Origin of the sequence: Fibrobacter sp. UWB1, assembly GCF_002210325.1 — a bacterium.
Classification (GTDB): Bacteria; Fibrobacterota; Fibrobacteria; order Fibrobacterales; family Fibrobacteraceae; genus Fibrobacter.
Genome location: NZ_MWQL01000003.1, coordinates 115344 through 173014, shown reverse-complemented (window position 1 = coordinate 173014; position 57671 = coordinate 115344). Strand labels below are relative to the sequence as shown.

The window sequence follows — 57671 nt, the reverse complement described above, 5'->3', positions numbered from 1 at the left end:
AGCCGAAGAACCTGCCGTAGCTTCTCAGGCATCGACTGCAGAAACCGAATTGAAACAGGAACTTGCAGTGCGCGACAGCGTGATGCAGGTGCAGGGAGATGCCTGTACGCTTGAAAAAGATTCCTTGCGTTCTGTCATCGAATCGGAAAAAGCCAAAAGCGAAAATTGGGAAAAGAGCTACAATACCGTCAAGAAAGATAATGAAACTTGTGCCCAAATGCTTGTCACCTCGATTGGCATGAATGAAAAGAAGCAAGAAAAGGAGCAGGAGGATCGTAGGTCCGCTGCCATGGCGGCTTCGTCTTCGTTCTTGGGCGGTGTCGGTATCGGCCTGCTGATCATGTGGCTGATCATGAAATAATTGGATTTGTGTTGAGGAGTGAATGAATAAGATTCTTTTGAGTGCAAGCCTGCTTTTGTGCGCAGGCTTTTGTTTTGCTAAAAATGCAGTGCCCGCCGGACCGTTCCAGTGGGGGCATACGCTTAAACCGCTTTCGACGACTAAAATGTCTACGGCAGAAATTTCGGCTTATATGCCTGCCAAGAAAAAACTGTTTGTCGTAGGTGATGCTAATGTCGTCGAAGTGGTGGACTTGAGCAATCCGAGCGAAGCCAAAAAGATTTCTGAAGTACAGATTCCGGGTAATGCCTCTAGCGTGACGGTTCATGGAGACTTGGTCGCGGTCAGTATGCTTGAAGTCGAAGAATGGCGCAATGGCCAGGTACAGGTGATGCGTTACACGGACAATCTCGAAGTGCTTGGATTGTATACGGTCTGCAGCCAGCCGGACATGATCAAGTTTACGCCCGATGGCAAGAACTTGCTGGTGGCCTGCGAAGGCTCGCCGAGTACGGATTTTGCGGTAGACCCTGATGGCGGTATTGGATTCTTGACAGTTGCTAAGGCGGACGCCGAATCGTGGAAAACTGCGGAATTTGCTGTGGCCGGATTTGATCATCTCGACACGAATAGACTTAAGAATGCTGGCGTACGTGCTCCCGGAAATCAGGGCTTTTTGAAATCACTGGAACCGGAATACATTACGGTTTCTGACGATTCCAAACTGGCGTGGGTGAGCCTGCAAGAAAATAACGCCATGGCGATCATCGATGTGCCGGCCAAGAAAATCAAGAAGGTTTTCCCGTTGGGTTTTGTAGACCATTCCAGAAATGGTTTTGCAATTGATGCCGTGAGCGACGGAAAGATTGATATCAAGAATTATTACCCGCTGCGTGGACTTCGCCAGCCTGATGGCATTGCCGCTTTTACGGCAGGCGACAGACACTTTGTGCTGACGGCAAACGAAGGTGCTCCTGTAAATGATTACAAGGCATGGACCGATGTAACGAGCGTGCAGGAACTTGTGGCACAGGGCCGTTTGGATGAAACCGTGTTTACAGAAAAGATAACGACAGACTTGAAGGATCTTTCTGTCAGCGCGCTGGAGCGTTGCGATGAGGGTAAGTACCGCACCCATAACGGCAAGTGTCCTTACGCCTATACGTTCGGTTCTCGCTCCGTGAGCATTTTTGACGGCGAAACGGGAAAACTGCTCTGGGATTCCGGAGAAATGTTTGAACGTGTTTTGGCAAAAATTGCGCCGGAATACTTTAACTGGAATTCCAAGAAAGGCAAGGCGAAGATGGACAAGCGCAGCTCGGATAAGGGTTGCGAACCCGAGAATGTGACTGTGGGTGAGGTCGATAGACGTCGCTACGCTTTTGTAGGCTTGGAACGTACGAGCGGTGTAGCGGTGTTCGATATTACGGACCCGGAAGCACCTAAGCTGGTGGATTACTATTTGGATCCGCTAGACCGCGGCCCCGAAGGCATTCTCTTCATTCCTGCTGAAAATAGCCCGATGAAAGGCCAAGCATTACTTGTCGTCGGCTATGAATACAGCAAGACCCTGACGATTTATACGGTGAAATAATTCGGAATTCAGAGTTCAGAATTCAGAGTTGAAAATAATTCCGAAATCCGAATTCCTAATTCTGAATTACCTGCTCGGGCCAGGGATGCTTGGGGTAGCGACCGCGCAGCTCCTTGCGGACTTCGGCATAAGTGTTTTGCCAGAATCCTGTCAAGTCCCATGTCTTTTGAATCGTGCGGAAGTTCGGTGCTAGAATGTCGTACCGGACTTTTAATTTGCCGTCGGCGATTCTGTGCTCGCCGCGGAGCTGCATCAAGTCTTCGATGCGGGCCGAAATTTCGACGAGGACGCCTTCGATGCTTTGCACGGATTTTCCGTCGTCACTGACAGCGACTTCTTGATAGCTGTAGCGGGCGCGTTTGCCGTTGGGGAGCACGTAGTGGTCGGGGAATGTCTTGCCTAGCCATTGCAGCATGGACTTGCCAAAGTAATCTTCGACAATGTTCCTATAACGGTCTTCGTTTATGTCGCGGAGCAGGAACTTGCCGTCTGCGAATTCATCGAAGATGAGTTCCATGTCTTCTTCGTTGAATTCGGGAAGGCCGTATTCCGGATAGAGCTTGGCTGCAAGACGCATTTTGATGAGCTGCGTTTGCACGGCTTCGGTCAGGAACTTGCCGCTCCAGTTTTCTTTCTCGATTTTTTCGCGCCAGGCATCAACGGTAAGCTTCTTGAGTTCTTCAAGAACTTTAGGCGAAGCTTCTTGTGTGAGGATTTCTTTGCGGGAAAGTTCGGTAGTGGAGCCGTCGGCGTTTTCGGATTCGCTGATTTCGACACCGATGAATCTTTCTTGACCGCTGCGCCACAAGAGTTCGTAGCGGGTCTTGGCACTTTCGCCGCCGAGAAGTTCCTTGGCGATAGGTGCGTATAAATTAACTTTAAGTTCCGATTTGCTACCGCCGCCGGTACGGAGCATGCTGAGGGCGAGAATCGCATAAGGCGGTTCTGCAACTTGCAGGCGAATCACGTTCTGGTTGGCGAGCTTATAGGCGTTGCCGCTCGGAGTAGCAAGCCTGTCCGGGAAAGCCTTAAGAAGGCTATGCGCTATGAGGTCTGAGGTCGGTGCTTCGCACCTTTGGGGTGTGGGGCTTGCAATTTTGTCTCGGTAGTCGCGCAATTGTCGGAGCGTAAAGCTGACTTCGCGGGGAATGTCGCGGCTTTTAGATAACGTGTCGCTTGCGAGAGTCAGAATGTCGTAGGCGACTTTGGACTTCTGCAAAAATTCGGTGCCGGAGTGAATCCAGGCGAGCGCGGCGAGGAGCAAGTCGGGAAGGTCTTCTTTGTTTTTTGCCGATGCAAGGAGCAGCGCAAGCGGAATGCTGGAAACGGGCGTGCGGATTGCCTTGAGGCCAAGTTCGGTGATGGCGCTGTCCTGAAGCATCCCGAAATTTTCAAGGAGTGCTGTCGCCGTCTTTTCGCGTGCTTCCGGAATCGCCGTCGGAAGTACTATGCCATCTGTCATCCCGGACTTGATCCGGGATCTCCTCTCCTCGCCGAGATCCTCTAACGCCGCTTTCTGCAGAATCAATTCCGAGGGTTCGATTTGCAAGACTTCGGGCACGATTCCTTGAGGCATGCGCTTTTCGCTTTCTTCGCTCCAGAGGCGAATGGCGCAACCGTTTTGTGTGCGGCCGCTACGGCCGCTGCGCTGGATTGCATTCTGCATCGAAATGGGAAGCGTGCGCAGGACGTTCACCTTTTCGCTGTCGTCGTAGATGCTTACACGTTCGATGCCGCTATCGACAACGCCCGTGACGTTTGGAACGGTGATGGATGTTTCGGCGATGTTTGTCGTGAAAATCACGCGCGGGCGTTCGGTGACTTCGAAGATGCGGTCTTGCGTTTCGCGGTCTTGGCCACCGTAGAGTTCCAGGAATTCGGCGCAGTTGTTGCCGAGTGCTTCGGCGGCGGCGGTGTGGCAGCGGGCGATTTCGGCTTTGCCCGGTAAGAATACCAGCGTGGTCTGCCAGATGTTGTTGCGGTAAAGTGTACGGAGCGCCCGCACCACTTCGGCGTCAAGTCCAACGCCCGAAACAAGCGAACTCCCCGTGGTAGGTGTCTGGTTGATAATTTGCACGGGGTAGAGCGGGTGACCGAGACTCAGACACTTGACGCCGAGAACCGTTTCGAGTTCGGAACGGTTCAACGCCGCCGACATTACCGCAATTCTCGGCCCCTCTCGTCTCTCGTCTGTAGCGAGCTTGCGAGCGTTCTCTCGTCTGAAATACGCGAACAACAAGTCCATGTCAGCTTTGCGTTCGTGGTATTCGTCGAACACGATCCAGTCGGCGTCCAGCTTGCCGTGCAAGAGCTCTTGCAGAAAGTTACCGTAGGTCTGAAAGAGAATGCGCGTGTCTGCGCTTTTGCAGCTGTCTTGCCTGAACTGGTAGCCGACGGTCTTGCCGCAGGGCTCTCCGTGGAGTTTTGCCGAGAACTGCGCGAGTGCGAGCGCCGCAATGCGGCGGGGCTGCAGTACGACGACGCGGCCTTTGCAATGCTTGCTTAAAAAGTAGGGGATGAATAGCGACTTGCCCGAGCCGGTCGGTGCTTCGATCAATAAATTGCGAGAAGCCGCTATCGCGGCTTCCAGTTTGCCTTCTTCTTCGGCGAGCGCTAAGTCTTTGTAATTCATATTGAGGCGTGAGGTCGCTCCCCTAATGGGTCGCGCTTTGCGCCGTGCTCGCTACTACCTTGGGAACTTGAGCTTTTCGCCGGTGGCAACGTCGTTGTAAGGCTTCTTGCCTTCGTGGAACTTCTGGTTAATCACCAAATTGTCGATACGGCGGCGCAGGCCCTGTTCGGTCTTGCAGAAGAAGTAAGCGACCTTGTTGGTGCCGGGCACCAGGAACATGGCGAGCTTGTACTTCTGGGACACGGCGCGGCGGAAGAACTTGAGGTCTTCTTTCTTGGGCACCACGAGGTGAGAACCTTCCTTGACTTCGCAAATCATGTCGGCATCGGCCAGCAAGGCGCGGGACTTCTGCTTGAGGGCGGCAAAGTTGGGCTCGGTGTTCTTCTTGATGGTTTCAAGGCTGAATGCACCACCGCCTTCCTTGAGAGCCTTGCGGACACCGCGGAATGCAAACACGCCGAGCACGATCAGGACAAGGGCAACAATGAATGGCCAATAGTTGGCGAGAAAATCTAACATAAAAACCTCGGGATTCTGTTTTACGCTCGCAAATATAGAAAAGTAGGCAGTAGACAGTAGACAGTAGACAGTGAAAAATAAGTGCTTGTTAAGGGAGATTTCTATATTTTCAAAAAGTGAAAGAATATGTGAAAATAGTTTGCCTTGCTTTTGGAATAGCTGCTGTTGCAGCTTTTGCTGGCGTGGATTCGTCTGTCGGTTGTCCTGAAGGCACGGTCATTTCGTCTATTCAGTACGAAGGACTGGAGCATACCAAGAAACGCGTGGTGGATCGCGAACTGTTGAATAAGGCGGGGGAGACGTTCTCTGCCGAAAAGTTTGAACTTGAAAAGCGCCGCCTGCAAGACCTGGACTTGTTTACGAGTGTCTCGGCTAGGTGTGATGGCGGAACTCTGACATACTCGTTCGTGGAAATCTTCCGCTGGATTCCGGCCCCGGCAGGTAAAACGACTGACCGCGACGGCTTGATGCTTGGCGTTGCGCTTGCGAACCTGAATGTGCTTGGCGAAGATATCCGTGCCGAGGTCCAGTACCGTACGGCCCTGGATCCGCTTTTCGACAAGAATGAATATGCGGTTTATGTCAGTTCGCCTTATTTGTTCGGGCTCCCGCTCGGCTGGAATTTTGAATTCCTCGTGACCGACAGTTACGACGATATTCACGATTTTGAAGAAAAGAGCATCTTGGTGGATCTTGATTTGGACTACAAGATTTTACCGCACCTTTCGCTTTTGTGGACTGCGGCTGGCCGCGACTTGCAAGATGCCGCCTTCTTGCCGGAACTGGGGATGGGATTTGCCTTTGATTACCGCGACTCTAAGTTGGATACCCGCAAGGGAGTTTACTTTGAATACATGCTTACTCACGTAGGCGAAGGCGACGATAGCGATTCCAATTGCCTTGTTGAGGAAGGTTCTAGCTGCAAGGGGATGGGGGGCGAAAACTTCTGGGAGCTCCTGACGGATGCCCGAGCCTATTATACCGTCAGTCGCTTTGTGACGGGAGCGACGGCGCTTGTGCGTTACCGCCCGGGCGATGTCGAATTCTATGATTATTTTTCGCATGGTGGCGTGAATACCTACCGGGGTCGTTATGCCGATGGCGAACGCCTGGGCGTGCATGAGGCTTTGCTCAACTTGGAAGAACGCTTTATCTTGCTAGACCGTCAGCCGGCGAGTATCGCGGGCGTGAATTTCTTCTATGGTCTGCAACTGGTGGCTGGCTTTGATGGAAGCCTGTTGTGGGATTCTGGCCGTCCTGGTTGGGAAAATTACGAAGGAGCCGTTTACGGCGGCGTTCATCTAGTGGTGCCCGCCGTGGACCGCCTGCGCTTTGAAGTGGGATACAGCCCCGACAGGGGGGAACCCAAGTTCTTCTTTGGCATGATTGAAAAGGTTTCGACATCTCGCTGGCGTAGTAGATGACCATTTCCGACGCAAATAAAGTAAACAACCCTTTACAAATTTCTAATAAATACTAAATTAGGACTCATATTTATAATAAAAAGATAATATGGGCTCAAAGTGGGCCTTTTGGAGTATAAATGGCAATTAATTATCTGGATCTCCCGATTGGTCGCAAGTACCCGTTTGAAGTGGACTGCGTCGTGGAAATCGGTAAAGACACCAATCTCAAGTACGAATATGATGAACGCCTGCACGTGTTCCGCCTGGACCGTTGCTTGCTCAGTTCCATGAGCTATCCCTGTACTTATGGCTTTATCCCGAGTACCAAGGCTGACGATGGCGATGCTATCGATATGCTGATTTATAGCCCGGCTTCGATGATGACGGGGACGGTTTGCACCTGCCGCGTGATTGGTGCGCTTGACATGACCGACGGCGGTCGCAAGGACTATAAGGTCTTGGGCGTGCCCGTGTTCAATCCGCGCCCGATCAAGGACATTACCGACGTGGACCAGATGTTCCTGCGCATTACGCGTAACTTCTTCCAGAACTACAAGGAACTGGAAGGCAAGGACGTTCAGATTGGCGAATGGCAGAATGCCGCCTTTGCCCGCGAAAAGGTGATTGCCGCACACAAGGCCTACTTCCAGATGCAGGTTCAGGTGCCTGAAACTTGCTACCAGGAACCGGAAAGTGTCGACCACTTGCCGCCAGACGAACTGATTTAATTTTTATCAATTAAAAGCATCTTACTTTCACCGGCAATGCGTCGGTGATTTTTGTTTTGACGCTTTCCAGGAATTCCTTGGGCAAGGGTTCTATGCCCTTTAGCAAGGTGTCGCGGATAACCGTGTACAGCTGGATTTCAACAAGGTGGTCCGGATTTGCGGAATGAATAGCTGCCAGGTTTTCGATGTAGCGCTTGATTTCCTGGTCACTCGGAATTTCGCCTTGCAAGTCGCAGAGCATGGTCTGGATGCAAATCGGATAAATCTTGATCGTCTTAGTTAGGTTGTCTAAAATCTTGGATAAATGCAGGGGAGAGCGGTTCATTTTCTTGAACCATTCTTCGGTGCCGGCGTCAAGCTTTGCCCAGATTTCGCCTTCACTTGCCAGCAGGTGAGAAAGCCCAAGTTCTACCGCAGGGCTTTCGAGATGGCTAGCGTTTGTTATGAGACGCAACTTAAAAGCACCTAGCTTTGGCGTGTATTCCTCTTGAATTTTGCGCATACGCTGGCAAATTTCCGGGAATTCCTTGACGATTGTGGATTCGCCGTCGCCCGAAAGGCAAATGTCCTTGAGTTGCTTGTTCTGCTCGGGTACGTTTTCGAAAGCCTTGCACTTGAAAAATTCGCCGGATTCGTAGTAGTTGAGAAAATTGCGCAGTTCGCGTTCCACGGCATCGATGTCGACGGGAATGCGTTTGTGGCCCTCTTGCGGACCGCTCTGGCAGTAGGCGCAAGAAAAAGAACAGTGGTGGTCGGGGTTTAAGTTGACGCCCAAAGAAAGACCGCCTGCACGACGGCTAATCACCGGGTACACCCAGGTGTTGTTTTCCCATTCGCGGGGGTGGTTGCTCCACGCTGCAATTAATGCCTTTTCCTGTTCATTCATGCGTCCAAATATAGCAATAAGCGTTATAAACTAGAACTATAACTGGCAATGCTAAATGTGAGATTCTCTCATTCCACATCACACATTACACATCACACATTTTTACTACATTTCACGTATGCAGTTTGTTTTGAAGTCCGCTTTGATTTCGCTTGTGCTTGTCGGGGTTGTTTTGGCCGACGGCATCAAACCTGACGCTTTAGCTAAAGATGGTGCCGTCACGCGTGACCGTCACCTTACCGAAATCCGCGATATTATGCGCGGTGGGCGAGGCGGCTATATCGACTTTGGATTTTATTACACGCCGAGCCGTGAGCAGTTGCCCTTGGAAAGTCTGTATGGCGAACATGACGGCTTTGCTTTCAATCATCATTTTGCGGCCTTTGGTGCAGGCGAAGTGGCTAAAAACCGCCACATGGGCGCGCTCCTCTGGTTTGACCGTTCCGGCTGGGATGGCGAAGACTTCTTCCTTTTCCCGCAGTATAACGATTTCGGCCTGCAACGCTCGGTTGTTACCTGGGGCTTGACCTTTACAGATGCCCGTATGAATTGGACACTTGCAGCCGGTATGCAGCACCAGAATCTGGAACATCGCGGCAAACTTTACCCCGACGAAAGCGACTCCCTGGCTTACAGCTGGGCTCATTTGCGCTTTAGCAAGTTGAGCGCCCAGGCGAATTTCTACCGCACCGATTGGCGTCTGTTCCGTGTTTCGCTTGACTTGGAAAGCCGCGCCATTTACGGCGGCAGAAAATCCGGCCTGCTTACGTACTTGCCGAACGTGTCGCTTTCCATGTACAATACCGACGACGAAAACGATATCGATTCCATGCGCATTAATTGGGAACAGAATCTATACGACCAACGCCTTTATGCCGAAGTCGCGATAGACTTGAACGACACTTGGTTCCATAGTGCCTCCCTCAAGTTTTACCCGGATCCCTCCCGCATGATCGGGTTTGAAGCGACATGCTTGAACCGTGTCAGACATAAACAGCTTTCCGATGATTTCGTTGAAGAAGAAAGCGACTTGTTGTGGGGTGGTGCAATCGACTTGCTGTTTGCCCGCTTTGCCTACAATGCCGCCTACGATTACGAAAACTTCTTTGGCGCCAAGGGCACGTTCCTTGTTGAATTCAAGTTCAACCTCGCCACGATTGACGGCTGGTTGTTCAACCGCGGTGCTGCACGTAGCGCTCCGATGCAAACGGATGTCGTTAAGCAATTCGATAAGAAGGCCGGCTCCAACGAAATCACCCCGATTGGCTCTGCTAAGGGGGCTCCCAAGACTATCGAAGCCAAGGGAATCCGCTACGAAAAGGTCGGCTCTGAAGGAGGCAATTAATGAAGGGTGCTATGAAAAAGATTTCGGTGCTTGCGGTATTGATTGCCTGCTGCATTACGCTTTCGGGCTGCCTTACGCACTGGTTCCTGGATTCGACCACTCGACTCCAGATCGAAAACAAATCGTCTAAGACGGTTGTCGAAGTCGATATTCTTGCCGAAGACGGTTCTTACAGGGCATGGATTCAAGATACTCTCCGCACAGGCGAAAAGAGCCGCGTGTACGAAGAAGACTGGGTCGGAACGTTCACCTTGCGTATCAGGACTTTGGGCGCCGATTTCGACATTCAGAACTTGTCGTTTGACGGCGGAAGTGAATATATGGTTCTTTCGGATGACGAAGACGGTTCTCTACACTACGAATTCAAGTAGATCTTAAGCGACTCTGCTGTCGCAGACTTTTTCGAATTCATTTACAGTCATGGGCTTGGCAAAGAAGTAACCTTGGAAAAGGTTGCAGCCCATTTGGCTCAGCATGTTATACTGGTCTTCGGTTTCTACGCCTTCGGTAAGGGAAGAAAGTCCGAGATCTCCAGAAAGCTTTAACACGTTGCGCAAGATAATTTCTGCCTTTTGACTGTTCTTGGAACTGCTCAGGAACTTCATGTCGATTTTCAGGACGTCAAGCGGCATGTCCTTGAGCTGGTTCAGCGAGGAATAGCCGCTGCCAAAATCATCCATCTCGACGATAAATCCCGATTCGCGGAATCGGTTTAGAATAGCCATGCGGTTCTCGACTTCGGTCATCATCACGGTTTCGGTAATTTCAATGCGCAGGCGGGATGGTTCAATCTTGAATTCTTTAATCAAGGCGTTTATTTCGGCAAAGACATCCATGAACAAGAAGTCCTTCGGCGAAATATTGATGGAAATAAACAGGTTCGATTTTTTTCCGGTCCATGTCGAAAGGATTTCGCAGGCGCTTCGCCAAATGTACTTGTCCAGGTCGGCAATCATGCCGTTTCTTTCGAAGGTGGGAATGAATGTTTCGGGTTGCAGAAAACCTTCCTTGGGGTGATCCCAGCGGATGAGCGCTTCTGCCCCGATAATTTTACCGTCGCAGTCTACGATGGGCTGTAAATAGGGGTGCACTTGTTTTTCTTCGATGGCTTTTTCGATTTGTGCTGAAATCATCTGGTCCCACATCACCTGGTCACGCATTTTGTCGTCGTAAAAGGCGATATGCTTGTTGTATTCGTTCTTGACAGAGGCGAGGGCGAGCTGTGCGCGGTCGAACATGATCGATACGTCAATGTCGCGCTCGGTAATTTTGTAGATACCCATGTGCATTAGAATGCGATGCTCGATGGATCCGTTGGAAATGACGTATCGAGTGAATCGGCGTTCAAGGTGCTGAAGGTTTGCGTCTCCGGCCGGCAGGCAAATGCCGAAGTCGTCGCCGCCGAGGCGCCCGAACACCCATTCTTTGGTGGAATTTTCGCGAAGCCAGGAGGCTACCTTTAGCAAAACGCAGTCGCCCATGTCGCTGCCGAAAATGTCGTTCACAATCTTGAAATCCTTGATGTCGAAGTATGCAATCCAGTAGTTGACATCGGGGTGCTTGGCGATGCTGTCCCTGATTTTTTCGAAAAGGGCTTCCTTGGTGTACAAGCCGGTCAATTTGTCATGGGTGACATTGTAGATTTCACGCTGACGTTTGATAACCTTTTCTTTTGCGATGGAAGCTTCTTTCTGGAGCTTTTCAATGCGTAAAATTGCTATGATGATTAAGGCGGCTGCCGTAAGGTCTAGCATTAAATAGTTTCCAACGAAAAGTTGCAAAACCAGTAGCCCGACAGCCAAAAAAAGAAACGCAAACGATAAAATCTTACTCATAGATGTTTTTTACTTTGTTCTATGAGAAGAATATAGACTAATAAAGTAAATTCGTTTGTTATAATTTTCTGTTCTAAAGATTATTTAATTTGTTTTTAATTCAATTGGAGCGTTTTTTGTCCAATTGCTGGGTGCCTAGAAGTTTTTCATAATCTGTAACAGACATGGGCTTTGCAAAGTAATAACCCTGGAACAGATTACAACCCATTTCGTTCAATTTCTTGTATTGATCTTCGGTCTCTACGCCTTCGGTAAGCGAGAAAAGTCCTAAGTCGTTGGAAAGCCTGAGTATATTGCGCAGAATGGTTTCTGCCTTGTTGTTGTCCTGGGCCTTGCTCAAGAACTTCATGTCGATTTTCAGGACGTCGAGCGGCATGTCCTTGAGCTGGTTCAGCGAAGAGTAACCGCTTCCGAAATCGTCCATTTCTACGATGAATCCGGAATCGCGGAACTTGCTCAAGATGGCCATACGGCTTTCGGCGTCGGCCATCATCACGGTTTCGGTGATTTCGATTCGTAGGCGCGCGGGGTCAATCCCAAATTCGTCTACCAGGTTCTTGATTTCTGCGTAGACATCCATGAAGTAGAAGTCTTTGGGCGAAATGTTGACCGAAATGAAAAGTTTTTCTTTTTCGCCTGTCCATGAGGAGAGAATTTCGCAGGCGCAGCGCCAAATGTATTTGTCCACGTCGGCAATCATGCCGTTCTTTTCGAATATGGGAATGAACGTGAACGGCGGGAGGAATCCTTCCTTGGGATGAATCCAGCGCACCAAGGCTTCGGCTCCGATAATAACGCCCTCGTTGTCTACGATAGGCTGTAGGTAGGGGACAATCTGACGCTGCTTAATCGCATCGCTGAGTTCTGCCGATATCTTTTGGCCCCAAAGCACCTGGTCACGCATTTTGTCGTCGTATATGGCGATGTGCGTGTTGTATTCGTTCTTGATGCTTGTCTGGGCGAGGTGCGCTCGGTCGAACATGATCGACACGTCGATACTCGGGTCGTTTACACAGAAAATGCCCACATGCATTAGGATGTGCTGGTCGATAGTGCCGTTTGAAATGACGAATTTCGCAAGTTTGTCTTCGATTAAAGGCAAGCGGACTTGGTTTGTCGGAAAACAAATACCGAAGGCGTCTCCGCCAATACGTCCGTAAATCCAGTTGTCTCTGGCGTTTTCGCGAATCCAGTTTGCAACTCTTACAAGCACGTGGTCGCCTACATCTTTACCGAAGATATCGTTGACCATTTTGAAATCCTTGATGTCGAAGTAGGCTATAGAATAGTCGATATCTTTTTTGTTGTCAAGGTTGCTCCTGATGGCGTTGAACAGGTGCTCCTTGGTGAACAAACCTGTGAGCTTGTCATGGGTTGCCTCGTACATTTCTTTTTGCTGCCTGAGGATATCGGCAGTGTTGTCATGAATGGTTAGGAAAGATCCGATTTTTTTGTGCTTTTCGTCTGCGACAAGTTGCTTTTTAAGGATGAAATACCGTGTGTTCTTTTCGGAACCTACGGTTTGCCTGGACGACCAACTGTCCATGCCTTCGCCAAAGTCATCGAACATGGCCGCAAGCCTGTGCTGAACGCTTTCGTAGTTATCGCTACGGATAACGAGGAGCTTGCAGCCGTTGCTATTTGCCCAGATGCAACGATCGTTGGCATCAAAGAAGTAGATGGCTTCGGGCATTTGGGAGGCGATTTTGGCAAGCATTCGGTCCAGGAGCCTGTAGGGCCTAAAGAATAGCGAAAAATAGAAAATGAACATCCCGCAAACGGCCATGGCGATCATGGAACGGTCAATGGGTGTTCTCGAGAAGATGTAGTACGATTGCCATACCCCGGCCACGACCATGGTGAAGAAAATGACGTTGTACTTTTCGGCGTAAATGCGGGGAACGCGTATGGCCTTGATGCAGAATATGAAAAGCGATACGAAGAAAGCTAGATAGACTGCAATACGGTGGAAGAATTGCCCCATGTAAGGAATGAGCCTGTAGTAGGGGGATCCGTCTACCGTGATGGCTTCCATACCGAATGCTTGCCCTAGGAAGGGGTTAAAGAAATATTGGATGATGTCCAGGGTTAAAAGCGCATAGATGACATAGCATTTCTTTTTGTTTTTTCGCCAAGATATGCTGCAATAGGCCAAGGTAAAGTCAAACAGGCAGAACGCCATCAGGTCCATGCCTATGAAGTAGATATAACTACCGATGGTCGAAAGAAGCTGGTTGGTGGAAAGGACAATAAAGAGGTTTCCCATAATGGGAACGATGAACGAAAACAGGAGAAGGGATACGGCGTATCCGATCGACTTTTTCGATTTACGCGCAATTACTCCAAAAACCCCTAAAAGGATTATTAGCAAGACATAAATAATTGCAAACGTAAGTCTCATGGAAAATTCGTCCTTCTTTCATATAATATATCTATTAGTGAGGTAAATTTTCTTTTTTTACGAAAAACTTACTCCAATTTGGAATATATTGGGCCGAAAAGCATTTTTGGGGCTTTTTTGCCTGTTTTGCCCATTTGTACGGGAAAATCATTTTTATCTTTCGCCTTGAAGTGCAGATTACAAAACTAAAGATTTTTGGCTTTAAGTCCTTTGCGCAAAGGACCGAAATCAACTTCCCGACGAAGGGTCTCACCGCCGTGGTGGGTCCGAACGGGTGCGGTAAGTCGAACATTACCGACGCTATCCGCTGGGTTCTGGGTGAACAGAAGGCTGCATCCCTCCGTATGAGCAAGATGCAGGACGTGATTTTTAGCGGTACCGAAGAACGTGCCGCCATGAGCCTTGCCGAAGTTTCCATTGTCATCGATAACAGCGACGGCACCCTGAATTCTGAATATTCCGAAGTGATTGTGACCCGCCGCGTGCACCGAGACGGTTCGGGCGAATACTTGATTAACAACCAGGAATGCCGCCTGCGCGACGTGCATGCCTTGCTTTTTGACTCGGGCCTCGGTTCCAGCACCTATTCGCAGATGAACGCCGACATGATCAAGGCGGTTCTTTCTGACAAGGCCGACGACCGCCGCGTGCTGTTTGAAGAAGCCGCCGGCGTGAGTAAGTACAAGCAGCAGCGCAAGGAAACCCGCCGCCAGCTTGAACGCGTGCAGATGGACATGGAACGTGTCGAAGACAACCTGCGCAGCGTGCGCCGTTCCGTAAAGCTGTACGAAACCCAGGCCGAAAAGGTCAACGAATTTAAGCGCCTCAGCAAGCGCCTGCGCGAACTGGACCTCTCGGTCAGTATCGACAAGTTTGAAGACATGAAAGAGGGGCTTGCTACCCTCGATACCGCGACCCGCCGTCTGAACCACGATGTGGAAAATTCGAAGACGAATGCGACGGTGTTGCAGGCAAAGATTGACGAAAAGAAGCTGTTGATTGCCGAAGACGAAAACGCCTACCGTGACTTGGAACGCGAGGTGCAGAAGGCGACCATCGAGCTCAACGACTTGAATAACAGCATGGGCCGCATTCGCGATACGATTTCGAACTTGGAAGCCGCGAACGAAAAGTCCCAGGAAGAAATTGACCGCAACACGGGCAAGGTGCAGGAGCTCCTTTCTGAACGCGCCCGTTTGGAAGAAGAAAATGCGGTGCTCAGTTCCGACAGCGACGTAGACGAGATGAACGCGCTGCTGGATCGCGAACGCGAAATTTTACAGGTCATGCGCGACAAAGTGGATGACCTGCGTACCCAGTCAAGGGAACTTGCGAACGAACGCCTGCAGAAGACGAACCAGGTGAACTCCCTCAAGAGCCGTTTCGAGCGTATGGATGCCGAATCGGGGCTTTTGCAGGCGAACCTCGCCAAGTGGCGTAGCGAAATGGAACAGGTGCAGTCGCAGAAGGCGAGCGCCGAATCGGCCCTGGCCGATATTAACGCTGGTCTTGAAGCCGCCGATGCCGACCTGGAACGCCTCACGGAACAGCGCTCGACGCGCGAAGAGCGACTCGATGCCGAACGCGCCGACTTGCTCGAAGCCCAGAAGAAACTGCAGGAACTGAAGAACGAGGTGGCAAGGCTCACCTCTAGAATTGATGTTTTACAGAGCGTTGCCAACGAGGGCACCGACGCTAGCCGCTGGCTCATGGAGCATAAGGCGGACCTGGTGGGCGGGCTCCTGTCGGAACGTATCGAAGCCGCTCCCGAATATGCCACCCAGGTGGAGGCCGCCCTCGGTGACTTGATGGATGCCGTGGTCGTTGCTAGCGACGATGCCGCGATTGCCGCGGTGGACGCCATGAAGGGCGAAAACGTAGGCAAGGCGGTGCTCGCGCTGGTGGGTGCCGGTGCAGAACCCTATTCCGGCACGCTCCAGGGCGATGGCGTAGTGGGTTGCCTTAAGGATTATGTGACTGCCGACGAACAGATTGCAGGCTGGCTCAAGGCGCTGCTTTCCCGTTACTTTGTCGTAGATTCGCTCTTGACGGCGGTGCGCCTTGCGCGAGCCATGCGCGGCGAAGACCTTTGCTTTGTGGCTCCAGAAGGCATCGTGCGTACGAGCGGCCTGATGAGCAGCGGTACGGCGACTTCCGGAACGCTCAGCCGCAAGAACGAAATTGCCGAAGCGAATAGCCTGTTGGAAGGCGTGAACCTCGAAGTGGCCCAAGCCGAAGAAGAAATTGGCCGCTTGCAGGATTTGGTCGACGAAGACACGCAGATGCTTGCCTCGTTGGTCGACGAAATCCGCGAAAAAGAAGATATGAAGCGCGGCGGAAATGCCGGCATTTCGATCCAGAATAACATTATCGCCGGTTGTGACCGCAGACTTGCGCAGTTGCAGGGCGAAATGCAGAACGCCGAATCCAAGATTCAGGCGGCAGAAGCCTCTAAGAACAGCGACCAGGAACTCATGGACGCCCAGGCTGCGCTCGAAAAGATCGAAGAAGAATATTCCCGCGTGAATGACGAACTTTCGGAACAGGATCCCCTGTTCCGTGAAAAGGAAGAAGACGTTCGCGAACTGGAGCGCAGCGCTCAGGACAAGACGGCAAAGCTCACGCAGAATACGAACCGCCTGAATTACATCGCCGAACAGGTGGAATTCCTGGAAAACGCGATTCAGGGCCGTAAGGCAGAAATTGAAAAGAACCAGGCCGCCATCCAGAAGAACGAGGAAGACGGCAGGGGAGTCGCCGACCAGGTGCAGAGCAAGGATTCAGCCTTGCGCGAACTGGAAAATCAGCGTGACCTGGCCCGCGAAAAGTACGAACTTGTATCGGGCGACCTCGAAGAATGGCGCAGCGAAGTCAACCGCCTCCGCGACGACATGATCGAGAAGATGAAGGAATTGAACGACGTGGGCCGCAGGCAGGAAGCCTTGCAGGCAAACCTCGACCGCCTCACCGAACGCATCACCAACGAATACAGCGTGGACCTTGCGAACCCCGAAGACGTGGAACGCGTTGAGTATTCGCAGCCCGAAGCCGACCGTGAAATTCGCGAACTCCGCGGAAAGATCAAGGAACTGGGCCCCATCAACGTGAACGTGATGGAAGACTACGAAGACGAAAAGAAGCGTCTTCTGGAAGTCGAAGCGCAGTTCGACGACTTGGATCGCGCACGCGCCTCGCTCGACCGCACCATCACCAAGCTCGACGATATTGCCCGCAGCCGTTACCTCGATACGTTTGCGCGTATTCAGAAGAACTTCCAGTTCGTGTTCAGCAAGCTGTTCCTGAACGGCGAAACCAAGATGAGCCTTGTCGAGAAGGTAGACGAAATGGGCAAGCCCATGGATATCCTCGATGCCGACATCGAAATCAACGTGCGCCCCACGGGTAAGAAGATGCGCGGTATCAAGGCGCTTTCCGGTGGTGAACACGCCCTGACTGCAACGGCCTTGCTGTTTGCCATTTACATGGAAAAGCCGTCGCCGTACTGCGTGCTGGACGAAGTCGACGGTCCGCTTGATGACGCTAACGTGGGCCGCTTCATGGCGCTGCTCCGCGAATTCAGCAAGCAAACCTTGTTCATTGTGGTGACGCATAACAAGCGTACCATGGCCGAAGCCGATATGCTCTACGGTGTGACGCAGGAAATCAAGGGTATTTCTCGCATCGCGAGCGTGCAGCTCGCCGACGCAACCAAGTTTGCGATATAAGACCGTTCGGCTCTACATCATTCGCAAGAATGTGATATCGCCTCACTCTCGCAACCGCCCTCGGTTAACACCCGAGGGCTTTGTTGCTCACGAAAGACCGCTCGGTTCGTCCGAACTTTTCTCTTATAAAAAACATCCCCGCATTTGCGGGGATGTTTTCATGTTCTAGTACAAATTCTATTCGTGGGTCGGGCAGTTTTCACGGAAAAGGATCCATTTCTTGGAACTTTCGCAATAAGAATAAACGTCAAATTCAAATACGCAGAACCCATCATGATTCGGGTTAAACGCTTCGCAATATTCTTCTGCAGTTTCTGCTTTCTTATAACCTTGTTCTGTATTTACGTAGTATTCCGTTAGTTCGTAATACTTAAGAGTTGATGCCTCCAAATCATCACCTACGTGTTTTGGAAATTCACAGGCGTAACCTGTAGAATGTTTATCGCAATATTCTGCCACAGATTGCCACACGCTATCCAATTTGACGAAAGACTCGGTACCGACATGGCAGATTTTCTTGTCGGTTTCCGTTTGACATTCAAGACGTCCACCACAGTGAGACATACTAGAAGAATTAGACGAATTGTCAAGATACCCACCATATTTCAGATTTTCACCATTAGTTTCGCAGTACTCATCAGAAGTAATCCACTGATACATGGATGATTCATCCTTGTACGCACAGACATAGATTACGCTTTCTTTGGTAACAGTTGCACCTTCGTTATCTCTGTTGCAAATCTTGTCGAGAGCAATGTCTGTGGAGGCGTCAACCCACTTACCATAGTCATTTACGACTTCTTTAGCTATAGAGCACTTGAAACTGTGGCTTTCACCATCCTTGAGGGTTTCGCTCTTAATGTCTGCAATGTTTTTAGTATCACCTCTATCGGTTTCGCAATCACCAAACTTGGCGTTAAGGTACTCATTTTCATTAATTTCTAGCCAATCTGTGGAGGAAGAACTTACGGGGATTCCTTCTACGTTGCCATTAGCAAGACATTCATAGTATGCGTCACCGACTATAGCGGCATCTTTTTTTCGATTTTTCGTGCAAATTCCAAGCGTTGCGTTTTCATCCAAATCGCTTGCTTTAACCCAAGAGTATCCGCTGGAAGAAAATCCAGAAATGTAGTTACACTTGTATTTTTTTCCTCCGTAAACTGCTACTTTGGTTTGATTTTTCATCTTATCTTCATCGCATTCGCCATAGATTTCTTCAAAGGTAAGTTCACGCCAATTATGGATATGGTTACCGTCGTTGTCTAAATCCTCTACTGTTTCACAAACATATGCATAACCGGATTCAGTAACCACTTTTTCATTGACATAGCCATAATGGCAAGCTTTATGTAAATCAAAGTCAACCTTAGCTGTAGAAACCCATTCGTATTTTTCCTGTTTATCAAGGTAATCGCACTTATAATGTTCGGAACCAGATTCTGCCTTGACTTCGCCCTTTTCCATCACGGCTTTTGAGCATGTTCCATATTTCTCGTCATGATCATCTTTCTCTCTCCATTTGGAGCCGTCGCATACAAAGGTCTTTTTGCTCGTTGTCGTGGCAAGTTCCGCATTCTTGGTGTCGAACAGCTTTTCTTTGCCTTCGTTTACAGTAGCGCTGCATTCACCGAGGTAAAGCTTGGATTCCGGATTGTTAGCCAGTTCTTCCGGGGTCATGCCGTCCTGTTCAGAATATTCTCCGGAAGAACTCGAAGAACTAGGATCACCAGGCACAAGTCCAAGATTATTGCAAGCAGTAGAATCAGGCAGATTACATTTCTCTTTGACACACTCATACTCTTGAATTTCCCCGTCAAAGAACGCCGATCCCTTATCGCCTTCACTACGGCCCAAGCATACATTGTCAGTATATTGCCAGCCACAGTTTTCATCGTCGCATACACAAACGGCATTATCATCAAGACCGTCAAAGCTATAGAAGAAGGTCGAATTAACAGCGTCAGCATCGCAAACTTTTTCCACCGTTGCAACACCTACAGCCCAAAGTGTTACAGGATACCAACCTTGTTCGTTTTCGATATATTCAAAGTAATGGAAATATCCCCCTTTGACATCAGACTTATATACCTTGCTGCTATAGCCAGACGGATCATTGAAATCCTTTGCGTCTTCGACTTTAAGCTTATAGGCTTCCACAAATCCATTCTGCAAAATCTTGTAATAGACGGCATCCGTACCACTCCAGACATTCGTTTCAGCAGTAGAGTCGCCATGCTGCATTTGGTTCCACTTGAAGAAGTTCGCGTCAATAAGCAAAGCGAGGTAGTCTACAAAGAACATGCTGTGTTCCTTGCCTGCGTAAGTCGTATTGACGGCGGTGTTAAAGTTGCCGTTTTCGGCAAAGACATTGCGGAAAGCGTTATAGACCGGGTTAAAGCCCGGAGTCTTGTCCTTTTGGTCAATGAGGGCCATCACCCACACGATGCTGTTGAAGTTTTCGGCCAGGCCAATCTGATCGGGGGCATAATGTTCGAAAGACGGATATTCTTCGCTGTTTTCCAAATAAAGGGCACCGGCAAGTTCCTTGTTTGCCTGCTCGTTTGCAACACCAAAACCGTTACCATCGTCAACCAACTTCTTTACGCGGGCGGCCTTGTAGTCGGTCAAGAAGTCGATGACAATCGTATCGGACGCATCGGACAAGTCTGCATAGGCGTTGTAAATGACATCCGTTGCGTTCGAGCCAAATCCGCCAAAGGCGCCGAAAGCGTTGTTACTCAAGTTCAGCTTGACACGGAACTTCACAACCGGGGTCGTAAGGTTCGTGATGTCGAGATCCCCTTCGAGGCGTGCAACCTTGTATTCCACCGTCTTTTCGTTAGTTTCTTCGATTGTCACAAAGGATTTATTGGCAGAGGCGAACAAGTCCTGCATAAACACCTTGCCGCTCGGGGCGAACTTTTCGTCAAGGTCCGTCACGGTAAGTTCTGCATTGTCGCCACCCTTGAGGTTCTTCCAGATTTCTTCATAGATGTCGTCAGTTTTTGTTTCCTTGTTGGCCTGCACCGGGAAACGCACCACCACATGCTTCCTGTACACCTTGGCAAGATTCTCGTTCACGGGCGTGAACGGGATTTCCATCTCGGTTTCGGCTTCGCCACACTTGATGAACACGGTGATGATTGCCTTTTCGTTGTTACGAACAATTGAATCGATGGCGCAAGCCTTGTTTTCAAGTTCTGCATTCCAGCTGCTGTAGGCGTCGTTGAACCTGTTGTCGATATCTTCGCCGAACTTGTCCGTTGCAGAGCTCAAGTTCTTGAGGGCGTCTTCGATGTCCTTCAGACTTTGTGTAGAGGCGCTGCTCAGGCTCTTGATTGCTTCTTCGACATCCTTCTGGTTCTTGGCCGAGGCATTGTCCAGTTCATTAAGAGCTTTCTCAATTTCCTGCTGGCTTGCGTCAGTGGCTTCACTGTACTTTTGGATAGCGTCGTTGAGTTCTTTTTGGTTTTTTGTCGAGGTGCTGTTCAAGGCATCTTTGATAAACTTATTGATGGCGACCGTATCAGCACTTACACCGTTTTGACCGTCTGTGCCATTCGTACCGTTAGCACCATTTTTACCATTGGCACCATTCTTGCCGTCGGCACCGTCCTTACCATTGTAGACAATACCAATCGTATCGCCGTCGCAAATAATGGCAAATCCGGACTTGTCTTTCAGTTCCTTGGATTCGCAGCGGTACTGGATGGCTTCGTGATCACTCATGGCGACCCATTCGCCTTCGGAACAGATGTACATCGTGGCTTTGGGCTTCACGAAGTTCATGGTTCCTTCGGTTTTGTCGTTACAGTCTTCTGGATCTAGGGATCTGACGATACTGAGGTTGTCGTTAGTGATAGTTTCTTCGTTGCTACAAGATGTAACACTGATTGCAAATGCTGCGCACAATGCAGCCATTGAAAGGTGTTTAAAATTCACCTTATTCTCCTTTGTTCTGTTTTTTTTGGACGCAAAGATAGAAAAATTTGTTTTACATTTGTTGTTGATTTTTATTTTTTGAGAAAAAAGAAGTAGTCTGTTATCTTAAATAATGTTATTTCTATTTTATCGGTATTGAATATGGTTGAGCGTGTGATTGCCTCTCTCAAGGGTTTTATTTTTGCAGCCATTTCGGCTATTTGCTATGGCACGAATCCGCTGGGTGCGCTCCACTTGTATGCACAGAACTATTCGCCCGAGACGGTGCTTTTTTACCGATTCTTTACGGCGGCATTGTTGCTGATGGTCGTCATGCTTTCCAAGGGTTCGCACTTTAAAATTTCGTTTCGCGAGTTCCGTGCGCTTGTGGCGTTCGGCTTCTTGTTTGCCGCGAGTTCACTCACGTATTACGCCTCGTTCAAGTACATGGATGCGGGGCTAGCCTCGACGCTCTTGTTCCTTTATCCGCTCGAAGTCTCGGTGCTCATGGCGGTTTTCTTCAAGGAAAAAATCAAGATCTGGACGGTTGTATCTATTGCGGTTTCTATGGCGGGCATAGCCCTCTTGTACCGCGGGGGAGATGGCGCAACGCTCAGCACGGTGGGGTGCCTGCTTGTGTTCCTGTCGTCCATCAGTTACGCCATTTACATGGTGATGGCAAATCGCATCAACTTGCAGATGGGGTCGGTCAAGATGACTTTTTACGCCATTTGCTTCTGCATGTTCTTTTTGTTACTTTATTCGGTGACGCTCGGTTCGGGCCTCCCGCCGGTGTTTACGCAGGCAAGTTCGTGGGGCTGGGGCTTTATGCTGGGCCTTGTGCCGACGGTGCTCTCGCTCATTTTCATGGTGAAGGCGGTGCGTATCGTGGGTTCTACGCCGACGGCGATTTTGGGCGCTCTGGAGCCTGTGACCGCCGTGACGATAGGCGTGACCGTGTTTGCCGAAACCTTGACGACACGCATCATGGCGGGCATCATCTTGATCCTTTGTTCCACCATTTTGATTGCGTTAAAGAAATAGACCGTTAATGACCGTCTACTTCCTACCGTCTACTTCCTACTGTCTACTTCCTACTGTCTACTATTTACTATATTACCGACATGCAGTGCACATGTTCTGTTTGCAACAAGGAATTTAACGACAAGGTCGGGATGTCCCCGATGCAGAGTAACCTTGCTATCCGTGTTCGGAACAAGGTCGGGAACATTTGTCCGGATTGCCGTGCAGAAACATGCAAGACCAAGCGCGGTCGCTGGCGCATGTTCTTTTATGACCTGAAAATCGGGCTGCTTTGCCTGTTGCTGCTGTTGCCCGTATTCCTGCTCTTTGCGGGAATTATTGTCGTGCTTGCGCTTTATGTGCTGTAAAGCTTGAGTTCGTTTGGCTAGAGTCCGCCGACCGCGACGATGACGCCTGCGAAAACGAGACTCACCATTGTCATCAGTTTAATCAAGATGTTCAGCGAGGGGCCTGCGGTATCCTTGAACGGGTCGCCTACGGTATCGCCGACAACGCCTGCCTTGTGACAATCGGAGCCTTTCCCGCCGAAGTTGCCTTTCTCGATATATTTCTTGGCGTTATCCCAGGCGCCGCCTGCGTTGTTGAGCATGCAGGCGAGCGAGAATCCGCAAGCGAGCCCACCGGCGAGCAGGCCGAATACGCCCGCGATTCCCATGAACAGGCCAACAACAACCGGAACAATGACAGCGAGGAGCGACGGCAGGAGCATTTCGCGCTGGGCTCCGTGAGTCGAAATTTCAACGCATTTGGCGTAGTCCGGCTTGCCCGTTCCTTCCATGATGCCGGGAATTTCCTTGAACTGGCGGCGGACTTCCTTGACCATGGAAGAGGCTGCGCGGCCGACCGCCTTGATGGTCATGGCGCAGAAGACGAAGGCCATCATGCAGCCGATAAAGAGGCCGCCAAGAAGCATGGGGTTCATCAGGTTCAGGTTGAATGCGTTCATGAAATCGCCGAACGAAGCGTCTGCAATAGAGAGCGCTGCGAGCGAACCGTCGTTTGCGATGGCCTTGATGCCGCCTTCTAGAATTTGCCAATGCGTGTTGCTGGCCGCTGCTCCAGAGGTGAGCGCGGTAGAACTGCTGAAGAAGGTAACGTTGCCGAATTCGAATGCGCCGTCGTGGGCGAATTTGCCGAGCCAGAGCTTGATTTCTTCGACATAGGAGGCAAGTAGTGCCATGGCGGTAAGGGCTGCAGAGCCGATGGCGAAACCCTTGCCTGTTGCGGCGGTCGTGTTGCCGAGCATGTCGAGTTCGTCGGTGCGTTCGCGGACTTTCTTGGGGAGTTCTGCCATTTCGGCGTTACCGCCCGCATTGTCGGCAATGGGCCCGAAGGTGTCTGTCGAAAGCGTGATGCCGAGGGTTGAAAGCATACCGACGGCCGCGAAACCGACTCCGTAAAGCCCCTGCGAAATGTTTTCGAAACCGCCCGCAAAACCGAAGGAGGCGAGAATGCCGAGAACGATAGTGATTACCGGGAGGGCGGTGGAGTACATGCCGACCGAAATGCCTTCGATGATGGTCGTGGCGGGGCCCATCTGCGTGCGCGAAGCGATAGCGCGGGTGGGCTTGTAGGCGTCAGAGGTGTAGAATTCGGTAAACTGCCCTATGATGACGCCAGCGGCAAGGCCTGCGACGACAGATCCGAAAATGCCCCACGAAATGAGTCCCAACTTGACAAAGACAAGGAGCGCCAAAAGAATAAGGATCGAAGATCCGAGCGTTCCGACGAGAAGGGAATGCAAGAGCGACTTGGTATTGGCGTCATCTTTGGTGCGCACCATGAAAATGCCGACAATCGAAAGAACAATGCCTATTGCCGCGACAAGCATCGGGGCGATGACATGGTGCATGCTCATGCCGGGAAGGGCCGCGCCGAGGGCCGCTGTCGCCAAGATGGAACCGCAGTAGGATTCGTAGAGGTCTGCGCCCATGCCCGCAACGTCTCCGACGTTATCGCCGACGTTGTCGGCGATGGTGGCGGGGTTACGCGGATCGTCTTCGGGAATTCCCGCTTCGACTTTACCGACCAAGTCGGCACCGACATCGGCCGCCTTCGTGTAGATACCCCCGCCAACGCGGGCAAAGAGCGCCTGCAGCGAGGCGCCCATGCCAAAGGTCAGCATGGTAGTTGTCACTTCGGCCATCTTGGCGTGCCCGAAAGCAGAATTCGTAATCAAGCTGTCCGAAAATTCCATCGAAATCTTGCTTGCCAGGGTGGCTCCCATGCCGAAAATATTATGGTCGTAAATGAAGTTCAGAAGGTAGAACCAAATGGAAATGTCTAGCAGGCCGAAACCGACGACAATGAGCCCCATGACCGCGCCGGAACGGAATGCCGTGACAAGCCCTTGGTTCAGGCTTTTGCTTGCGCCGGCGGCCGTTCTGGAACTAGCCTGCGTTGCCGTTTTCATGCCTAAAAATCCGCAGAGTCCGCTAAAGAAACCGCCGGTGAGGAATGCGACCGGAACGAAGGGGTTCTGGATTCCGAGGAATGCGAGAATCACGAAAATGAGGAACAAAATGGCGAATACGACCGAAACGGTTCTGTATTGGCGCTTGAGGTAGGCGAGAGCCCCTTCGCGGACATAACCCGCAATCTCTATCATGCGCGGCGTCCCTTCGTCCATTTTCATCATGGATTTGAAAAACAGGAATGCCGCTACAAGGGCAAGGATTGACGCTGCCGGAACAGTGTACCAAAAACCAGGAATGCTGAATGTTTCCATAAAAGACTCCTTTGATACCGTTTTGGGGGCGGATTTCTATATAAATCTATACTGAAAATGGCGGAAAAGGGCGAAATAAAATGCTAAAATTATGCTATGGAATTCATTAAACTCGCTCAAAATCGTTACAGCTGCCGCAAATTTAGCGACAAGGCTGTGGAACCCGAAAAACTCTCCCTCGTGCTCGAAGCGGGGCGCCTTTCTCCGACGGCCGTGAATGGCCAGCCGGTGACGGTGAAGGTACTCAAGTCCGAGGCCGCTATCGCCAAACTCCGCGGCATTACTCGCATGGCCTACAATGCCCCCGTGGTGCTCATGGTCTGCTACGACAAGGACAAGTGCTATTCTCCCGTGACCTACCACGACGATTTTGTGAGTGGCGACATGGATTCGAGCATCGTAACGACCTCGATGATGATGCAGGCCACCGACTTAGGCCTTGCGACCTTGTGGGCCCGTGGCTTCAACGCCTCTGAAATCGAAAAGGCCTTCGACTTCCCGGCAAACCTGAAACTCGCGTGTTTCTTGGATGTGGGCTATGCCGACCCCGCCGAAGGCGGCCCCTCGCCGCGCCACCCCGTGCGCAAGCCCATGAGCGAATTCGCAACAGAACTGTAAAAAAGCAAAGGCGGTCAAATGACCGCCTCATTTTATTTCCAATGCATGGTCAGTTTGCGCTTGCATTGGGCGCAATCTGTCAGATATGAGTCGATGAGCGTCTGGTAAGGAATGCCGACTTCTTTCGCCATATTCTTGAAATATTCAATGGTACTTGAATTCAGACGAATCGTTATCTGTTTTTTCAATGCGGCTGCATAGGGATTTTTAACCGCCTTCATGCTCGCAAAATCATACTCCTTTTTCATAATCCGTCTCCTTTTCGTTCATTCCAATAGTATTGGAATTCTTTTTTCGTTGCCTTGCGAGCGCTGATGATTCGATTGACTATAATCTCGGCATCAAGAAGGTTTCGTTCCGTATAAACCACAATAAGAGTCCTAAGTTTTTCTGACAATCCAATCAGAATAGACCTATCCTCGTTTTTTGAATGTTCTACATCAAAGAAAACTCTAGCGTGTTCATCTTCAAAGCACGATTTGGCTTCTTCGAATGAAATTCCGTGTTTCTTTTGGTTTAGCGCATTCTTATGTTCGTCCCACTCGAATTCTACTTCCATGCAGAACCTCGCGGTATAATTATAATATAATTATATTTTTTGCAAAATGCAACAGAATACATGTTCATGTTCTATTTTTTCTTCGGGAACGCCCCCGCGGGCGAATAGAGACTGTCCCTATTCATATATATACACGCTTTTTTCTGGCGTTTGAAAGCCATTTTCGATGTAAAAAGATGTTTGCTGAATGAGTTCCAAACGGCGACGAAGAAACGGACGTCGTAGCAGTCATTCCAAAAAAGGCGGTCAAATGACCGCCTTTAAAATTGAGCCGTTTAAGCCACTTGTTTTTTACGAGTGGGCTTCGAAACAAATTTAGGTTCCATTTTATCAGCCTTTGCTTGTTCAAGGAACATATTGATTAATGTCTGGTATGGAATGTTTGTTTTTTCCGCCAGTTCCTTGAAATAAGCGAGAACCGATTCACTGATGTTTATACAAATTGTCTTCTTCAATTTTTTTGCATACGGGTTTTTGACTGCATTGCTGAAATCGTAGTTCTTCTTCATGGCATCTTCTTTGTTTTCGTCCCATTCGAAAATCATATATGTGATATATATAATATATATACAAGCGAATTCCTTGTCAATAGCAAATATTTCCTTTTGAACAATATTGAGTTGCTTAAGGACTTTTTTTAATTTTCCAATTGATTCGTGTGTACATAACGGTTTTAACGGATGAACCTCCGTTGGGCGAATAGAAACTGTCCCTATTCATATATATACACGCTAATTTGGGGCGTTTGTGGGCAAATTTTGGTGTAAAAATATGTTTGCGGTTTAAAACGAACAGCCATTTTCGTTGAGTTTGTTATATTTCGCAAAAAATCGGTGGGGCTTATTTGGAGGTCTTCTGTGAAGATTTTTTCATTGCGTCATTCTTGGCCTGTCATTCTCGAAGTGAAGCGTAGGGAATCCATACTTCTTGCCATGGCTCTTGTCTTTGCTGTATTGACTGCGTGCGACAGCGGTTCCAGCAGTACTGACCCTGACCCGATTGCGGAAGTTTCGAGCAGTGGCGGTGATGACGAAAATCTCTCCTCGAGTTCCGTTACGGACAAAGGAACCTCTTCCGGTGGCAGTTCGGTTTCTAGTAGCGATTTCTTTAGCTCAAGTTCAAAAACAGAAACTGTTAAATCAAGCAGCAGTGCTTTGCCTAAATCAAGTAGTTCAGCGTCGATTGCCGATCAAAAGATTCCATGTGATAAGCCTGAATATGTAATTTACCATATTGGGGATGAAGAGTTTGTTTGTAAAGATAGTGTTCTTGTCCCTTATATTCCTCCATCAAGTTCGTCTGTGCAGGTTCGTCCATTTAAGGAACGTTTCAAAGAAGATAGTGTCTTTAATGAAGAAAAAACGTATGGAACTTTCGAGGATCCGCGTGATGGACAGATATATAGGACCATCGTTATAAAAACTAAATCCGCAACGTCACCAGAATTTGAAGTCTTTGCGCAAAATTTGAATTATGGTAGCCAAGTGAATCTTGGAGCCTCTGTTTTTGACGATAATAAGGTAGAAAAGTTCTGCTATGATGATGATCCCTGGTATTGCGACAATTATTTTGGCGGTTTGTATTCGTGGAGTGAAACATTTGGTCTTCCTAGGGCATGCGATAGTGTGTGGACAGGTACAACGTCGAATTGTCCAGATTCTATAGCAACAGGAATAGATTCCGATTTTGATTGGGATTATCTTCAAATTCAAGGTGTGTGCCCAGATGGTTGGCACGTTATGAATGAAAACGAATGGCGGGCTATGATTGGAGCCGATGAATCTGCTTATAGGGCAACGTCTAAGGCTTCGAAAGGAAGTAACGGAAATGGATTTTCAGCTTTGTATGGGGGTGCCTGTGGCACAGGATTTGAAAATTTTGAAGAAATTGTTTTTCGAGGTTTGTCTGAAAATGCATCCTTTTGGCTACAGTATGAGAAGTCAGATAATAGAGCGAGAAGCATCTTTATATCGGATAAGCAACTGTTAAATATAATTCAAAATTCTCGTCCTAAAGAGAATGGACATTATGTTCGTTGTGTTAAAGATTATTCCTTTACAATCTAACCTGATTTAATTTTGTAAAAAGTTTAACAAAAAAAAGGACTTTAGAGAAAAGTCCTATGGGAGTTATTTATGTCAAAGAAGAAAGCGGCGGCGAATGCCTGGCCGCTAAGCGGACAGTAAAGGCCGAAGGCCGTAATTTCTGTGAGTAATAAATGCTTGGTATTAACCAAGCATGTTTGCGAGAGTGAGGCGCAAGACGAACGGTCTTTGGGCTCGTGCGGAGCAGGCTGAGCCGGAGCGCTTTTTTTCGGACATGAAAAGCTGATGCCGATTTCCATCGGCATGACGCGGGCGGGGAAAGGAGGTGCCGCATCAAGTGCGGCAAGACAACCGGAAATGAATGCCCTAAGGCGGAAGAAAATGTGTCGTTGAGCGAACATTCCGGAACGGTCATGTGAGCGAGATGAGCACATTTCTGGAGCCGAGGGCATTTGCAGCCAGGGCGTTACGGGCGCGGCGATTGAGCGCCCGTTCGAGGGGGTGCTGGAAGACCCGGCTATGGATTGCTTCGTCGTTTTGCTCCTCGCAATGACGTGCAAGCCGAAGCGAATGTTGTTAGCAAGCGAACGAGCCACGGAATTTTCCGTCTGTGAGCAATAAGCCCCAAGCGTTAAGCGAGGGCGATTGCGAGAGAGAGGCTGTAAAGCCGATCGGTCGCTCCTTGAGCGGGTAACAACATCGCGAAGGCCATGCGCATAAGCCGGGGCTGCAAGCAGGGGGATTCGTCCCCCCTTTACAGACCGCTCGGCTCTTTTTCTTGTTAGAACCTATGATATCGCCTCGCTCTCGCCTTCAAAGACTCATTAATATGAGTCTTCTTTGGCTCACGACAGACCGCTCGGCTCTATTTCATATAAGAACTTATGATATCGCCTCGCTTTCGCCAACACGACTCCTTAAGACGAGTCGCTTATGGCTCACAAAAGGTTGTGAAGTCTTAGAATTATGGTGTTCTACTAACTAATTTGCTATATTTGGTACGGAAAATTTTAAAAAGGAATAAAAATGCGTTCTTTTAAATTTGTTTCTCGCGGTATTCTGACGGTCGCTCTGGCCGCAGGTGTCGCTTCTGCTCAGTTGTTGAATTCCAAAAGCATGGATGTAATCCGTGTGGAAAAAGTCGGTATTTCTGCAGGTAAAATCGATAGCCTCGCCAAGATGCTCGGCGAACAGCAGCTCCGCGGCAAGAAAATCGACGACAAGACCATGACCCAGCTCCGTTATGCCGTGATCGACAACCTGGTCGGTCAGGAACTCATCAAGCTCGAAGCCAAGAAGATGGGCATCAAGGTCTCCAAGGGCAAGGTCGACAGCCTGACCGCACTCTTCAAGTCCCAGTTCCCGAGCGAAGACGCCTTCCAGAAGGAACTCAAGAAGTCTAACACCACCATGGCCCAGTTCAAGGAAAAGATCGAAGACCAGCTGAAGAGCGAAGCAATCCTCGAAAAGAAGGTGCCGTACCCGAAGGATCCGACCGAAAAGCAGAAGGAAGCTTTTTGGGAACTCAACAAGACGAAGGTGGCCATTAACGATTCCATTAGCGGTGCCCGCATCGTGATTTACACCAAGGGCAAGTCCAAGCAGGAAATCGAAGACGCCAAGGTGATGTTGCAGGGCCTTGCCGCACAGGTGCGCAGCAAGAAGGCTACGTTTGCACAGCTCGCTGCCATGTACAGCGACGACCAGACCGCCAAGAAGACTGGTGGCGTGATGGCTAAGTTTGTTGCCAAGTCCAAGGGCGATGCTTTTGTGAAGGCCGTGAACAAGGTCAAGGTCGGCGAAATCACCGAACCGTATACCGACAAGGACGGTATCGCCATCTTCATGCTGACCGAAAAGAACGACGGCAAGTACGAAAGCTACAAGCACCAGATCGACTACATTCTGCGTGTGCAGGCCGAACAGGACCGTCAGGCTCAGCTCAAGGCTTACCTCGATGGCCTCGGAAAGGTCTACAAGGTGCAGTACCTCGACGCGAAGTACACTCCGCCGCAGGCTATCGGAGCAGCAAAGTAACATATAGTTCAGAGTTCTGATTTCGGAATTCAGAATTAAATGTTGTCGTGTTTTATTGACATGCTTGATGTTGCAACTCTGAAATCCGAATTCTGAATTCATAATTTCTTCGAGTTACTACTTATGTTTAATACTACGCACACCGGGCTGATCGACTTGCGTACGCGCATCGACAAGCTCTGGGGGTATCTTTGACTTAGAAGCCAAGACCGAAGAACTCTACGTTTTGGAAAAGGACTCCGCCGACCCGAACCTGTGGAATGACCAGGAAAAGGCGCAGTCCATGATGAAAAAAATCGGCAATCTGCGCGCCCTGCTGGACTCGTGGAAAGAAGTCTCGCAGAGCTGCGATGACCTCGCCGAACTTTATGAAATGAGCAAGGCGGAAGAATCCGCCGACTTGACGGCATCGATCGATTCCGACATCGCTGAACTCAAATCGAAAATCGAGGCGATGGAATTCAAGAAGATGCTGAACGGCCCCGATGATGCCTGCAGCTGCCTGATGTCCATTCACCCGGGCGCAGGTGGCACCGAGTCGCAAGACTGGGCGCTCATGCTCTTCCGTATGTACACGCATTTCTTTGAACGCGAAAACATGGACTTCAAGGTGGTCGATTTCCAGGAAGCGGAAGACGCCGGCCTCAAGAGTGCGACCATCGAAGTCACTTGCGAAAACGCTTATGGGCTCCTCCGTTCGGAAATCGGCGTGCACCGCTTGGTGCGCATCAGTCCCTTCGACGCCAACGCCCGCCGTCACACGAGCTTTACCGCCGTGTACCTGTACCCCGAACACGAAGACATCGAATTCGATTTGGATATGGCTGATGTGCGTGTGGATACTTACCGCAGTAGCGGTGCCGGTGGCCAGTACATCAACAAGACGGACTCCGCCGTGCGTATGACGCACTTGCCGACGGGCATTATGGCGAGCTGCCAGACCGAACGCAGCCAGATTCAGAACCGCGAAACCTGCTACAAGATGCTCAAGACCATGGTCGCCGAACATTACCGCCTGGAAGAAGAAGCCAAGCGCGATGCCCGTATGGCCGAAAAGAAAAAGGTCGAATGGGGTAGCCAGATTCGTAGCTACGTGCTACAGCCTTACCAGCTGGTAAAGGACTTGCGCACCGGTGTCGAAACCTCGGATACCGCGGGCGTGCTCGACGGCAAAATCAAGCCGTTCATCAACGCCTACCTGCTCAGCACCAGCGAAGGGCAGAAGTAGTGGTTGATAAAGTTGTATTTAGCTGAATTGTACAGGCTAAAATACGCTTGTGAGTGTGTTTGGCCTGTACAATTGGATTAAAACACCTGTTTTTGTTTCTGATAAACTAATTTTATACAGGCTAAAAGAGAGAATGAAATCCTTTTGACCTGTATTGTTGAGTAAAAACACGTCTTTTTGCTGTTGACAAACTAATTTTGTACAGGCTAAATAGGGGCTGTGCTCTCGTTTAACCTGTACCGACAAAAAATGCAAAAAAAATTCCTGCAACAGATGTTGCAGGAATAAGGATCAAGAATTTGAATTTGTATTACTTCACCTTGAGGGCGCCGCGTTCGAGTTTAATCGTGAAGTTGGTCACGTCGCAAACCTCAGACGGACCCCAGTACTGGATGGGACCCGGGTAGGTGTAGCTTTCAGTCTTGGCCCAGACTTCGCGGTTCTTGGCGAAGAACTTGAACGGAGCACCGTCGAGTTCCACGAGAGCCTTCTGGATAACCGGCTTGTCGGCACCGTGACGACGTTCGATGTTCATCATCATGGTGATAGGAATGCCACCGGCAGTCCACTTTTCGATACCCTTCGTGAGGTCACGCACAGAGCTCATGTAGCCGTTCATCTTGTTGAAGGCGAGCACAGAGGCGGTGAAGCCGAGGCTGTAGCAGTAGTCGGCGTCGAAGTTCGACGGAGCGGCGCAGCGGCCTTCGTAACCGAAGAAGTGGTTGAGAGCGCTGAACTTGCCCTTGAAGGACTTACGGCTCTTGAGTTCCTTCTTCACCATTTCGATGACGAGCTTTTCGGTTTCGATGAGGGAAACCTGCACGTTGCCGTGGCTGTCGCGGTCGAGCATCAGCTGGCCCTGAGTGGTGGAGGGGAGGCTCTTGAGGACTTCGGCAGAAGCCTTGGAAATCCACTTGCAGAGCAGTTCCACCTTGGCGGCGGTGTCGAGGCCTTCGACTTCCTTTTCGTGGTGGGCGAGGGCTTCAGAGAGTTCAGAGATGAGCACGCCGACATCCGGGATGAATTCGAGGAGGCCTTCCGGAATCAGGCAGACGCCGAAGTTCTTGCCGTCAGCAGCACGGGCAGCGACGATGTCTGCAACGTACTTGATGACCTGTTTCAGCTTCATCTTCTTGGCCTTGACTTCTTCGGAAATCAAGCAGATGTTCGGGTGGGTCTGGAGAGCGGCTTCGAGAGCGATGTGAGAAGCGCTACGGCCCATGAGCTTGATGAAGTGCCAGTACTTCTGAGCGGAGTTGGCATCGCGCATGATGTTGCCGATGAGTTCGGAATAGGTCTTGACGGCAGTGTCGAAACCGAAGGAGGTTTCGATGTATTCGTTCTTGAGGTCGCCGTCGATGGTCTTCGGGCAGCCGCAAACCACGCAGCTTGCGCCGTTGGCCTGGAAGTATTCTCCGAGAACAGCAGCGTTGGTGTTGGAGTCGTCACCACCGATGATCACGATAGCGTCGAGCTTCTGGGCCTTGGCAACAGCCATGCACTTCTTGAACTGTTCTTCAGTTTCGAGCTTGGTTCGGCCGGACTGGATGATGTCGAATCCACCAGTGTTGCGGTAGGAGTCCATGATCTTTTCGTTGATCACGATGAACTTGCCGTTTTCGAGGCCGGACGGACCGCCGAGGAAGCCGAGGAGCTTGGAATTCTTGCTGATGCTCTTGATACCGTCGAAGATACCTGCAATCACGTTGTGTCCACCAGGAGCCTGGCCACCGGAGAGCACCACGCCCACGTTGAGAGCCTTACCGGCAGCAGCCTTGGTAGCCTTCTTCATGGAAATGTACGGAGCGCCGTAGGTGTTCGGGAACAGAGCCTTGATCTTGGCCTGGTCGCGCACGGATTCGGTAGCCTTACCCTTGTTGAGGGTGACCTTGAGAGCGCCGTCGCGGAGAGCGGCGGGGAGTTTCGGCTGGTAGGCCTTGCGGGCCTTGCCGAGGACGGACAGATTGTCAGCCATTGTATCTTCCTTTTGATTTGCCCTGTTATCGGGCCGGGTTAAAAAATTACATGCTCAAATATAGTAAAAGGCGAGTGGAGCGCCAATACTGAAATTGAAAATCTATATTTGTTGCGTTCAAAAGAAATGAGGTTAGGACTATGAGAAAAAGCATTCTTGCTTTGATTGCTTCGTCACTATTTTCAATTGCATTTGTGGCTTGTGGTGACAGCGGTGCCGATGCCGGCGATTCCAACAACAGCAACTGGAAAAAGGATAGTTCTTCGGACCCGTCTGTGCTGATCGATGTCCGCGATGGCGAACAGTATCGCACGGTGCGAATCGGTAACCAGCTTTGGATGGCCGAGAACTTGCGCTTTTACGATACTCTCTGGAGTCCTACGCTTCCTGACTATTCCGAAGCCGATGAATACGGCCGCCTTTATACTTATGGCGCGGCGATGGCCGGGCGTGATTATATCGATTCCGGCTACAACGAAGGCATTTGCCCCGTTGGCTGGCATTTGCCCTCTATGGCCGAATTTGACGTTTTGAAAAACTTCGTCTCTGAGTTTTGCCCGTCCGTCGATAGTTGCCTAAGGTCTACGGAGGGTTGGGATTTTGCGGGTAACGACAGGTTCGGTTTTAATGCAAAACATTCCTCTGAAACGAACATAGCCCGTTATTGGACAAGTAATTCGGCTGACGCCGGCATGCGTATCAATACGGACCACGGGTATACTTATAGATCCAACAGCAGCGATGCCGTGATGTATGTCTTGCGGGATTCGTACGGTTACGATACCTTCGGCGCTGATTTTGCGGCCAAGGTGAATCTGTTTTACGTGCGTTGCGTCAAGGGCAGCGAGGTGGACTCTGCGGCCTACATGGATAACTACCTAAAGGGCCGCGAGAATATGATTGAGTACTTGAGCAGTTCTGCCGCCTACCAGGCGTATCTCAGCAGTAGTTCTGCCGCCGAATGGGCGAGAGTGCAGCAAGGTGCAAAGAAATACTTTAATCCTGACTTGAACTATGGGGAATTTGTGGATACCCGCGATGGTCAGACTTATGGTTACCTGCAAATCGGTAACTATACCTGGATGGCCGAAAATATGAAGGTTGACTTAACTGACTTTTTCTCCTACAAATGCATACAGGCTCTTTTGACCTGTCGATATCCTACCCGTGAAGATTCTATTGCGTATTATGAGCATGGCCTTGCTTATTCTGATTCACTTCTGGATCAAGTCTGTCCTTTGGGGTGGCATGTTCCCTCAAAGGCAGAATGGGAAGATTTGTTTTCGGTTGATTCTAATGCCGGTAGTTATTTAGCAACGGATGGAAATTGGCCTGCAGGGGATGGTCTATTCAATAAGAACGAAATTACAAATTCTACGGGTTTTACTGCGATTGCTACGGATGGGTCTCAGACTCGATTTAATGAGACGTATTTTTGGACTAGCACGGATTCGCTTGAAGTGTCAATAAAAATAGATACCGTGTATGTTGACTCTTTGTTGCCGGTTGATTCTGTTGCTTTGGTAGATACCATTCTTACAGATACAAATGTGGTTGAACCGATTCCTGAAAGAAAGTTTATTCTCGATACAACTCGCATCGAAACGAAGCGTCATGTTTATGTTCAGTATGATTGGATGATAAACAACTTTAAGTTTACTACTGAATTGAATCGTAGGTCGCTTTTCGTCCGCTGCGTCAAGGACTACTAATCCCTAGACTTTGTAAGGTTGCTCGGCTCTGTCGTATTGAAGCAAGAGCGTGATATTATAAAAAAGGTGGAAACGTTGTGTTTCCACCTTTTGGTTCATATGAAAAGAGAAATGCTTACTTGAATTGAGCCGTTATGTTCGTATTGCCGCTGATGTCAATCAGGCGCGGGTTGGCGGTGCTGCCATCGGACCATCCGCTAAATACGCTGCCAGCCGAAGGAATGGCTTGGAGCTGCATCTGCATCCCGGTAAAGAACTTGCCTTGGTAATTGCTGCTCGGGAGCTTCATGCCTTCGACAAGAACGGAGCCGTTTCCGCTTGCAGAAATGCTCACGGTTGCTTCGCCCTGGAGGCCGAAGTAGTTACCCAATTCCTGTCTAAAGGTTTGCGTGCGGTTTTGTGCGAATTTTAAGAGGTCGCTACCGCTGGGAGACCAGTTGAATGCCGACTGATTGCGCGGCCAGCGCTGTTCGTCACGTTGCTGTTCGGAACTCGGAATCATGGCGGCCATAGCCTGCACGGTCTTCTGGACCTTTTCGTAAGTCAGGTAGTCGTTCAAGAGAATGCAACCCTGGTTGATGAACAAGCGCTTGAAATCGGGATTGGCCAAAAGTTTTTTGAGCATGTTTCCGATGGTGGTATTTGCGCCGCCCATGCCGAAGCCGCCACCCCAGCCGCCGCCCATGCCGGGCCATTGACCTTGTCCGGGATCTTGTCCGCCCGGTTGCCCATTTCCCTGACCGTTATCCATGGTGGCGCTACCCAGCACCCACTGGAACATGTTGTGGCTTTCGGTATCGAATCCCGTAATGCCAGGAGAGAATCCGTAGCCGTGGTCGACGTCGAAAATCATGAACTTGAACGGGATTCCTTTTTCGGGGCTGCCCCAAGCGCGGATGTTATTGTTCGGCCAGTCGCCGTTATGAATATACATTTCGGCAATCATGTACTGGGCGAAACTGCTCACGTTTAATTTTTGCTTGACTTCTTCGTAAGACGGATTGTTTTCTCCAGCGAAGTTTCCGCTGGTAATCATGTTTGTCAGCTGGCCAAATTCTGCGCTTGAGGCTCCATTGGTGCCGCTGGGCGCCCATCCGTTGACGCAACCCTGGTCGCCGTTGCTGCAGTTCTTGACCACGTTAATGGATTTAGAATCAATGCCATAGTTTGTTTCTACAAAGCTCCTGTTCAGGCGTTCGCGCAAGTCGTGAATGCCAAAATATTCACCGTTGTAGAATACCACCACTTGCAAGCTACGCTGGTAATCTACTTCGGTACCTTCCATAAGGCTTACAAGCATCGGGTCTCCAAAGTAGTCCGTCCAGAAACGGTTACCATTGTTGCGGAGGTTAAAGCTCTTCATCTTCTTTGCTTCGGGGCGAGTCTTGAAGAACGAATACTTGAGCACCTTGTCGCCGTAATCGTCGTTATCCATCTTGATGGCGACACTCTTCTTGGGTTTGTAGCGGCTCCAGTTTCCGATAATCGAAATGCCTGCGTCGATTTCCCAAGTCTTTTCGGTGGTGGAGCTTCCTTTTTCGAAGTATTCCACGTGCACGGGGAGTTCGGTGTCTTTCCAGAAGTTTGCCTGTTGGCAGGGCTCGGTGCATTTCGGGTTGTTGTTGTCCGAAACATTGCCTCCGCCAAAGTTCATGCCGCCGGGCATGCCGCCTCCGTTCAAGTCACCAGTTGCGTAAAGACCCCTGGAAGAGTCGAACATGTCGGTGTGATTCACGGTCAAGGCCACCACAGGCATCGAAACCTTTTCGTTGATAAAGTATGTCTGCGTAGTCGTATCGGCCGCCTGACCGTTCACGAATTCAGAACAGCGGACAACGGTGTTTTGCGTAATCTGCTTGGCCTGAGTGATAGATTCAGAATTCTGGGTGGGGAAGGAACCGTCAAAAGTACACTTGATCTGGCCGCCCTTTTGCGGGGTGGGCGGTTCAATCGTCAAGTTGGAATAGAATCCAGCCTTCGGGAGGAACGTTTCCTTGGCCTTGTGGTTATCATCGTATTCCTTGAGTCCGCTCGAAGAAGAATACGGCATCGTTGCCGATGAAATTTGGATATTCTGGTTCGGATTGTTCGGGTCCGGATTCGGAGTACCGTTCGGATCTGCCGATGCGCTGGAATTAACAGGCTGCGAATTGCTCGACGGATTGTTTTGAACGGGGTCCGGAATCACGACGGGAACGGTCGCTGTGTCGCCCGTATTTGGGTCAATAACTTGGATTGCGGGGACGGTTTCGCCTGTTTCAGGGTTCACGTAAGGAACGGTCGGAATGGTGTCGCCCGTGGAGGGGTCGATGTAATCGCCCGTATTGGGGTCGATATAGGGAGTGGTGTAAGGATTTTCTCCTATAGACGGAGTCGGATCGGTTAGTGCGTTGATGTCTTTAGCATCGTCAGAACAGCCGATTAGCATTGTTCCGGCAATAACTGGAAAAAGAATTAATTTTTTTTGCATAGCAAGCCCCTAGCAATACAGCAATATCTCGCAACACCATAGGCTAAAGTAACAAGATTTATTTCAAAAAGGGGTTTGTTAATGCATTCTTTACAGTTTTTTGTTGTTGTTTGATGTAAATCACAAACGTTTAAAAAATTCACGGGGTGAATTGTTCCGAAAAACGGATTTTTTGAAAAATTTCGTTAATTATGTGTAAAAAATAAATGCCCGGACGGGGTGTCCGGACATTCAAAATCAGCTTAAAAAAGAGGCCGAAAAATTACTTCTTGCAGCACTTGCATTCGGCGATGCACTTGTAAGCGATACCGCCGATTACGCCACCGAGAATCGGGGCGACCCAGAAGAGCCAGAGCTGCTTGATGGCAGCACCGCCAACGAACACAGCCATTGCGGTAGAGCGGGCCGGGTTCACAGACGTGTTGGTCACCGGGATAGAGATGAGGTGGATGAGCGTGAGGCAGAGGCCGATCGCAATCGGGGCAAAGCCTGCAGGTGCGCGACCGTCGGTAGCGCCCATAATCACGAACAGGAAGATAGCCGTGAGCACGGTTTCAATGAGGAATGCGGAGAGCATGCCGGAGGTCTTGCCGCCAAAGGCGTTCAGGCCGTCCTTGAGGGAATCGGACCAGCCGTTGGTAGCGAATGCGCCGATACCTGCGTTGGTGAGGTCGGGGCAGGCAATCACGTAGAGAAGCGCTGCTGCGATGATGCCGCCAATCACCTGGGCCACGATGTAGGCCGGAGCTTCCTTAGCGGGGAAGCGGCCGCCGGCGACTTGACCGAGCGTGACAGCCGGGTTCAGGTGGCAGCCCGAAATGTGGCCGATGGCGTATGCCATGGTGAGCACCGTAAGGCCAAACGCGAGCGACACGCCCACGTAACCGATACCGGTGGTCGGGACGCCGCATGCGAGCACAGCTGCACCGCAGCCGCCAAACACAAGCCAGAAGGTGCCGATTGCTTCGGCAATAGCGCGAGTAGAAAGTTTCATTTGAATTTTCTCCATATATTGAGGGTTAAGAGTCGTGCCTTAATTTAGCAAAAAGGCACTTTTGGAATTGCCCAAGGTTATGTGAAAAAATTTTTTTCGTGCGAAAACGCACACACAAGATTTTCAATCATACGTGTTTAGGGGTAAATTTTGAAAAAAAATGCGGGAGGGGCCCCAGCTCGGAGTTGCGAAGGCCGCACGGGCCCCTCCCTGCACCCTCCCCATCCTTGGCCGACGCTTTATTTTCTAAACGACAACTATTATTTTAATTTGAATTGTTTCCTCGCTTGCACCAAAGAATAGAATGCAAAAAAAGTTCCCCGGGGTTACCGAGGAACTATTAATCTTTATTAAAAAGAAGGACTACTTCTTTTCCGCCGTCTTTGGCATCTGCACGGAGATATGGATGTCCTGCAGCTGCTGGAGGTCCACTTCGCTCGGGCTCTGGTCCATCGGGCTAGAGGCACTCGTGTTCTTCGGGAACGCGATGTAGTCACGGATAGATTCTTCACCTTCCATGGTAGCGACAACGCGGTCCAAGCCGAAGGCGAGACCGCCGTGCGGAGGAGCGCCGTACTTGAAGGCGTCGACGAAGAAGCCGAACTTGGTCTTCACCTGTTCTTCGGAGAGGCCGAGCAGGCGGAACACCTTTTCCTGGACTTCCGGGTTGTGAATACGGATAGAACCACCGCCGATTTCCACACCGTTAAGAACAAGGTCATAAGCTTCAGCGTTGCAATCCTTGAGGTTGCCGCTGAGCATCATGTCCAGGTGTTCCGGAAGCGGGTTGGTGAACGGGTGGTGCATGGCCATGTAGCGGCCTTCGGTGTCGCTGTATTCGAACATCGGGAATTCGGTAATCCAAACAAATTCACGCTTCTTCGGATCGCGGAGACCCTTGATACGGGCGACTTCCAGGCGGAGCTGACCCATGGCGGTAGCTGCAACCTTTTCGGGACCTGCGATGAAGAACATCATGTCGCCGCACTTGGCACCGACAGCGTCGCGGAGTTCGTTGAGCTGTTCGGTAGTAAAGAACTTGCCGACCTGGGTTTCCACTTCGTCATTTTCCTTGACGCGCATCCACACGAGGCCCTTGGAACCATACTTACCCACGTAAGCGGTAAGTTCATCGATCTGCTTACGAGTAAAGTCAACGCAACCCTTAGCAGCGATACCGCGGATCTTGCCACCGGCGGCAACGCAGTTCTTGAACACGCCAAAGTTGGACTTTGCACCGATTTCGGACACGTCGTGAATTTCGAGGTCGAAGCGGAGGTCCGGCTTGTCGCTCCCGTACTTGAGCATGGCTTCAGCCCACTTCATGCGGCGGATGTGGCGCGGCGGTTCGAAGTTCCAAACCTTGCCCAAGACTTCGGTCACGAACTTGTCAAACATTTCCATGACTTCGTCCTGGTTCACAAAGGACATTTCCACGTCGATCTGCGTGAATTCCGGCTGACGGTCGGCGCGGAGGTCTTCGTCGCGGAAGCACTTGGCGATCTGGAAGTAGCGGTCCATGCCTGCAATCATCAAGAGCTGCTTGTACTGTTGCGGAGACTGCGGAAGGGCGTAGAACTTACCCGGGTTCACGCGGGACGGCACGAGGTAGTCGCGGGCGCCTTCCGGAGTGGACTTGCAAAGGCACGGAGTTTCGATGTTTTCAAAACCGTTGGCATAGAAGAAGTCGTACACGGCCTTGAGGAAGCGGCTCTTGAGGAGGAGCTTCTTCTGGATCCACGGACGGCGGAGGTCCAGGTAACGGTACTGCAGGCGCAAGTCGTCGTTTTCCTTGCATTCTTCGTTCGGGTCGTTAATGGCGAGCGGAGAGGTGAGGGCGGCGTTCAAGATTTCGAGCTTGTCTGCCTTGACTTCGATTTCACCCGTGGCGAGCTTTTCGTTGGTGTTGCCTTCTTCGCGGGCGTAGACCTTACCAGTCACGTAAATAACGTATTCGTTACGGAGCTGTTCGGCGGTCTTCAACACGTCGGCGTTGTAGTCCGGGTTGAAAACGATCTGGGTCTTGCCATACTTGTCGCGGAGGTCAACGAAAATCACACCACCATGGTCGCGGCGGCGATCCACCCAACCGGCGAGTGTTACGGTCTGGCCAACATCTTCCTTGCGAAGCTGGCCGCAGTTATGTGTACGTTTCATGGTTGTATCCTTGATAGATAATTTTTCGGGGCAAAATATAGCAAAAAAAAATGCCCCGCCGGAATAGCAAAAAGTTCCCGAAAGGGAACTTTAGGGCGTTTGGCGGGAAACGGGGACTTTTGTAAAGCTACAGTATTCCGTGTTCGCGAAGCATTTTCTCGTACTTGTCGGCACGAGCCTTTTCTTCGTCGGCGCGGGCCTTTTCCTTTTCAGCACGAGCCCTTTCTTTTTCAGCAAGGTCTTTCATGTCGTCGATTTCTTCTTGCCATGTCATGTAGCGTATCCTCGTATTGCTGTCGGTTTGGTACCACTTCACCAGCCTGTCGATATCCTCGGTTTCCGGAGAACTTACCTTGTTAGTGGAGAAATACTCCATGTACTCCCTGATGGTCTTCTCGGCGATTTCGCGGTACTTGTTAAAAATATAAAAGTTTTTGAAAGAAAGATCACACATTTCAATTTTTGGGTCTTCGACTTCGAGATTCTTGAACCTGTAAACGGCACGGCCTTTCCCGAAGATGTCTTCGGGGCAGAGAAAAATGATGTAGAGTTCCTTCAAGTTACGGTATTTTTCGCCCCGGCTCAGGGCATCGCAGTCGCGCATGGCCTGATAGAAACGAGCCCGCTTAGGAATCTCCTTGGTGTCTTCCATTTGGAGCTCGATGTCGAAACTCCGTACAAGCTCGCCGTCGGGGCCAGTTTCCTTCACGAAAACGTCGAAGCGGACTCCCTTACTGGCGGGGCTAACGTCGATGGTCTTTTCCGGTTCGGGTTCTCTGAGTTCATGAATCTTGATGCCGAGTACTGCTTCGAGGAAGGGTTTGGCAATTTCCCTGTGACTAAACACCATTGCGAACATGAACTTATTGGTGATGGTAAGCTGTTCAAAGGGGGTATGTTTTGTTTCCATTTTGTTTTTTCAACCGGAACGCGTCGGTTTTCGCGAATAGAGAACCGCCCCTATCTTTATACTAATACGCCACTTTTGAAAATAGTGTCTGATTTTGCCCCTTTTTGATGAATATGTTTTTTTTTGCTGTACCAATTTCGATTCTGCGATTGGCAGAAATTGTTTACATAAAATGTAAAGTTAAAGCAGTTGTTTTACATAGTTTGTAATATTTCAAAATTTTGTTTTTCTTGAAAATTGAGCAAAATTGGCGTTTTTAGCGCGATTTAACAATTTTTGTAAAGTTGGCATATTTTTTGCAAATAGGGGCGTGGAAAATTATAAAGAGAACTGAATTATGCCAATTAATTTTTCAAAATGGACCGGGTTGGGCAACGATTTCGTGCTTTATGAACCGGGGCAGACGCCGGAATATGGCGCCGCTTTTACAGAAAGGGTAATTAAGCTTTGCGACCGTCGCTTCGGTATCGGTGCCGATGGTGTGGTGATTGTAACGCCGATGGATAAGGACGGTTGCCTGGTGCTCGGCGATTCGGGCGTCGGTGCTAGCGTGGGGCCTGCTGCGAAATCCGTGCCGAACGGTGTCGATTTCGAAATGCGCATCTTTAATGCCGATGGCTCCGAGGCGGCCATGTGCGGCAATGCCACTCGCTGTGTGGCGAAGTTCATTCGCAGTCGCGGTCTTGCAAAAGACGATAGCACGAAGGTTTTTAATCTGCATACCAAGAGTGGCTTGGTGAAGCCCGCGCTTTTAGATGACGGTCGCGTGTGCGTAGATATGGGACTTCCGAGGAATTTCCTGGGCTCGATCAAGCTCACGGCAGACAGCTTCGACTTTACCGCCGAGACGGTCTCGATGGGGAATCCGCACGCGGTGATTTTCGTGGATGACATCGAAAAGATTCAGCTAGAAAAGTGGGGAAGCATTCTGGAAATTGACAGCCAGTTCCCCGACCGTTGCAACATTGAGTTTGCGCAGGTGATTTCCGCTGCGGGAGCGGCGCCCACCCAAATCCGTATGCGGGTTTGGGAACGGGGCTGTGGCGTCACGATGGCTTGTGGTACCGGCAGTTGCGCCACGCTCGTTGCGGCCCAGCGCACGGGCCGCGTGGGCGTCGAAGCCGACGTAATCCTCGACGGCGGTGTTCTCCACATCAAGCACGAAGAAGGTGGCCCCGTCCTGATGACCGGCCCCGCAGAAGAAGTATTTAGAGGGGCGATTGAGGTATGAGGTCGCTCGTAAACTCGCTTTGAGGACGGGCTTCGCCCTCTGAGCATCGAGAAAGACTATTCAAAACTTCACATCCCACACTGTTAATCACTGTCTACTTCCAACTTCCTACTTCCTACTAACACTATGAATTCATCAATCATCAACACAAACTACGACTTGCTGCCTGGCAGCTACCTTTTCTCGACGATCGCCCAGAAAATCAAGGAATATCAGGCGAAAAAGCCCGATGCAGACATCATTCGACTGGGTATTGGCGACGTGACCACGCCCTTGATTCCGGAAGTTATCAAGGCCATGCACAAGGCTGTGGACGAAATGGCCGAAAAGGGAACGTTCCGCGGTTACGGCCCGGAGCAGGGTTACGACTTTTTGCGCGAGGCAATCGTGCGTGGCGAATACACCGCCCGCGGCATCGAAATGGACCCGGATGACATCTTCGTGAGTGATGGTTCCAAGTGCGATGTGGCGAACATCCAGGAACTTTTTACAGAAAATGTAAAGATTGCAATTCCGGATCCGGTTTACCCGGTTTATTTGGACTCCAACGTAATGGCTGGCCGTGCAGGCGTTTTGCAAAGTGACGGACATTTTTCTAAGGTGACCTACCTTGCATCGACTGCCGAAAACAATTTCCAGCCGGATTTGCCCAAGGAACCGGTGCAGCTGATTTACCTTTGCAGTCCGAACAACCCCACGGGTACAGTCCTTAGCCGCGAAACTTTGCAGAAGTTCGTCAACTACGCAAACGAAAACGGAGCATTGATTCTGTTTGACGGCGCCTATAACTGCTACATCCAGGACGAAACCTTGCCGCATTCCATCTTCGAAATTCCGGGTGCGCGCACGTGCGCCATTGAATTCCGCAGCTTCAGCAAGACGGCCGGCTTTACGGGCGTGCGTTGCGCCTACACGGTGATTCCGCACGAACTTTCTAAACTCCGTGCCATGTGGAACCGCAGACAGTGCACCAAGTTCAACGGCGTAAGCTATGTGACCCAGCGTGCCGCCGAGGCAATCTATTCGCCGGTGGGCTGGTTACAGACAAAAGAAGTCATTGCGGGTTACATGCGTACCGCAGGCGTAATCCGCAAGGAACTGACAGCTGCCGGTTACACGGTGTTCGGTGGCGAACATGCCCCGTACATCTGGTGGAAAATCGCAGATGGCGAAAAATCCTTCGATTTCTTTGACCGCCTGCTTGCCACCTGCGAAGTCGTGGGTACTCCGGGTAGCGGCTTTGGCCCCTGCGGCGAAGGATACTTCCGCCTGACCGCCTTCGGTGACTACGAACGCACCTGCGAAGCCCTTAGGAGAATCAGGGGAAAACTCTAAACAATGTGTAATGTGGAATGTGTGATGAATAATTAAACATCTCACATATCTCATTTCACATCTGACATTTCACATCTCACATCATTTACTATCTTATGTCCATGCCCTCTCCAATAGGTTCCGAAATTTCTGTCATCCAGAAGATCAGCGTCGCGATTATTCACGAACGCGATGTGGAAAAGTTGCTGGAAAACGTCCTTGGCATTCTGGAATCCGAACTTGGCATGTTGCGCGGGACCTTTGCGCTCCTGTTCGGTGACACTCTTAAGATTGAAGCTTCCCGCGGGCTCGATGAATCGGAAAAGCAAAAGGGCCTTTACCGTATGGGCGAAGGTATTACGGGCCATGTCGCCGAACGCGGTATTAGCCATGTGATTCCGGACCTGCGCAAGGATTCCCGCTTCTTGAACCGTACGGGTAGCCGCCATTATGACTCCCAGGTGGCTTTTATTTGCGTGCCCCTGATTCACGACGGCCAGGTCATCGGAACGCTCTCGATTGACCGCCCGGTAGACGGCTCTACGGACTTGGACCGCGACGTGGCGCTCCTCGAAATTATTGCAAACATCACCGGCGATGCGGCCAACGAATGCATTGAATTGCACAACGAACACGAAGCCATGCTCGAAGAAAACCGCAAGCTTCGCGATATGCTTTCGAACAACCCCGGCGAACTGGTGGGTAACTGCCGCGAAATGCAGCAGATATACGAACAGGTGCGCCAGGTGGCCCCGAGCGATGCGACGGTCTTGATTCGTGGCGGTAGTGGTACGGGTAAAGAGATGATCGCCCGTGCAATTGTAAATTTGTCTGCAAGAAAGGATAAGCCCTTCATTACGCTCAACTGCGCAGCCCTCCCCGAGAACCTTGTAGAAAGCGAACTTTTCGGTCACGAGAAGGGTGCATTTACGGGTGCGGTGAATCGCCGTATCGGTCGTGCCGAAGCTGCCGACGGGGGAACGCTCTTCCTCGATGAAATTGGCGACCTGACGATGCAAACTCAGGTGAAACTGTTGCGCTTCCTGCAGGAACGCACCTTTAGCCGTGTGGGCAGCAACGAAGAACTTCATTCCGATGTGCGATTCCTGGCGGCAACCAGCCGTAACTTGGAAGAACTGATTGCGCAGGGCAAGTTCCGCGAAGACTTGTTTTACCGCCTGAACATTTTCCCGATTACCATGCCCGACTTGGCAAAGCGTAAGTCCGACATCATCTTGCTCGCGGAACATTTCATCGAAAAGATGAACCTTCGCTACAACAAGAAGATTGTTCGCCTTTCGACGACGGCCATCAACTTGCTCATGAGTTACCACTGGCCGGGCAACGTGCGTGAACTGGAAAACTGCATGGAACGCGCGGTGCTTACCGCAAGCGACGACTGCATTCACAGCTACAACTTGCCGCCTTCGCTGCAGACGAGCCTTAGCGTCGGTCCTTCCGGTGCCGTGGCTGCCAAGACCGCTCCGCTCGAAGTGATGATGAACAATTACGAACGCGAAATCATTACCGAGGCCATCAAGCGCAATAACGGTAACCTTTCTGCCGCGGGTCGCGACTTGGGCGTGTCTCCGCGCATGATGAATTACCGCATGAACAAGCTCGGAATCAAGTCCGGACATTGATCTGCCTCGCAGAAATCCCCGAACTAATCTATATTTAGGTTATGTTTGGATTTTACCGATTCGCATCTGTTTGCCCGACGCTGAAAGTCGCCGATACCGCCTACAATACGGCTGAAATTATCCGTTGCGCCCGCGAGGCGATTGACGGGGGAGCGGCCTTTGTCGTGTTCCCCGAACTCAGCATTACGGGGTACACCTGCAGTGACCTGTTCCATCAGGAGCTGTTGCTTAAAAAGAGCCTGGAATCGCTTTCGGAGATTGCGAAGGCTTTTGCGGATAGCGATACGGTGATTGCGGTGGGACTTCCGCTTCGTATGTTCGGTTGCCTCTACAACTGCGCCGCCTTTGTGCAGAAGGGTAAGCTTGTGGCGGTGACGCCCAAGATTCATTTGCCGAACCAGCGCGAGTTCTACGAAAAACGTCATTTCTCGAGTGGTCGCGACTTGTTGCGCGGCGGTGCGGCAGGGGCTGCGCCGGTTTGCCGAGTCGAAGGGTTTGGCGATGTGCCGGTGACGAACTTCTTTACGGTGAATGGCGAAGGCTCCGAGGTCCGCGTGGGTGTGGAACTTTGCGAAGACTTGTGGACGGCGGTGCCGCCGAGTGGCGAACTTGCCCTGGCCGGTGCGAACGTGATTGTGAACCTGTCGGCAAGCGATGCCTTGGTGGGCAAGCGCGATTACCGCCGCAACCTGGTGATGAACCAGTCCGCTCGCTGCATGGCGGCCTACGTTTATTCGTCGGCGGGCGTGCATGAATCGACGACGGACATGGTCTTTAGCGGGCACTTGATGATTGCCGAGAACGGCAGCATGATTGCCGAAAGCAAGCCGTTTAGCCGCGAATCTGAAATTATTTACGCAGACGTGGACGTGGAACGCCTGAACATGCAGCGCTTGAGCGAAGGTTCGTTCCAGGATTTCGACAGCCGCAGCTTTTATGCGCGCGCGGCGAGTTTCGCTTGTCTGCGTGCGATTGATAGCCTCAAGTACCGCTTTGTGGCGCCGATGCCGTTTGTGCCGGGCAACATCGAAACTCGCGACAAGTCCTGCACCGAGATTTTCAATATCCAATGCGCAGGACTTGCGAAGCGACTCGAAGCGTCGCATTCTGCGCGCGCGGTGATTGGCCTTTCGGGCGGCTTGGATTCTACGCTTGCCTTGCTCGTTGTTGCCGAAACATTCAAGCTCCTGAAGCGCCCTGCTTCTGAAATCCTGGTGCTCACGATGCCCGGATTCGGCACGACCAAGCGCACCAAGAGCAATGCGGTGACGCTTGCAGAACTTTTGGGCACGGAACTGCGCACGGTCGATATCCAGAAGGCTTGCCTGCAGCATTTTGCCGACATCGGTCACGATCCCAAGAATCTGAGTGTGACTTACGAGAATGTTCAGGCCCGCGAACGCACGCAGATTCTGATGGACATTGCCAACAGCGTAGGCGGAATCGTCATCGGTACGGGCGACCTTTCTGAAATCGCTCTCGGCTGGAGCACTTATAACGCTGACCACATGTCCATGTATGCAGTGAACTGCGATATTCCGAAAACGCTCGTGCGCCATGTGGTGGGCTGGTATGCGGACCATGCCGAAAGCTTTACCGTCGACAAGGCGAAGGCCTCGGAACTTGCAAGCGTCCTTCGCGATATTTTAGACACGCCGGTGTCGCCGGAACTTTTGCCTGCCGATTCTAACGGCCAGATTGCGCAGAAGACCGAAAGCATCTTGGGTGCCTACGAAATCCACGACTTCTATTTGTATCACTTCGCAAAGTACGGCGCCGCTCCGCAAAAGCTCCTGTTCCTCGCGAAGTATGCCTTTGCCGGCAAGTTCAGCGACGAAGAATTGGAAAAGGCCTTAGCCGTATTCGTGCGCAGGTTCTTTACGCAACAGTTCAAGCGCAGCTGCATTCCTGATGGCCCGAAAGTCGGTACAATCTCCTTGTCGCCACGCGCCGACTGGCGTATGCCCAGCGATTCAAGCTTCAGTGACTGGATGTAATTGAACTACGTCATTGCGACCCTGTAGGGGGAAGCAATCTATTGCTTGTTAGGCTTCTTGGCGATAAGCTCGTCGAACGTTTTTTCGCGTTCTTCGGGCTTCTTTAGACCTAAAGCTTCGTCAAAAATATCGGATGAATCACGATAATCTACGGGTTCTTCGTTCAAATAATTGTCTACAAAAAATGAATTACCCCTACTGGGAATAAATCCGAAAACTAAACATGTTATTCCGGTGATGACGGCCCAAAAGATAAATAGGATGATCATTAGAAAAAAATCGGCTCCTATACATAAAAAGAATAATGTCATTACAAGGTAAAAACCTGTAAAGACTAACCATGTATATAGCCTACCTTTCATCTTATCAGTCATGCTATAAATATAAACTAATGAAAAAAGAAATGCTGATGCTGAAACGAGTTCAGCATGACAGTAGGCGAGGAATGGAGGTGCCGGAACGAGTCCGGCAAGACAAGTAAGAAGATAATCGCTTAGCAAGCGATAATAAAGCGTCGGCCAAGGATGGGGAGGGTGCAGGGAGGGGCCCGTGCGGCCCTCGCAAAAGTGTGCAAGTGAGTGTCGCACAGGCAAGTTTACTTGCCTGTATGACTGAACGTAGCCACGGACGCATAGCGTCCACTCCGAGCTGGGGCCCCTCCCGCATTATCAAGGGGTTTTAGGGGTGTACCCCTAGGCGAGAGGGTAGCGGATGCCGCGGGCGGCAGGAGCGAGGGGGAGGCGTCCCCCTTTTTACTTAGTCAAACAGTTCCGGGTCGGATTCGTCGGAGCCTTCGTCTTCACTGGATCCGTCGTCGAAACTGTCGGGTGGGGTAATGCGGGTGGCGCGCTTCACCTTCTTCGCGGTGAACTTGCTACCCAGAGCCTTGTAACCCTTGACTTCGGCGACTTCGGTGAGGTCAAGTTCTTCCTTCTGGACTTCGCGGCCTACCTGGTATTCCATGAGTTCGCGGGCGTCTTCGGTCGCGAAGAATTCAATCATCTGCGTGTCCTTGTGGTCGGACACGAGGCTGAATTCCGTGGTCATGGGGCAGCCTTCCAGGTTGAAACGCTTCACCATGTAGTTGAAGTTGCCGCCTTCGAAGTAGAGGATCGTAAAGACTTGTTCCGGATCGAACTTGTGGATGTACTTGACACCGGTACCCACGAGAATCGGGTCGGCCATGTCGTGCACGCGGGCGGTACCGTTTTCCTTGACAATCAGGATCTTGTCCTTTTCGCCGAATTCGCCGATGCGGTCGCCCTTCTTCTGGGTGCTGATGATGCCGGCGAGGGCGTCAAAGTAGAGAACGCGGGCGCCCAAGGTGCTTACACCCTTGCGGACGCGCTTGATGCTCTTGACCGGGTACTTGGTCACAATGTTACCCATGGCGCCGCGGCCCTTCACGTCGATGGAGCTGAAATCCACCTCGAAGTTGAGCTTGGTGCGCGGACGCGGCTTGAGTGTGACTTCCACGACTTCGGCTTCGCCGTTCAGGTTGCTGGACATGTACAAAATCTTGCTGCCGGGCTTGCCCTTACCCATAAAGTAATCCTTGTCGCGGGTGACGCCACCCACGTTGAATCGCTTGATGTAGTAGGCCCCGTCCTTGCCGTCCTGGTGAATCACGTTATAAATGTGGCGGTCGTCGTCCTTCTTGAACTTTTCAACGAGCAAGATGTTCTTGCCCACAAAGTCCTTGTCGCTGACCTTGACGACCTTGAAGCTGCCATCGGCCTTGAACACGATCAAGTCGTCATATTCGGACACGTCGAAGAGGTATTCTTCCTTCTTCATGCCGGTGCCGAGGAAGCCTTCCTTGCGGTTTACGTAAAGCTTCTGGTTGGCGAGAGCCACATGCACGGCTTCGACCTTGCCGAATTCCGCAATCTGCGTGCGGCGTTCCTTGCCTTCGCCGTACTTTTTCAAGATATTCTTGAAGTGCTCGATGGTGTATTCGGTAATGTGTTCCTGGTTGTACTTGCAGGTGGCGATGCTTTCTTCCAGTTCCTTCAAAAGCTGGTCGGCCTTTTCGCGGTCGTAATGGCTGATGCGGCGGATCGGAATTTCGATGAGCTTGCCGATTTCTTCGTCAGTGACTTCTTTGCGGTGTAGGCGCTTGAGGTAAGGAGTGAGTCCTTCGCGCACGAGGCTGATAATCTGTTCGCGGTCTTTTGCCTTCTTGATGACCTCGTAGACTTCCTTTTCGATGAAGATTTTTTCGAGGGTGGTCATGTGCCACTTGTCTTCGAGGTGCTTGAGTTCGTTGGCGAGTTCCCATTCCAAAAGCTTGACCGTGTGCTCCGTGTTCATGCGGAGAATATCGGAGACGCCGAGGAATTTCGGGTGCTTGTCGACGATCACGCAGGTGCAGGGTGAAATGGACTTTTCGCAGTCGGTAAAGGTATAGAGGGCGTCGATGGCGACCTGCGGGTCGGTGCCCGGCTGCAGGTGCACGAGGATTTCGACTTCTTTACTCGTGTTGTCGTCGACGTGCTTAATCTTGATTTTACCCTTATCGTTTGCCTTCACGATGCTTTCGATGAGGCTTACGGTGGTGGTGCCGTAGGGGATTTCGCGGATGGCGAGCGTCTTGTTGTCGACCTTTTCTATCTTCGCGCGCACGCGGACCTTGCCGCCGCGCTGGCCGTCGTTGTAGTCGCTCACGTCGATGATGCCGCCCGTGAAGAAATCCGGGTACAGCGTAAACTTTTTGCCCTTCAAAATCGCGATGCTAGCTTCGCAGAGTTCGCGGAAGTTGTGGGGGAGAATCGAGGTCGAAAGACCCACGGCAATGCCGTCCACACCTTGGGCGAGCAAGAGCGGGAACTTGACCGGGAGCGTCACCGGTTCCTGGCTACGGCCATCGTAGCTCGGAATCCATTCGGTTGTTTCGGGATTGAACACCACATCGATAGCGAACGGCGTGAGGCGGCCTTCGATATAACGCGGTGCTGCGGCGCGGTCGCCCGTGAAGGGGTTACCCCAGTTACCCTGGGTGTCAATCAGCAAATTCTTCTGGCCGAGTCCCACGAGAGCATCGCCAATGGATGCGTCGCCGTGCGGGTGGTAGGCCATGGTTCGACCGACGATGGTAGCCACCTTCTGGTAGCGGCCGTCGTGGTTTTCGAAAAGGGAATGCAGAATGCGGCGCTGCACCGGCTTAAGTCCGTCCTCATAGTAAGGAACGGCACGGTCCAAAATCACATAGCTGGCGTAGTCCAGGAACCACCCGTCGTAGAGTTTTTCAAGGTGGTTAACGTTTGAAAGTCCAAGGGTCGAATCTTTAGTTTCTTCGCTCATATTTTAAACTCTAATTAAAACTCTATGGATTGCTTCGTCGCCTAAGGCTCCTCGCAATGACGTTTATGGCTTAAATTTCAACGTACGGACACAATATAAAAAAAAGTAGTGTCAAAAAAATGACACTACTGCACAAAGGGGCAAAAGAACGCCTGTTAGAAGCTGAAGATGGCTTCGACACCGAACTTGAGGTTCACGTCTTCGCCGTAGTCAATCGTAGAAACGGCTGCCTGATGGCCGTCCTTTTCCCAGTCGTCACCCATGGGGAGAATCGCCATGAGGAAGCCGGTAACGTCAAGACCGTCAACCGGGGTGAAGTAAGAACGCAAACCGAAGTTCAAAGAACCGAGGTCGGTATCGTCATCAAGAGAGTTCGAGTGCAGTTCGCCAACGGCACCGAGGGCGAATGCGTCGTTGAACTTGATGATGCCTTCGCCGTAGGCAAACATGTATTCCGGAATTTCAGTGTCATGAATCGTTGCCTTTTCCAGATTGTCGTCCAGCAGGGCATAGAAGAAACCGCCCTTGACAGTTACGTTGGCAACCTTGAAGGTGGGTTCTGCCAAGAAGGCATGAGTGAATTTCGGATTGGACTTGGTAATGTTGTCTTTATGCAACCCGTAGACGGCGTGAATAGCGAAGGGACCGAATTCGAGGGCGGCGTCCAAACCGGCGTGGAATTCGCTTTCGTCTTCAATCTGCCAGTTCTGGTAATGAACGAACGGGCGGAGTGCCTGGCCGGCCAGGTCAAACTGGTAAGCGGCATGCACGTCGTAGCTCTTGCAGGCCTTATCTGCAGGAATCGGGTTGCCGTTTGCATCGTAGTACTGGTTGCTGCAGGTGTAGTCAGCGCCGCTTCGGGTAAGGCCAAAGGCGAGCTGCAGGCCGTAGAGATCGAGTTCGATACCACGGACATCGTGTTCCTTCATTCCGACGGCGTAGTCAGCAGGATCATTATAGTCGTAGTAGTCGAATGCGCCTTCGGAATAGGTCATGTCACCAAACTTGATGGCGAAGTTTTCGTTCCTCTGGTATTGAACGAATGCACCGTTATAGTGAACTTCCGGCGAGGTCCCTTCGCCATCGGCTTCGATTTCAACCTGAGCTGACCACTTGTCGTTAAACTTTACCTGGAAATCGACGTCGACGGTAGACCAGAAATCATGATAGAAGTCTCGTTCGTTGTCATTTCGCCAGTTGACGTAGGTGTCAAATTCTGCCTGGCCGGAGACCTTGAATTCCATGGCCTTCTTGCCTTCGGGGGCGGGGTCAGCCTTGGTGATGTTCAGACGTTCTACGAAAGAGGCGCCTTCCTTAGCATCTTCTTTTCTTTCTTCGGCTTTGGGCTCTTCAGCCTTGGCAACTTCTTCTTTCTTTTCTTCAATTTTAGGTTCTTCTGCCTTGGCGGCTTCATCCTTTTTCGGTTCTTCAGCAACCTTGGCTTCTTCGGCCTTCGGGGCTACTGCTGCGGTGTCGGCAGCCGGAGCTGCGGCTTGTTGAGTAGCGGGCTGGACTGTTTCAGCCTTCGGGGCTTCGGCAGCGGGTTGTGCTGCAGGAGCGGCGGCCGGTTGTGCGGCAGGCTGGGTAGCGGGTGCTGCGGCAGGGGCAGCAGCCGGGGTGGCTTGAGCAAAAGCGCTTGCGGCGGCGAGGCCGAGCACGATTGCAGAAAGTTTCATGGTTTTCATTAGGTGCTCCTTATGGATGTTAATCTTAACGAAATTTAACAATGTAAACGGATTTTGACGAAACGAACGAAAAAAAGTGCCTTTGGGGAGGCACTTTTCTGGATGTTGCGCAGATTTATTACTAGTTCTGGGACGAAATTTCGCTGAGAGCCTCTTCCATGTACTTGCCAAAGAGCTTGGAAATGGTTTCGGCCGTGGTTCTCGGTTCGCGGTTGTCCATGCTTAGCTTTTCGTCAAAACTTTTTTCCCAGATGGCTTGGTCGCTTTCGGTTTTGCGGAAGGTCAGCTGCATTGCGAGACGTGCATACTGCGAAGAACCTTCATCAACTTCTTCGATAGCGACGATGTTTCCCAAGAATTCAAAATCGGGCTTGCCAGTCGGTTTGGTTTCTACAGTCTTGAAAAGTCCGCTCTTGGCGATGTATTCGCTTGCTACTTGGGCCATCATGTGTTCTGGGCGGCTGGCCCACAGGTCCAGGTCGTAGAACATGAAGTCGTAGGCGGATTCGCGGTAGACGATGTTTGCTCGCTGGTAGGCGGGCTCAATGGTAAACTTGCGCACTTGCAGGCGTTTGTCGGCGTATGCGCTAGATGTGGGGGCCTGGATGTTTTCGACCGCAATCGTATAATACTTTGTCGGTTCGCTGGAACCGCCGCCCAGGCAGGCGGTGAGCGAGAACGCTAATAAGGCCGCAAATGCAATAAGGATGATTTTCTTTTTGATCATATTATTTTCTCCGGCTCTTGTTTTCGGCGTGAATCAGTACCGACGGGTTGTTCTTGATTTTCTGCGTAAATTCTTCGAGGTTTTCGAGGACGGCGTTGAGTTCCACGACGGCGTCGCCCACCTGGTCCTGGTTCTTGTACACCACCTGGTCAAGTCGCTGCGTGAGCTGCCTGATAGATTCCATCGCTTGCGTCAGGTTCTCGTTCATCGCCTTGGTATCGATGGCTTCGAGCTTTTCCTTGACCAGGTCCATGTTTTCGCTGGTCTTTGCCGCGATTTTAGCATCTTCGATTTCAGTAAGGACGTTCTTCATCGAGTTCGCCGCATTCGAGATGTTGTTGATGGGCGCGTTCAGGTTCTGCGTCAGCCGGTTCAGGTTTTGCGTAGCACTTTCGAAATTCTTGAGCGAATTGCTGATGCTTTGCGTATTTTCTTCGGAGAAGAGGCTGTTGATGTTGGTCATCAGCGAGTCGACATGAGCGATGATATCGGTCGTCTTGTTGGCGATCGCATCGAATGCCGTCTTTTCGGCAGGGACATAACCACCTTCGGCGACGTCGGGTTCGTCAAAGCGGCCTCCCGAAAGCACAATTTGCTTTTCGCCGGTGAGTGATATGCCGTGAGTCATGCCCGCGCGGGTGCCTAGCTTGATGGGTGTACCCTTGTTCACGCGGAAACGGACGACCACCTGGTTCAGGTTCGAGGAATCGATCGCAATTTCGGTCACGTTACCGACGTCGATACCGTTCAGCTTGACCTGCGCATCCTTGTAAAGGCCGATGACAGATTCGTTGAATATGGTATAATAGTTGTCGAATTCCTTGTTCAAGAATCGCGAAAGTACATAGCCCAGGAACACGCAAATCATGATTCCGCAGAGGAGCATGAAGGCGCCAATCTTGATTCTTTCGGCACGTGTGGTTTCCATGGTTACTCCAAATCAGTCAATAAAGTTAAAATGGTAATATTCATTGTGGTCTTCTTCCTTGGGACATTGCCTGTTGAAGAAGTGCCTGAGTATCGGGTCGTCACTGTCAAGCCCTTGCTGCAAGGTGCCGTCCATGAGCACGTAGCCGTCTTTCAGGTAAATAAAGCGGTCGCAGACGATCTTGATGCTCTCGAGTTCGTGGCTCACGATGACCATCGAGACCCCGAGCGTGTCGCGGAGCTCCAGCAGCAGTTCATCGAGGGAGCGTGCGGTCACCGGGTCGAGGCCGGTCGAGGGCTCATCGCAAAAGAGCAACTCTGGCTTTAGCGCGATGGCGCGGGCAAGGGCCGCGCGGCGTTTCATGCCGCCCGAAAGCTCGGAAGGATACTTGTGGAATGCATGCAGCAGGTGCACTTTTTCAAGGCGGTCGGCGACAATCGCTTCCATCTGTTTTTTGGGCATGTAGGGCATGCTGCGAATCAGCGGGAGCATGGCGTTTTCGGCCACGGTCAAATCCGAAAGGAGCGCTCCGTTCTGGAACAACACGCCCGTACGCAGGCGAGTCTCGAAATCGAGCCCTTCCTTGGCTCCGAACGTCTTGCCGAAATAGGTGATGGTTCCGCTTTCGGACTTGTAGAGCTTGAGGATGTTGTTCATGAGCGTCGATTTTCCGCAACCGGAACTTCCGAGAATCATGCGGATTTCGCCCTTCTTGACATCGAACGAAATATCGTTCAAAACGGTCTTTCCGTCGTAACCGGCTTTCAGGTGATCTACTTTGAGTGTAATGTCGTCCATTGTTGCCCCTAGTAGAATATAAAGCTGAACGCGCAGTCTGCGACGATGATGGCAGAAATCGAAACCACGACGCTGGAGGTTGTTGCGAGGCCCACCGCTTCGGCACCGCCTTCGGCATTTAAGCCCTTGTTGCAAGAAATCAGCGTGACCAGCCAACCGAATGCGATGGATTTCACGGTGCTCTTTAAGAAAAGAATCGGCGGAATCCCGTCGCGAATGGACTGGAAGTAGTTCGCAAACGAAATATCAAAGAAAAAGTAGCCAATCAGGAAACCGGCGAGGCAGCCCGCGATACCTGCGCAGAAGGCAAGAATCGGCGTGCAGATGGTCATCGCGATAAAGCGGGGTACCACCAGGTACTGCACCGGCGAAATCGCCATGGTCTTAATAGCCTTGATTTCTTCGCAGACGCTCATGTTTGCAATTTCTGCGGCAATGGAGCTGCCGGAACGCCCCGCCAAGATAATCGTCGTGAGTAGCGGGCTGATTTCTGCAAAAATCAGGTAGCCAAGCCCCGAGGCGAGGTAGGAACCGCCGCCCACGGCCTTGAGCATAAACGAACTCTGGAGCGCCATGGTAAAGCAGATGAGGGCGACCATCAGAAAGCAGATGCCCGTGGCTTCGGTGCCGAGCATAAAGACCTGCTTGGCGGTGCCGCCGAACTTGCTGCGCCCTTTGTCGAAAGGTCCGCAAATCATCCAGTAGATGCACATGTTCAAGAGGATGAACACCTCGGCGACTTCCTTGGCGATGATTGCGGTCTTTGCACCGATGGCTTCGAGGAAGTTGCTGTAGCCGGTCTTGACTTTTTCGGGAATTTTTTCTTTCTTGAGCGCCCTGAGCTGCGCCTTGATTTCTTCGCTAAAGTGGGCGAGCGTGAGCTTGTTGCCGCTCTTTTCGCTTAAGTCGGCAAGGAGCGCAAAGAATGCGTCGCCGCTGTAGTCCATGCGCGTGAGGGAAGAACCGTCGAGGTTGAGCGGCTCCTTGTAGAGCGTGCGCCTGCACTCCCGCAACAATTCTTTGCTGTTTGCGGCCGTAAGGGTGGCGGGGAGTGTAATCGTTCTTCCTTCCATTAAGGCCAAATCTAGAAAATCGGTAAAATTTGTGTTACTTTTTTTGCTTTTTTACGACGAAAAGCCTTATAATGAAGATAATTCGCTGTTCGTTTACTCTTTCCACGGGGCTTCGCTGCGTTCCTTCTCTTTCTGTTCGTGGGCTTCGCGCTTTTTGTGCCAGGCGGCGAGCTGATTCTTGAAGGTTTCCTTGAGACGTTCCATGCCGATGTTTTCGCGGGCGCTCACCTGGATTGCCTCGGGATAATTCTCGCGGAGTTCCGTACGGCGTGCCTCGTCGCAGATTTCGGCCTTGTTGAATACGCGGATTCTCGGTGTTTCGGGGCTGATAATGCCTTCGAGCGTTCGGTGCGTGACTTCGAGGTGCTCGCGGTAATCGGGCGCAGAACCGTCAACGACTTCCAAAATGCAGTCTGCATGGGCGGCCACGCCGAGCGTACTCTTGAAGGTCTCGATTAAGTTGTGCGGAAGTTTGCGGATAAAACCGACTGTGTCTGACAAAATGATGTTTTCGCCGTCCAAATAGAGTTTTCGTGTGGTACTGTCGAGGGTGGCGAACAGCTTGTCTTCTACGTATACATCGGCGCCGGTCAAGCGGTTGGTCAGCGTAGACTTGCCCGCGTTCGTGTAGCCTACGATTCCGATGTGGAAAATGTCGTTACGGTTTTCTGCCTGGCTTTCGCGGGCGTCCTCGATTTTTTCAAGCTTCTTTTTAAGTTCCTGGATGCGTTTGCGGATCATGCGGCGGTCGGTTTCGAGCTGGGTTTCACCAGGGCCCTTGGTGCCGATACCTCCATTGTGCTGGCGGCAAAGGTGAGTCCATGCGCCAGTGAGGCGTGGCATCATGTACTGTAACTGCGCCACTTCAACCATTAAGCGGCTTTCGGCGGTAATGGCATGCTTTGCAAAAATGTCGAGAATAAGGCCGGTTCTGTCGAGAACCTTGATTCCAGGGAGTCTCTGCTCCAGGTTACGAACTTGCGAGCCCGAAAGATCGTCGTCGAACACGACCATCTTGGCGTCTTGTTCTTCGAGGGCGCGCTTGACTTCGTTTACCTTGCCTTCGCCAATGAGCGTTGCCGGACTGAAATTCTGCACTCGTTGTAAAAAACTCTGCACGACTTCGGCACCTGCAGTTTCAGCAAGTCTTCCAAGTTCTG

The 57671-nt window shown here is 51.0% G+C and carries 41 protein-coding genes (2 of these 41 cut by a window edge); 18 read left to right on the top strand and 23 right to left on the bottom strand.

Annotation, left to right across the window (positions count from 1 at the left end; all coding sequences use genetic code 11):
* Together B7988_RS03895 and B7988_RS03890 are read left to right on the top strand one after the other, a co-directional pair.
* On the top strand, nt 1-361 hold the 3' portion of the coding sequence (locus tag B7988_RS03895; RefSeq protein ID WP_088656897.1) for a hypothetical protein. 8 nt of this gene lie to the left of the window's left edge; 361 of the gene's 369 nt are visible here — the last part of the coding sequence; its start codon lies beyond the left edge, outside the window; the stop codon is at nt 359-361.
* A 22-nt stretch (nt 362-383) separates the two neighbouring features.
* Nucleotides 384-1934, top strand: coding sequence for a choice-of-anchor I family protein (locus B7988_RS03890; protein ID WP_073322428.1), 1551 nt, complete (start codon nt 384-386; stop codon nt 1932-1934).
* 55 nt (nt 1935-1989) lie between these two features.
* Here B7988_RS03890 and B7988_RS03885 read toward each other — a convergent pair whose 3' ends face one another.
* Nucleotides 1990-4566 carry an ATP-dependent helicase C-terminal domain-containing protein gene (locus tag B7988_RS03885; RefSeq protein WP_088656896.1) on the bottom strand — a complete coding sequence of 859 codons (2577 nt, stop codon included), beginning with the start codon at nt 4564-4566 and terminating at the stop codon, nt 1990-1992.
* 54 nt (nt 4567-4620) lie between these two features.
* The gene (locus tag B7988_RS03880) at nt 4621-5085 is read right to left on the bottom strand and encodes a hypothetical protein (RefSeq protein ID WP_072978211.1); all 465 of its coding nucleotides are present in this window, start codon (nt 5083-5085) and stop codon (nt 4621-4623) included.
* 128 nt (nt 5086-5213) lie between these two features.
* Here B7988_RS03880 and B7988_RS03875 point away from each other — a divergent pair, with 128 nt between their 5' ends.
* Together B7988_RS03875 and B7988_RS03870 are read left to right on the top strand one after the other, a co-directional pair.
* A complete protein-coding gene (locus B7988_RS03875) occupies nt 5214-6509 on the top strand; it encodes a POTRA domain-containing protein (RefSeq protein ID WP_249268832.1) in 1296 nt (431 codons plus the stop codon).
* A gap of 119 nt (nt 6510-6628) precedes the next feature.
* Nucleotides 6629-7219, top strand: coding sequence for an inorganic diphosphatase (locus tag B7988_RS03870; protein ID WP_073054984.1), 591 nt, complete (start codon nt 6629-6631; stop codon nt 7217-7219).
* A gap of 10 nt (nt 7220-7229) precedes the next feature.
* Here B7988_RS03870 and B7988_RS03865 read toward each other — a convergent pair whose 3' ends face one another.
* A complete protein-coding gene (locus tag B7988_RS03865) occupies nt 7230-8105 on the bottom strand; it encodes a hypothetical protein (protein ID WP_088656894.1) in 876 nt (291 codons plus the stop codon).
* 118 nt (nt 8106-8223) lie between these two features.
* Between B7988_RS03865 and B7988_RS03860 the strand changes: the two genes are divergently transcribed.
* Both B7988_RS03860 and B7988_RS03855 read left to right on the top strand, forming a co-directional pair.
* Nucleotides 8224-9450: a hypothetical protein gene (locus tag B7988_RS03860; protein ID WP_088656893.1), complete on the top strand. Its 1227-nt coding sequence runs from the start codon at nt 8224-8226 to the stop codon at nt 9448-9450.
* An 11-nt stretch (nt 9451-9461) separates the two neighbouring features.
* Nucleotides 9462-9821: a hypothetical protein gene (locus B7988_RS03855; RefSeq protein WP_139261115.1), complete on the top strand. Its 360-nt coding sequence runs from the start codon at nt 9462-9464 to the stop codon at nt 9819-9821.
* A 3-nt stretch (nt 9822-9824) separates the two neighbouring features.
* Here the strand turns inward: B7988_RS03855 and B7988_RS03850 are convergent, their stop codons facing one another.
* Both B7988_RS03850 and B7988_RS03845 read right to left on the bottom strand, forming a co-directional pair.
* A complete protein-coding gene (locus tag B7988_RS03850; RefSeq protein WP_170930527.1) occupies nt 9825-11204 on the bottom strand; it encodes a bifunctional diguanylate cyclase/phosphodiesterase in 1380 nt (459 codons plus the stop codon).
* A gap of 181 nt (nt 11205-11385) precedes the next feature.
* Nucleotides 11386-13686: a GGDEF and EAL domain-containing protein gene (locus B7988_RS03845; RefSeq protein WP_088656891.1), complete on the bottom strand. Its 2301-nt coding sequence runs from the start codon at nt 13684-13686 to the stop codon at nt 11386-11388.
* Nucleotides 13687-13856: 170 nt separating this feature from the next.
* On the opposite strand from B7988_RS03845, the gene smc reads away from it, so the two are divergent.
* A complete protein-coding gene (smc, locus tag B7988_RS03840) occupies nt 13857-17411 on the top strand; it encodes a chromosome segregation protein SMC (protein WP_088656985.1) in 3555 nt (1184 codons plus the stop codon).
* 177 nt (nt 17412-17588) lie between these two features.
* Here smc and B7988_RS03830 read toward each other — a convergent pair whose 3' ends face one another.
* The gene (locus B7988_RS03830) at nt 17589-21356 is read right to left on the bottom strand and encodes a hypothetical protein (RefSeq protein WP_249268831.1); all 3768 of its coding nucleotides are present in this window, start codon (nt 21354-21356) and stop codon (nt 17589-17591) included.
* 141 nt (nt 21357-21497) lie between these two features.
* Between B7988_RS03830 and B7988_RS03825 the strand changes: the two genes are divergently transcribed.
* Both B7988_RS03825 and B7988_RS03820 read left to right on the top strand, forming a co-directional pair.
* Complete coding sequence (locus tag B7988_RS03825) at nt 21498-22379, top strand: DMT family transporter (RefSeq protein ID WP_088656890.1); 882 nt, start codon at nt 21498-21500, stop codon at nt 22377-22379.
* 80 nt (nt 22380-22459) lie between these two features.
* On the top strand, nt 22460-22726 hold the full coding sequence (locus tag B7988_RS03820) for a hypothetical protein (protein WP_139261114.1): 267 nt from the start codon (nt 22460-22462) through the stop codon (nt 22724-22726).
* A gap of 17 nt (nt 22727-22743) precedes the next feature.
* Here the strand turns inward: B7988_RS03820 and B7988_RS03815 are convergent, their stop codons facing one another.
* Nucleotides 22744-25107 (bottom strand): sodium-translocating pyrophosphatase, encoded by a 2364-nt coding sequence (locus B7988_RS03815; protein ID WP_088656889.1) that lies wholly within the window; start codon nt 25105-25107, stop codon nt 22744-22746.
* A gap of 96 nt (nt 25108-25203) precedes the next feature.
* Between B7988_RS03815 and B7988_RS03810 the strand changes: the two genes are divergently transcribed.
* A complete protein-coding gene (locus B7988_RS03810) occupies nt 25204-25725 on the top strand; it encodes a nitroreductase family protein (RefSeq protein WP_088656888.1) in 522 nt (173 codons plus the stop codon).
* Nucleotides 25726-25757: 32 nt separating this feature from the next.
* Here B7988_RS03810 and B7988_RS03805 read toward each other — a convergent pair whose 3' ends face one another.
* From B7988_RS03805 to B7988_RS03795, 3 genes are all read right to left on the bottom strand, one after another.
* On the bottom strand, nt 25758-25973 hold the full coding sequence (locus tag B7988_RS03805; RefSeq protein WP_088656887.1) for a BrnA antitoxin family protein: 216 nt from the start codon (nt 25971-25973) through the stop codon (nt 25758-25760).
* Nucleotides 25970-26284 (bottom strand): BrnT family toxin, encoded by a 315-nt coding sequence (locus tag B7988_RS03800; protein WP_072978884.1) that lies wholly within the window; start codon nt 26282-26284, stop codon nt 25970-25972. Before B7988_RS03800 ends, B7988_RS03805 begins: the two co-directional genes overlap by 4 nt.
* Before the next feature lie 275 nt (nt 26285-26559).
* Nucleotides 26560-26829 carry a CopG family antitoxin gene (locus B7988_RS03795; protein ID WP_349291490.1) on the bottom strand — a complete coding sequence of 90 codons (270 nt, stop codon included), beginning with the start codon at nt 26827-26829 and terminating at the stop codon, nt 26560-26562.
* A 312-nt stretch (nt 26830-27141) separates the two neighbouring features.
* Here B7988_RS03795 and B7988_RS03790 point away from each other — a divergent pair, with 312 nt between their 5' ends.
* From B7988_RS03790 to prfB, 3 genes are all read left to right on the top strand, one after another.
* Nucleotides 27142-28350 (top strand): FISUMP domain-containing protein, encoded by a 1209-nt coding sequence (locus B7988_RS03790; RefSeq protein ID WP_088656886.1) that lies wholly within the window; start codon nt 27142-27144, stop codon nt 28348-28350.
* 1005 nt (nt 28351-29355) lie between these two features.
* On the top strand, nt 29356-30366 hold the full coding sequence (locus B7988_RS03785) for a peptidylprolyl isomerase (protein WP_088656885.1): 1011 nt from the start codon (nt 29356-29358) through the stop codon (nt 30364-30366).
* 123 nt (nt 30367-30489) lie between these two features.
* Nucleotides 30490-31594 (top strand): peptide chain release factor 2 gene (gene prfB / locus B7988_RS03780; protein ID WP_141225548.1). Its coding sequence is split into 2 segments (ribosomal slippage): nt 30490-30558 and nt 30560-31594, totalling 1104 coding nucleotides; the frame shifts between segments, so codons are not numbered across the junction.
* A gap of 310 nt (nt 31595-31904) precedes the next feature.
* Here the strand turns inward: prfB and B7988_RS03775 are convergent.
* Nucleotides 31905-33569, bottom strand: coding sequence for a diphosphate--fructose-6-phosphate 1-phosphotransferase (locus B7988_RS03775; RefSeq protein WP_088656883.1), 1665 nt, complete (start codon nt 33567-33569; stop codon nt 31905-31907).
* 140 nt (nt 33570-33709) lie between these two features.
* On the opposite strand from B7988_RS03775, the gene B7988_RS03770 reads away from it, so the two are divergent.
* On the top strand, nt 33710-35281 hold the full coding sequence (locus tag B7988_RS03770) for an FISUMP domain-containing protein (protein ID WP_073322381.1): 1572 nt from the start codon (nt 33710-33712) through the stop codon (nt 35279-35281).
* Between the two features lie 115 nt (nt 35282-35396).
* Here the strand turns inward: B7988_RS03770 and B7988_RS03765 are convergent, their stop codons facing one another.
* The 4 genes from B7988_RS03765 to B7988_RS03750 form a co-directional block, all read right to left on the bottom strand.
* Nucleotides 35397-37751 carry a CotH kinase family protein gene (locus B7988_RS03765; RefSeq protein WP_088656882.1) on the bottom strand — a complete coding sequence of 785 codons (2355 nt, stop codon included), beginning with the start codon at nt 37749-37751 and terminating at the stop codon, nt 35397-35399.
* Nucleotides 37752-38013: 262 nt separating this feature from the next.
* Nucleotides 38014-38745, bottom strand: coding sequence for an aquaporin Z (gene aqpZ, locus B7988_RS03760; RefSeq protein ID WP_073322377.1), 732 nt, complete (start codon nt 38743-38745; stop codon nt 38014-38016).
* Between the two features lie 363 nt (nt 38746-39108).
* The gene (gene aspS / locus B7988_RS03755; protein WP_088656881.1) at nt 39109-40902 is read right to left on the bottom strand and encodes an aspartate--tRNA ligase; all 1794 of its coding nucleotides are present in this window, start codon (nt 40900-40902) and stop codon (nt 39109-39111) included.
* Nucleotides 40903-41029: 127 nt separating this feature from the next.
* A complete protein-coding gene (locus B7988_RS03750; RefSeq protein WP_073322373.1) occupies nt 41030-41812 on the bottom strand; it encodes an Rpn family recombination-promoting nuclease/putative transposase in 783 nt (260 codons plus the stop codon).
* Nucleotides 41813-42149: 337 nt separating this feature from the next.
* On the opposite strand from B7988_RS03750, the gene dapF reads away from it, so the two are divergent.
* The 4 genes from dapF (at nt 42150) to B7988_RS03730 (ending at nt 47997) form a co-directional block, all read left to right on the top strand.
* Nucleotides 42150-43043, top strand: coding sequence for a diaminopimelate epimerase (dapF, locus tag B7988_RS03745; RefSeq protein WP_170930526.1), 894 nt, complete (start codon nt 42150-42152; stop codon nt 43041-43043).
* Between the two features lie 126 nt (nt 43044-43169).
* Complete coding sequence (locus B7988_RS03740; RefSeq protein ID WP_088656880.1) at nt 43170-44378, top strand: LL-diaminopimelate aminotransferase; 1209 nt, start codon at nt 43170-43172, stop codon at nt 44376-44378.
* A 95-nt stretch (nt 44379-44473) separates the two neighbouring features.
* On the top strand, nt 44474-46000 hold the full coding sequence (locus tag B7988_RS03735; protein WP_088656879.1) for a sigma 54-interacting transcriptional regulator: 1527 nt from the start codon (nt 44474-44476) through the stop codon (nt 45998-46000).
* Nucleotides 46001-46041: 41 nt separating this feature from the next.
* Nucleotides 46042-47997 (top strand): NAD(+) synthase, encoded by a 1956-nt coding sequence (locus B7988_RS03730; protein ID WP_088656878.1) that lies wholly within the window; start codon nt 46042-46044, stop codon nt 47995-47997.
* A gap of 38 nt (nt 47998-48035) precedes the next feature.
* Here the strand turns inward: B7988_RS03730 and B7988_RS15380 are convergent, their stop codons facing one another.
* From B7988_RS15380 to hflX, 8 genes are all read right to left on the bottom strand, one after another.
* Nucleotides 48036-48164 carry a hypothetical protein gene (locus B7988_RS15380; protein WP_256375155.1) on the bottom strand — a complete coding sequence of 43 codons (129 nt, stop codon included), beginning with the start codon at nt 48162-48164 and terminating at the stop codon, nt 48036-48038.
* A gap of 589 nt (nt 48165-48753) precedes the next feature.
* Nucleotides 48754-51300, bottom strand: a complete 2547-nt coding sequence (locus tag B7988_RS03720; protein ID WP_088656877.1) for a DNA gyrase/topoisomerase IV subunit A — start codon at nt 51298-51300, stop codon at nt 48754-48756.
* A gap of 155 nt (nt 51301-51455) precedes the next feature.
* Nucleotides 51456-52985, bottom strand: a complete 1530-nt coding sequence (locus B7988_RS15010) for a hypothetical protein (protein WP_088656876.1) — start codon at nt 52983-52985, stop codon at nt 51456-51458.
* Nucleotides 52986-53106: 121 nt separating this feature from the next.
* Nucleotides 53107-53712, bottom strand: a complete 606-nt coding sequence (locus tag B7988_RS03710) for an ABC-type transport auxiliary lipoprotein family protein (protein WP_088656875.1) — start codon at nt 53710-53712, stop codon at nt 53107-53109.
* A gap of 1 nt (nt 53713) precedes the next feature.
* Nucleotides 53714-54640: an MlaD family protein gene (locus B7988_RS03705; protein ID WP_088656874.1), complete on the bottom strand. Its 927-nt coding sequence runs from the start codon at nt 54638-54640 to the stop codon at nt 53714-53716.
* A gap of 12 nt (nt 54641-54652) precedes the next feature.
* Nucleotides 54653-55438 (bottom strand): ATP-binding cassette domain-containing protein, encoded by a 786-nt coding sequence (locus B7988_RS03700; protein ID WP_073322353.1) that lies wholly within the window; start codon nt 55436-55438, stop codon nt 54653-54655.
* Nucleotides 55439-55446: 8 nt separating this feature from the next.
* The gene (locus B7988_RS03695; RefSeq protein WP_088656873.1) at nt 55447-56511 is read right to left on the bottom strand and encodes an ABC transporter permease; all 1065 of its coding nucleotides are present in this window, start codon (nt 56509-56511) and stop codon (nt 55447-55449) included.
* A 93-nt stretch (nt 56512-56604) separates the two neighbouring features.
* A protein-coding gene (hflX, locus tag B7988_RS03690) for a GTPase HflX (RefSeq protein WP_088656872.1) crosses the window boundary here: on the bottom strand, nt 56605-57671 show its 3' portion. Its footprint extends 103 nt past the window's final position; only the last 1067 of its 1170 coding nucleotides appear in the window; its start codon lies off the right edge, out of view; it ends in the stop codon at nt 56605-56607.

Bases quoted from the DNA above. Each gene is read 5' to 3' on its own strand.
- B7988_RS03890 (WP_073322428.1), top strand. From the start codon at position 384: ATGAATAAGATTCTTTTGAGTGCAAGCCTGCTTTTGTGCGCAGGCTTT.
- B7988_RS03885 (WP_088656896.1), bottom strand. From the start codon at position 4,566: ATGAATTACAAAGACTTAGCGCTCGCCGAAGAAGAAGGCAAACTGGAA.
- B7988_RS03880 (WP_072978211.1), bottom strand. From the start codon at position 5,085: ATGTTAGATTTTCTCGCCAACTATTGGCCATTCATTGTTGCCCTTGTC.
- B7988_RS03870 (WP_073054984.1), top strand. From the start codon at position 6,629: ATGGCAATTAATTATCTGGATCTCCCGATTGGTCGCAAGTACCCGTTT.
- B7988_RS03865 (WP_088656894.1), bottom strand. From the start codon at position 8,105: ATGAATGAACAGGAAAAGGCATTAATTGCAGCGTGGAGCAACCACCCC.
- B7988_RS03860 (WP_088656893.1), top strand. From the start codon at position 8,224: ATGCAGTTTGTTTTGAAGTCCGCTTTGATTTCGCTTGTGCTTGTCGGG.
- B7988_RS03855 (WP_139261115.1), top strand. From the start codon at position 9,462: ATGAAAAAGATTTCGGTGCTTGCGGTATTGATTGCCTGCTGCATTACG.
- B7988_RS03850 (WP_170930527.1), bottom strand. From the start codon at position 11,204: ATGCTAGACCTTACGGCAGCCGCCTTAATCATCATAGCAATTTTACGC.
- B7988_RS03845 (WP_088656891.1), bottom strand. From the start codon at position 13,686: ATGAGACTTACGTTTGCAATTATTTATGTCTTGCTAATAATCCTTTTA.
- B7988_RS03825 (WP_088656890.1), top strand. From the start codon at position 21,498: ATGGTTGAGCGTGTGATTGCCTCTCTCAAGGGTTTTATTTTTGCAGCC.
- B7988_RS03820 (WP_139261114.1), top strand. From the start codon at position 22,460: ATGCAGTGCACATGTTCTGTTTGCAACAAGGAATTTAACGACAAGGTC.
- B7988_RS03815 (WP_088656889.1), bottom strand. From the start codon at position 25,107: ATGGAAACATTCAGCATTCCTGGTTTTTGGTACACTGTTCCGGCAGCG.
- B7988_RS03810 (WP_088656888.1), top strand. From the start codon at position 25,204: ATGGAATTCATTAAACTCGCTCAAAATCGTTACAGCTGCCGCAAATTT.
- B7988_RS03805 (WP_088656887.1), bottom strand. From the start codon at position 25,973: ATGAAAAAGGAGTATGATTTTGCGAGCATGAAGGCGGTTAAAAATCCC.
- B7988_RS03800 (WP_072978884.1), bottom strand. From the start codon at position 26,284: ATGGAAGTAGAATTCGAGTGGGACGAACATAAGAATGCGCTAAACCAA.
- B7988_RS03795 (WP_349291490.1), bottom strand. From the start codon at position 26,829: ATGATTTTCGAATGGGACGAAAACAAAGAAGATGCCATGAAGAAGAAC.
- B7988_RS03785 (WP_088656885.1), top strand. From the start codon at position 29,356: ATGCGTTCTTTTAAATTTGTTTCTCGCGGTATTCTGACGGTCGCTCTG.
- B7988_RS03775 (WP_088656883.1), bottom strand. From the start codon at position 33,569: ATGGCTGACAATCTGTCCGTCCTCGGCAAGGCCCGCAAGGCCTACCAG.
- B7988_RS03770 (WP_073322381.1), top strand. From the start codon at position 33,710: ATGAGAAAAAGCATTCTTGCTTTGATTGCTTCGTCACTATTTTCAATT.
- B7988_RS03765 (WP_088656882.1), bottom strand. From the start codon at position 37,751: ATGCAAAAAAAATTAATTCTTTTTCCAGTTATTGCCGGAACAATGCTA.
- aqpZ (WP_073322377.1), bottom strand. From the start codon at position 38,745: ATGAAACTTTCTACTCGCGCTATTGCCGAAGCAATCGGCACCTTCTGG.
- aspS (WP_088656881.1), bottom strand. From the start codon at position 40,902: ATGAAACGTACACATAACTGCGGCCAGCTTCGCAAGGAAGATGTTGGC.
- B7988_RS03750 (WP_073322373.1), bottom strand. From the start codon at position 41,812: ATGGAAACAAAACATACCCCCTTTGAACAGCTTACCATCACCAATAAG.
- dapF (WP_170930526.1), top strand. From the start codon at position 42,150: ATGCCAATTAATTTTTCAAAATGGACCGGGTTGGGCAACGATTTCGTG.
- B7988_RS03740 (WP_088656880.1), top strand. From the start codon at position 43,170: ATGAATTCATCAATCATCAACACAAACTACGACTTGCTGCCTGGCAGC.
- B7988_RS03735 (WP_088656879.1), top strand. From the start codon at position 44,474: ATGTCCATGCCCTCTCCAATAGGTTCCGAAATTTCTGTCATCCAGAAG.
- B7988_RS03730 (WP_088656878.1), top strand. From the start codon at position 46,042: ATGTTTGGATTTTACCGATTCGCATCTGTTTGCCCGACGCTGAAAGTC.
- B7988_RS03720 (WP_088656877.1), bottom strand. From the start codon at position 51,300: ATGAGCGAAGAAACTAAAGATTCGACCCTTGGACTTTCAAACGTTAAC.
- B7988_RS15010 (WP_088656876.1), bottom strand. From the start codon at position 52,985: ATGAAAACCATGAAACTTTCTGCAATCGTGCTCGGCCTCGCCGCCGCA.
- B7988_RS03710 (WP_088656875.1), bottom strand. From the start codon at position 53,712: ATGATCAAAAAGAAAATCATCCTTATTGCATTTGCGGCCTTATTAGCG.
- B7988_RS03705 (WP_088656874.1), bottom strand. From the start codon at position 54,640: ATGGAAACCACACGTGCCGAAAGAATCAAGATTGGCGCCTTCATGCTC.
- B7988_RS03700 (WP_073322353.1), bottom strand. From the start codon at position 55,438: ATGGACGACATTACACTCAAAGTAGATCACCTGAAAGCCGGTTACGAC.
- B7988_RS03695 (WP_088656873.1), bottom strand. From the start codon at position 56,511: ATGGAAGGAAGAACGATTACACTCCCCGCCACCCTTACGGCCGCAAAC.